Origin of the sequence: Bacillus sp. JNUCC-21, assembly GCF_041222765.1 — a bacterium.
Lineage (GTDB): Bacteria > Bacillota > Bacilli > Bacillales > Bacillaceae > Bacillus > Bacillus velezensis.
The window spans coordinates 3,300,073-3,357,743 of record NZ_CP166019.1; the positions used below are offsets into that span (position 1 = coordinate 3,300,073).

At 47.7% G+C, this 57,671-nt stretch carries 57 protein-coding genes and 2 pseudogenes (2 of these 59 only partly in view); 11 read left to right on the top strand and 48 right to left on the bottom strand.

Translation table 11 applies throughout. The annotated features are described in order from the left end of the window. From JNUCC21_RS16745 to JNUCC21_RS16775, 7 genes are all read right to left on the bottom strand, one after another. On the bottom strand, positions 1-2,443 hold the start of the coding sequence (locus JNUCC21_RS16745; RefSeq protein ID WP_369878346.1) for an amino acid adenylation domain-containing protein. It extends 4,685 nt beyond the left edge of the window; only the first 2,443 of its 7,128 coding nucleotides appear in the window; it begins with the start codon at positions 2,441-2,443; the stop codon falls past the left edge of the window. Positions 2,444-2,457: 14 nt separating this feature from the next. Beyond that, positions 2,458-3,384, bottom strand: a complete 927-nt coding sequence (locus JNUCC21_RS16750; protein WP_025285198.1) for an isochorismatase — start codon at positions 3,382-3,384, stop codon at positions 2,458-2,460. 17 nt (positions 3,385-3,401) lie between these two features. Further along, positions 3,402-5,027 carry a (2,3-dihydroxybenzoyl)adenylate synthase gene (locus tag JNUCC21_RS16755; RefSeq protein ID WP_069007240.1) on the bottom strand — a complete coding sequence of 542 codons (1,626 nt, stop codon included), beginning with the start codon at positions 5,025-5,027 and terminating at the stop codon, positions 3,402-3,404. 18 nt (positions 5,028-5,045) lie between these two features. After that, positions 5,046-6,242: an isochorismate synthase DhbC gene (dhbC, locus tag JNUCC21_RS16760; RefSeq protein WP_072589524.1), complete on the bottom strand. Its 1,197-nt coding sequence runs from the start codon at positions 6,240-6,242 to the stop codon at positions 5,046-5,048. Positions 6,243-6,265: 23 nt separating this feature from the next. Continuing rightward, complete coding sequence (locus tag JNUCC21_RS16765; protein ID WP_043020747.1) at positions 6,266-7,051, bottom strand: 2,3-dihydro-2,3-dihydroxybenzoate dehydrogenase; 786 nt, start codon at positions 7,049-7,051, stop codon at positions 6,266-6,268. Between the two features lie 135 nt (positions 7,052-7,186). Beyond that, the gene (locus JNUCC21_RS16770) at positions 7,187-8,056 is read right to left on the bottom strand and encodes an alpha/beta hydrolase (protein WP_007408700.1); all 870 of its coding nucleotides are present in this window, start codon (positions 8,054-8,056) and stop codon (positions 7,187-7,189) included. Between the two features lie 175 nt (positions 8,057-8,231). Then, the gene (locus tag JNUCC21_RS16775; protein WP_369878347.1) at positions 8,232-8,828 is read right to left on the bottom strand and encodes a sulfite oxidase-like oxidoreductase; all 597 of its coding nucleotides are present in this window, start codon (positions 8,826-8,828) and stop codon (positions 8,232-8,234) included. Between the two features lie 99 nt (positions 8,829-8,927). Between JNUCC21_RS16775 and JNUCC21_RS16780 the strand changes: the two genes are divergently transcribed. Continuing rightward, positions 8,928-9,521 carry a biotin transporter BioY gene (locus JNUCC21_RS16780; protein ID WP_369878348.1) on the top strand — a complete coding sequence of 198 codons (594 nt, stop codon included), beginning with the start codon at positions 8,928-8,930 and terminating at the stop codon, positions 9,519-9,521. Between the two features lie 46 nt (positions 9,522-9,567). Here JNUCC21_RS16780 and JNUCC21_RS16785 read toward each other — a convergent pair whose 3' ends face one another. After that, a complete protein-coding gene (locus tag JNUCC21_RS16785; protein WP_025285203.1) occupies positions 9,568-10,896 on the bottom strand; it encodes a Na+/H+ antiporter NhaC family protein in 1,329 nt (442 codons plus the stop codon). 132 nt (positions 10,897-11,028) lie between these two features. Further along, a complete protein-coding gene (locus tag JNUCC21_RS16790; RefSeq protein WP_216061845.1) occupies positions 11,029-12,519 on the bottom strand; it encodes a leucyl aminopeptidase in 1,491 nt (496 codons plus the stop codon). Between the two features lie 147 nt (positions 12,520-12,666). Between JNUCC21_RS16790 and JNUCC21_RS16795 the strand changes: the two genes are divergently transcribed. Beyond that, positions 12,667-13,143, top strand: a complete 477-nt coding sequence (locus JNUCC21_RS16795; RefSeq protein WP_014418782.1) for a divergent PAP2 family protein — start codon at positions 12,667-12,669, stop codon at positions 13,141-13,143. A gap of 29 nt (positions 13,144-13,172) precedes the next feature. Here JNUCC21_RS16795 and JNUCC21_RS16800 read toward each other — a convergent pair whose 3' ends face one another. From JNUCC21_RS16800 to JNUCC21_RS16815, 4 genes are all read right to left on the bottom strand, one after another. Beyond that, positions 13,173-13,814, bottom strand: coding sequence for a 3D domain-containing protein (locus JNUCC21_RS16800; protein ID WP_369878349.1), 642 nt, complete (start codon positions 13,812-13,814; stop codon positions 13,173-13,175). A gap of 100 nt (positions 13,815-13,914) precedes the next feature. Then, positions 13,915-14,235, bottom strand: a complete 321-nt coding sequence (locus tag JNUCC21_RS16805; RefSeq protein ID WP_003151989.1) for a YuiB family protein — start codon at positions 14,233-14,235, stop codon at positions 13,915-13,917. Between the two features lie 68 nt (positions 14,236-14,303). Continuing rightward, positions 14,304-14,429: a YuiA family protein gene (locus JNUCC21_RS16810; RefSeq protein ID WP_369878350.1), complete on the bottom strand. Its 126-nt coding sequence runs from the start codon at positions 14,427-14,429 to the stop codon at positions 14,304-14,306. 173 nt (positions 14,430-14,602) lie between these two features. Then, positions 14,603-15,823 (bottom strand): NAD(P)/FAD-dependent oxidoreductase, encoded by a 1,221-nt coding sequence (locus JNUCC21_RS16815; protein ID WP_015418128.1) that lies wholly within the window; start codon positions 15,821-15,823, stop codon positions 14,603-14,605. Positions 15,824-16,134: 311 nt separating this feature from the next. Between JNUCC21_RS16815 and yumC the strand changes: the two genes are divergently transcribed. Further along, entirely contained in the window at positions 16,135-17,130 is a 996-nt protein-coding gene (gene yumC / locus JNUCC21_RS16820; protein ID WP_003151984.1) for a ferredoxin--NADP reductase 2, read from the top strand. A 40-nt stretch (positions 17,131-17,170) separates the two neighbouring features. Here yumC and JNUCC21_RS16825 read toward each other — a convergent pair whose 3' ends face one another. After that, positions 17,171-17,314: a hypothetical protein gene (locus tag JNUCC21_RS16825; RefSeq protein ID WP_003151982.1), complete on the bottom strand. Its 144-nt coding sequence runs from the start codon at positions 17,312-17,314 to the stop codon at positions 17,171-17,173. 216 nt (positions 17,315-17,530) lie between these two features. On the opposite strand from JNUCC21_RS16825, the gene guaC reads away from it, so the two are divergent. After that, on the top strand, positions 17,531-18,511 hold the full coding sequence (gene guaC / locus JNUCC21_RS16830) for a GMP reductase (RefSeq protein ID WP_012118338.1): 981 nt from the start codon (positions 17,531-17,533) through the stop codon (positions 18,509-18,511). A 62-nt stretch (positions 18,512-18,573) separates the two neighbouring features. On the opposite strand, the gene JNUCC21_RS16835 is transcribed toward guaC, so the two are convergent. The 7 genes and pseudogenes from JNUCC21_RS16835 to JNUCC21_RS16865 form a co-directional block, all read right to left on the bottom strand. Next, positions 18,574-18,795: a DUF5970 family protein gene (locus tag JNUCC21_RS16835; RefSeq protein ID WP_003151978.1), complete on the bottom strand. Its 222-nt coding sequence runs from the start codon at positions 18,793-18,795 to the stop codon at positions 18,574-18,576. 16 nt (positions 18,796-18,811) lie between these two features. After that, positions 18,812-19,339 (bottom strand): stage II sporulation protein M, encoded by a 528-nt coding sequence (locus JNUCC21_RS16840; protein ID WP_014418785.1) that lies wholly within the window; start codon positions 19,337-19,339, stop codon positions 18,812-18,814. Beyond that, positions 19,336-20,040, bottom strand: a complete 705-nt coding sequence (locus tag JNUCC21_RS16845; RefSeq protein ID WP_015418131.1) for an ABC transporter ATP-binding protein — start codon at positions 20,038-20,040, stop codon at positions 19,336-19,338. The genes JNUCC21_RS16840 and JNUCC21_RS16845 overlap by 4 nt, the downstream gene beginning before the upstream one ends. Beyond that, positions 20,033-21,688 carry a hypothetical protein gene (locus JNUCC21_RS16850; protein ID WP_113766686.1) on the bottom strand — a complete coding sequence of 552 codons (1,656 nt, stop codon included), beginning with the start codon at positions 21,686-21,688 and terminating at the stop codon, positions 20,033-20,035. The genes JNUCC21_RS16845 and JNUCC21_RS16850 overlap by 8 nt, the downstream gene beginning before the upstream one ends. Before the next feature lie 82 nt (positions 21,689-21,770). Continuing rightward, positions 21,771-22,106, bottom strand: a complete 336-nt coding sequence (locus JNUCC21_RS16855; RefSeq protein WP_003151973.1) for an uberolysin/carnocyclin family circular bacteriocin — start codon at positions 22,104-22,106, stop codon at positions 21,771-21,773. Positions 22,107-22,173: 67 nt separating this feature from the next. After that, positions 22,174-22,746 (bottom strand): hypothetical protein, encoded by a 573-nt coding sequence (locus JNUCC21_RS16860; RefSeq protein WP_007613520.1) that lies wholly within the window; start codon positions 22,744-22,746, stop codon positions 22,174-22,176. Between the two features lie 258 nt (positions 22,747-23,004). Next, positions 23,005-23,543, bottom strand: a pseudogene (locus tag JNUCC21_RS16865) (GNAT family N-acetyltransferase). A 376-nt stretch (positions 23,544-23,919) separates the two neighbouring features. Here JNUCC21_RS16865 and JNUCC21_RS16870 point away from each other — a divergent pair. Next, positions 23,920-24,681, top strand: coding sequence for an SDR family oxidoreductase (locus JNUCC21_RS16870; RefSeq protein ID WP_122504172.1), 762 nt, complete (start codon positions 23,920-23,922; stop codon positions 24,679-24,681). Positions 24,682-24,822: 141 nt separating this feature from the next. Here JNUCC21_RS16870 and JNUCC21_RS16875 read toward each other — a convergent pair whose 3' ends face one another. The 4 genes from JNUCC21_RS16875 to JNUCC21_RS16890 all read right to left on the bottom strand — a co-directional run bounded on the left by JNUCC21_RS16875 (position 24,823) and on the right by JNUCC21_RS16890 (position 27,830). Next, a complete protein-coding gene (locus JNUCC21_RS16875) occupies positions 24,823-25,185 on the bottom strand; it encodes an iron-sulfur cluster assembly accessory protein (RefSeq protein ID WP_025285212.1) in 363 nt (120 codons plus the stop codon). 78 nt (positions 25,186-25,263) lie between these two features. After that, positions 25,264-26,118, bottom strand: a complete 855-nt coding sequence (gene dapF, locus JNUCC21_RS16880) for a diaminopimelate epimerase (protein WP_012118345.1) — start codon at positions 26,116-26,118, stop codon at positions 25,264-25,266. A 123-nt stretch (positions 26,119-26,241) separates the two neighbouring features. Then, positions 26,242-27,459 (bottom strand): NupC/NupG family nucleoside CNT transporter, encoded by a 1,218-nt coding sequence (locus JNUCC21_RS16885; protein ID WP_012118346.1) that lies wholly within the window; start codon positions 27,457-27,459, stop codon positions 26,242-26,244. 134 nt (positions 27,460-27,593) lie between these two features. After that, a complete protein-coding gene (locus tag JNUCC21_RS16890) occupies positions 27,594-27,830 on the bottom strand; it encodes a YuzB family protein (protein ID WP_369878351.1) in 237 nt (78 codons plus the stop codon). 266 nt (positions 27,831-28,096) lie between these two features. Here JNUCC21_RS16890 and JNUCC21_RS16895 point away from each other — a divergent pair, with 266 nt between their 5' ends. Then, positions 28,097-29,164 carry an NAD(P)/FAD-dependent oxidoreductase gene (locus JNUCC21_RS16895; protein ID WP_025285213.1) on the top strand — a complete coding sequence of 356 codons (1,068 nt, stop codon included), beginning with the start codon at positions 28,097-28,099 and terminating at the stop codon, positions 29,162-29,164. A gap of 37 nt (positions 29,165-29,201) precedes the next feature. Here JNUCC21_RS16895 and JNUCC21_RS16900 read toward each other — a convergent pair whose 3' ends face one another. After that, positions 29,202-29,528, bottom strand: coding sequence for a YuzD family protein (locus JNUCC21_RS16900; RefSeq protein WP_369878352.1), 327 nt, complete (start codon positions 29,526-29,528; stop codon positions 29,202-29,204). Positions 29,529-29,607: 79 nt separating this feature from the next. Here JNUCC21_RS16900 and JNUCC21_RS16905 point away from each other — a divergent pair, with 79 nt between their 5' ends. Further along, a complete protein-coding gene (locus tag JNUCC21_RS16905) occupies positions 29,608-29,943 on the top strand; it encodes a NifU family protein (protein ID WP_169510385.1) in 336 nt (111 codons plus the stop codon). Positions 29,944-29,983: 40 nt separating this feature from the next. On the opposite strand, the pseudogene JNUCC21_RS16910 reads toward JNUCC21_RS16905, so the two are convergent. The 5 genes and pseudogenes from JNUCC21_RS16910 to yutH all read right to left on the bottom strand — a co-directional run bounded on the left by JNUCC21_RS16910 (position 29,984) and on the right by yutH (position 36,566). Then, positions 29,984-31,960: pseudogene (locus JNUCC21_RS16910) on the bottom strand (prolyl oligopeptidase family serine peptidase). Positions 31,961-32,062: 102 nt separating this feature from the next. After that, entirely contained in the window at positions 32,063-32,992 is a 930-nt protein-coding gene (gene thrB, locus JNUCC21_RS16915) for a homoserine kinase (protein ID WP_025285215.1), read from the bottom strand. Next, positions 32,989-34,047 carry a threonine synthase gene (thrC, locus tag JNUCC21_RS16920; RefSeq protein WP_007408726.1) on the bottom strand — a complete coding sequence of 353 codons (1,059 nt, stop codon included), beginning with the start codon at positions 34,045-34,047 and terminating at the stop codon, positions 32,989-32,991. The genes thrB and thrC overlap by 4 nt, the downstream gene beginning before the upstream one ends. Further along, positions 34,047-35,348, bottom strand: a complete 1,302-nt coding sequence (locus JNUCC21_RS16925) for a homoserine dehydrogenase (protein ID WP_003151938.1) — start codon at positions 35,346-35,348, stop codon at positions 34,047-34,049. Before JNUCC21_RS16925 ends, thrC begins: the two co-directional genes overlap by 1 nt. A gap of 201 nt (positions 35,349-35,549) precedes the next feature. Beyond that, positions 35,550-36,566 carry a spore coat putative kinase YutH gene (yutH, locus tag JNUCC21_RS16930; protein WP_094031251.1) on the bottom strand — a complete coding sequence of 339 codons (1,017 nt, stop codon included), beginning with the start codon at positions 36,564-36,566 and terminating at the stop codon, positions 35,550-35,552. Positions 36,567-36,720: 154 nt separating this feature from the next. Between yutH and JNUCC21_RS16935 the strand changes: the two genes are divergently transcribed. After that, positions 36,721-37,221: a phosphatidylglycerophosphatase A gene (locus JNUCC21_RS16935; RefSeq protein WP_003151934.1), complete on the top strand. Its 501-nt coding sequence runs from the start codon at positions 36,721-36,723 to the stop codon at positions 37,219-37,221. A 27-nt stretch (positions 37,222-37,248) separates the two neighbouring features. Here JNUCC21_RS16935 and JNUCC21_RS16940 read toward each other — a convergent pair whose 3' ends face one another. The 4 genes from JNUCC21_RS16940 to lipA form a co-directional block, all read right to left on the bottom strand. Continuing rightward, complete coding sequence (locus JNUCC21_RS16940; protein WP_007408728.1) at positions 37,249-38,019, bottom strand: TIGR01457 family HAD-type hydrolase; 771 nt, start codon at positions 38,017-38,019, stop codon at positions 37,249-37,251. A 33-nt stretch (positions 38,020-38,052) separates the two neighbouring features. Then, a complete protein-coding gene (locus JNUCC21_RS16945; RefSeq protein WP_020956293.1) occupies positions 38,053-38,487 on the bottom strand; it encodes a DUF86 domain-containing protein in 435 nt (144 codons plus the stop codon). 25 nt (positions 38,488-38,512) lie between these two features. Further along, a complete protein-coding gene (locus JNUCC21_RS16950; RefSeq protein ID WP_003151928.1) occupies positions 38,513-38,788 on the bottom strand; it encodes a YutD family protein in 276 nt (91 codons plus the stop codon). Positions 38,789-39,005: 217 nt separating this feature from the next. Next, entirely contained in the window at positions 39,006-39,902 is an 897-nt protein-coding gene (gene lipA / locus JNUCC21_RS16955; protein WP_003151923.1) for a lipoyl synthase, read from the bottom strand. A 202-nt stretch (positions 39,903-40,104) separates the two neighbouring features. On the opposite strand from lipA, the gene lytH reads away from it, so the two are divergent. Then, positions 40,105-41,082 (top strand): L-Ala--D-Glu endopeptidase, encoded by a 978-nt coding sequence (gene lytH, locus JNUCC21_RS16960; protein ID WP_015418142.1) that lies wholly within the window; start codon positions 40,105-40,107, stop codon positions 41,080-41,082. A gap of 37 nt (positions 41,083-41,119) precedes the next feature. Here the strand turns inward: lytH and yunB are convergent, their stop codons facing one another. The 6 genes from yunB to JNUCC21_RS16990 form a co-directional block, all read right to left on the bottom strand. Then, positions 41,120-41,878, bottom strand: coding sequence for a sporulation protein YunB (gene yunB, locus JNUCC21_RS16965; RefSeq protein WP_020954305.1), 759 nt, complete (start codon positions 41,876-41,878; stop codon positions 41,120-41,122). 126 nt (positions 41,879-42,004) lie between these two features. Continuing rightward, a complete protein-coding gene (locus tag JNUCC21_RS16970; protein WP_150941386.1) occupies positions 42,005-43,399 on the bottom strand; it encodes a bifunctional UDP-sugar hydrolase/5'-nucleotidase in 1,395 nt (464 codons plus the stop codon). A gap of 17 nt (positions 43,400-43,416) precedes the next feature. Beyond that, positions 43,417-44,238, bottom strand: coding sequence for a sulfite exporter TauE/SafE family protein (locus JNUCC21_RS16975; RefSeq protein ID WP_007613562.1), 822 nt, complete (start codon positions 44,236-44,238; stop codon positions 43,417-43,419). Between the two features lie 19 nt (positions 44,239-44,257). After that, positions 44,258-45,109, bottom strand: a complete 852-nt coding sequence (locus tag JNUCC21_RS16980; protein ID WP_025285218.1) for a DUF72 domain-containing protein — start codon at positions 45,107-45,109, stop codon at positions 44,258-44,260. A 26-nt stretch (positions 45,110-45,135) separates the two neighbouring features. Next, on the bottom strand, positions 45,136-45,489 hold the full coding sequence (locus JNUCC21_RS16985; RefSeq protein WP_015240516.1) for a hypothetical protein: 354 nt from the start codon (positions 45,487-45,489) through the stop codon (positions 45,136-45,138). Between the two features lie 72 nt (positions 45,490-45,561). After that, the gene (locus tag JNUCC21_RS16990; protein WP_015240517.1) at positions 45,562-46,926 is read right to left on the bottom strand and encodes an allantoinase; all 1,365 of its coding nucleotides are present in this window, start codon (positions 46,924-46,926) and stop codon (positions 45,562-45,564) included. 180 nt (positions 46,927-47,106) lie between these two features. On the opposite strand from JNUCC21_RS16990, the gene JNUCC21_RS16995 reads away from it, so the two are divergent. Beyond that, entirely contained in the window at positions 47,107-48,702 is a 1,596-nt protein-coding gene (locus JNUCC21_RS16995; RefSeq protein ID WP_150941387.1) for a PucR family transcriptional regulator, read from the top strand. A gap of 452 nt (positions 48,703-49,154) precedes the next feature. Here JNUCC21_RS16995 and JNUCC21_RS17000 read toward each other — a convergent pair whose 3' ends face one another. From JNUCC21_RS17000 to allC, 6 genes are all read right to left on the bottom strand, one after another. Next, positions 49,155-50,285 carry a Rap family tetratricopeptide repeat protein gene (locus tag JNUCC21_RS17000; protein WP_043020734.1) on the bottom strand — a complete coding sequence of 377 codons (1,131 nt, stop codon included), beginning with the start codon at positions 50,283-50,285 and terminating at the stop codon, positions 49,155-49,157. Positions 50,286-50,420: 135 nt separating this feature from the next. Next, positions 50,421-50,600: a hypothetical protein gene (locus JNUCC21_RS17005; protein WP_007410112.1), complete on the bottom strand. Its 180-nt coding sequence runs from the start codon at positions 50,598-50,600 to the stop codon at positions 50,421-50,423. Positions 50,601-50,725: 125 nt separating this feature from the next. Then, positions 50,726-51,859, bottom strand: a complete 1,134-nt coding sequence (locus JNUCC21_RS17010; protein WP_369878353.1) for a hypothetical protein — start codon at positions 51,857-51,859, stop codon at positions 50,726-50,728. Between the two features lie 56 nt (positions 51,860-51,915). Further along, positions 51,916-53,112 (bottom strand): tetracycline resistance MFS efflux pump, encoded by a 1,197-nt coding sequence (locus JNUCC21_RS17015; protein ID WP_007410110.1) that lies wholly within the window; start codon positions 53,110-53,112, stop codon positions 51,916-51,918. A 121-nt stretch (positions 53,113-53,233) separates the two neighbouring features. Further along, on the bottom strand, positions 53,234-54,445 hold the full coding sequence (locus JNUCC21_RS17020; RefSeq protein WP_369878834.1) for an alanine--glyoxylate aminotransferase family protein: 1,212 nt from the start codon (positions 54,443-54,445) through the stop codon (positions 53,234-53,236). 60 nt (positions 54,446-54,505) lie between these two features. Continuing rightward, a complete protein-coding gene (allC, locus tag JNUCC21_RS17025) occupies positions 54,506-55,747 on the bottom strand; it encodes an allantoate deiminase (RefSeq protein WP_094031259.1) in 1,242 nt (413 codons plus the stop codon). A gap of 199 nt (positions 55,748-55,946) precedes the next feature. Between allC and JNUCC21_RS17030 the strand changes: the two genes are divergently transcribed. Then, positions 55,947-56,816: an endonuclease I family protein gene (locus JNUCC21_RS17030; protein ID WP_007410107.1), complete on the top strand. Its 870-nt coding sequence runs from the start codon at positions 55,947-55,949 to the stop codon at positions 56,814-56,816. Between the two features lie 49 nt (positions 56,817-56,865). Here the strand turns inward: JNUCC21_RS17030 and JNUCC21_RS17035 are convergent, their stop codons facing one another. Beyond that, on the bottom strand, positions 56,866-57,671 hold the 3' portion of the coding sequence (locus tag JNUCC21_RS17035) for an ABC transporter ATP-binding protein (protein ID WP_122504183.1). The gene runs 301 nt beyond the window's last position; 806 of the gene's 1,107 nt are visible here — the last part of the coding sequence; its start codon lies off the right edge, out of view — the gene reads right to left on this strand; it ends in the stop codon at positions 56,866-56,868.

Consider the following 57,671-nt stretch of genomic DNA (forward strand, 5'->3'; position numbering starts at 1 on the left):
ATCTTTCAGCTGTTAAATCAGGACGGTTATAATAACCTCTGGCAAGCCCCTCGCCCGCTATATAAAGCTCGCCCGCGATTCCCGGCGGGACGGGCTGCAATGCGGCGTCCAGCACATATACCCGCGTGTTCCAAATCGGCTTTCCGATCGGAGGCGCCCCTGTATGGCCTTTTGCAAGCGGCTGTGCGGCCGACCAGATTGTTGTTTCAGTCGGCCCGTACAGATTCGTCACCGTACAGCCTGATTCAAGCAAAGCATGCATAAGCGCGTTCGGAAGCGCCTCACCTCCGACAAGCACCTGCAGCGCCCGGAGAGAATCCGGTTCATTGGTGACTAATGAATGCCACAATGTCGGCGTTGCCTGCATGATTGAAATACCGTATGAGTGAATCATGTGCGCAAGCGCCCGCGGTTCCTGAATCGTCTCTTTACGTGCGATGACGCACCCCGCCCCGCTGATGAGCGGAAGGAAGAGCTCAAGTCCGGAAATATCAAACGCCGCAGTCGTAACGGCAAGCAGGCGGTCTTGTTCGCCGAGCGGGAACATTTCCCGCATGGATAAGAGGAAATTGCTTACGCTTTTTAATGTGACGACTACGCCTTTCGGTTTGCCCGTTGAGCCCGATGTATAAATGATATAAGCGGGGTGCAAAGGCGAACATTCCGCCTGAGCGGGACAGTCAGCATTTTGAGCGGCAACGGTTTTTACCGTATCCGGGTCATCGAGAATGATCCTTTTTGCATCACTGTCTTCCGGCATGCGGCCGGATAATTCCATCGTTGTAATCAGGCATGCAGGCTGTGCATCTTTGAGCATGTATGTGATCCGCTCAGAAGGAAAATCAGGATCAAGCGGCAGGTATGCGGCTCCCGTTTTCAAAACGGCCAGCATGCTCACGGCCAACTCCTGTGACCGCGGAAGCAGCAAAGCGGCAAATTGTTCCGGTCCGAGCCCCTTTTCTTTTAGCATGCCGGCAAGCTGGTTCGCGCGCTTGTTCAATTCGGCATAGCTGAGCTCTTCGTTTTCGGTGATGATTGCCGGCCGGTCCGGTGTTTTTACGGCCTGTTCGTAAAACAGCTCCGGCAGACTTTTCTGCTTCTCGGCCTTGCGCGTGTCATTCCAGCTTTCCAGTACGCAGAGACGTTCACTTTCAAGCAGAAGGTTGAGTGTGCCGATTTTTTGTGTCTGGTCTTTCACAGCTGATTCCAACAGAAGCAGGAATCGTTTTTGATGGTTTTCAATATCTTCGGCGCTGTACACTTCCGGATTCGCATCAAAGTCCACACGCATTCCGCTTCCGTCCGCTCTGTCGTAAACGTTAATTGACAAATCATCAACAGGCCCTGCTGACAAATTATGGACGGTGCCCCGCGCTCCGGCGAAATCAAGCGCGTAGTCAAACGGCATCACATTGACTTGCGGGCCGAACAGCCTGCGATTGTCTCCGAGCAATTTAAGGTCGCGGCGCATGTCTTCATGGCGGTATTTCTGATGGCGCCGGATGTTTCGGATTTCTTTTGCCACTTGGCTGACGGCCTCATGAAAATTCATATCCGGGCGGAGAGAAAGCCGTAAAGGCAGCAGATTCATGACCATACTCGGAATATTCAGTGAAATTGAGCCGATCCGCCCCATCATCGGTAAACCGAGCACGATATCCCCTGCGTTTGTCATCCGATGGACATATACCGCCGCTGCGGCCGTGACGGCTTCATGCCAGTTCGGAATCGCTTTTACATGCTGTAAAGCCGTTTCAGAAAGATAAGCCGTGCTTCTCCGAAAACGTGTTGACGTTCGCGGCGCTCTTTCTGCCAAACTGACGACATCAGGTTCATCCGCAAATTTCTCCATCCAAAATTCCCGATCTTTCAGGAATTGATCAGACGCGCGGTACTCTTGATCTTCTTTTACCAGATCCTCCAAAGAACCGAAGGAGCGCCCGTTATCCGGACGTCCTTCCCGTATTGCGGTGTACATTTGCGCCGTACGCCGTGCCAGCAGTGAAAAACCGTAGCCGTCTATCGCTATGTGGTGAATGCGCTGATACCAGAAAAAGCGTTCCGGTCCCGCCTGAAATAAAATGTCGCGGAACAAAGGCCCGGCCGCCATATCAACGGGCTCAGCCAAATCTGTCTGCATGAGTCTGAGTGCGGCCTGCTTCGGATCAGCTTCTGAACTCACATCTATGACATCGATCGCAGCCTCAAATGGAGGATTGATGATCTGCTTCGGCCCGTCTGCTCCCTCCTCGAAGCGGGCGTGTAATGACGCGGCTTCCGTCAGCACGCGTTCGAGAGCGGTTTTAAATATGTTCACATCGATCGCGCCGTTTATCTCAACGTACTCGCCTGTATTGTAAATCGGATTATCAGGATCAAGCTGCTGCGCAAACCAGATACCGGCCTGTGCGCCTGTCAGAGGCAGCTGTTGTGTATCATGCATTCTATTCTCTCCCTTTATAAATAATCTGCGTTCGGCAAGACTTTTTGAGATCGGGAAGAAAGAAGTCTCCACCACTCTTCCAGCGTCGGGTTCTCCGCCAGTTCCACAAACGTCACTTCAGCTCCGTCACGGCGCCATTGTTCGACAAGGCTCATGATTCTGACGGAGTCAAGACCTCTGTCCAGCAGGTCTTCATGATCCGGAATATCAGACGGTGATTCTTGAAGAATCGCCGCAATTTGTTCCCGCACCCGGTCTTTTGTCAATACGGCGGAAACCTTCTCTTCTCCTCCAGAAACCGGCGCGCCGCCCAGCAGCTCCAGCACTTCGTTTGTCAAAGCTGTGTAAGCGCAGCGCTGAGACGCATATTCGATGGCCATCTTATGTTTTTCTGAAGAAAAATCAGCAACGGCGTCTCCGATAAAGAAGCTTTGGATATCATCCATAAATGCTTCACAGGCTGTGATGAGACAGCCGATGTGTGCATAAATTCCCGTAATCATGAGCTGGTCTCTGCCGCTTTCACGCATGATCTCAAGGAGATTCGTCCGTTTAAACGCGCTGTATCTCCACTTTGTGAGGACAATGTCCTGATCATCCGGGGCAAGCTCCGGAATGACCTTTTCTTCATAAGGCCCGCTTTTTAGCCCCGGCCCCCAAAAATCTGTCAGCAGCGCACGGTCCGCCGGGTCTTGGCTGCCCGGCTGCGCGGTATACACCACCGGAATGCCAAGTGCTTTGCATTGCTCTTTTATTTTTTTGATATTCTGAGACGCCTCTGTGATCGGAGCTTCACCTTTCGCAAAAGCATCGACGAAATAATTCTGCATGTCATGGATCAGAAGCACCGCGCGTTTCGGATTCAGCGTCCACGATACTTTATTTTCAGGCATATCTGATGCTGTCGGCAGCGCATATGCGGAAATAGACGGTATAGCCAATGTAAACACTTCCTTTTTTAAGATTGTTTGATTTCAGCCGGCTTTACTTTTTGGGCGATCGTTTCGCGAAGATCCTTTTTACTGACCTTGCCGACGCCGGTTTTCGGGAAAGAAGCGATAAATTCAATCCGGTCGGGGATTTTATATGCCGCCAGTCCGCGCTCACGCAAAAATGCTTTCAGCTCTCCCGGTTTCGGCGCTTCTCCTTTCGGGATGACGAACACACAGGATCGCTCCCCGAGAAAATCATCCGGCATTGAAACCATGGCCGCATCATGAACGGCAGGATGCGCAAGAAGGTGATTTTCCACCTCCTCAGCGGCTATTTTTTCACCGCCCCGATTGATTTGATCTTTCGCACGCCCTTCAACGATGATATAGCCGTCCGCCGTCAGTTTGACGATATCGCCGGTCTGATAAAATCCGTCGGCTGTGAATGATCTTTCATTATGTTCAGGCGCTTTATAATATCCGCGAATCGTGTAAGGGCCTCGTGTAAACAAATGTCCTGCTTCACCGGGGGCGACATCCCGCCCGTCATCGTCTAAAACCCTTACCTCATCAAAAGGTGACATCGGTCTGCCTTGCGTATTGACAATGATCTCTTCAGGATCATCCAGTCTCGTATAATTCACCAATCCTTCCGCCATTCCGAAAACCTGCTGAAGGGTGCATCCGAAAGCGCTCTTCACGCGGCGGGCCGCCTCAGCGCTGAATTTGGCGCCTCCCACCTGCAGCACTTGAAGGCTTGATAAATCATCACTTCGCGAACCGGATGCGTCCATCCACACCATCGCAAGCGGCGGGACGAGCGCTGTAATCGTGACACGTTCTTTTTCAATTAACGGGAAGCAGTCATCCGGGCTCGGCGTCGGTGACAGAACAACCCGGCCTCCGGCATATAAAGTTCCCAGCACACCTGGCGAGCTGAGCGGATAATTATGCGCTGTCGGCAGAGCGGCCAAATAAACGCTGTGATGATCCAAGCCGCATATTTCCGCACTGATGCGCAAACTGTATATGTAATCGTCGTGTGTTCGCGGAATCAGCTTGGACAGCCCCGTACTGCCTCCTGAAAGCTGTAAAAAGGCGACTTCCGCCGGGCTTACATCTTCCAGCTGAACAGGCTCTCTATGCAGGCTGCTCAGTTCCTGAAACTCTTCAGCTTCGCCGGCCACAATGACATGCGCCAAATCAGGAAGTTTGTCTTTCACCTGTCTGGCAAGCGCCCTGTAATCAAAACCTGAATGCATATCAGGAATGATGTATGCTTTCGCCTCTGCAAACTCGCAGAAATACGTAATCTCACTGCTTCTATGAGAAGGCAGCGCGAAAACGGGCAGCGCTCCCAGCCGGAACAGCGCGAAAATCACTTCAAAAAACTCAGCGATATTCGGCAGCTGAACGACAACGCGGTCTTCCTTTTGAATTCCGAGCTTATGCAGCCCCGCCGCTAAACGATCTGCCCTTTCATCTAATTCTTTGTAGGTCCAATGTACATCTTTACACGTCACGGCAGTTTGATTTCCGTATAAAGCCGCGCGCTCTTTCAGCATTCCTCCGAACGTCTCACCCTTCCAGCAGCCGTCTTTTCGGTATTTGTCAGCCCATTCTTCCGGCCATGGCGTAAATCCAGTCAGCACGATCCGTTCCCTCCTTTTTTACAACTCATCTTGGTAAAGCCCCATCGCCCGGAGCATGGTGCGGAATTTGGCCGAGGTCTCGTCCAATTCATCCTGCGGCTTTGATCCGGCGACAATCCCGGCACCCGCAAAGAGCCGGAGAGACCTTGTTTCCGCTTCGGCGCAGCGGAGTGCGATAATCCATTCTCCGTCACCCTCAGCATCACACCAGCCCGCCATTCCCGTGTAGAAATTGCGGTCAAACGGCTCAATATCCTGAATCGCTTCTCTCGCCGCATCCGTCGGCGTTCCGCATACCGCGGGTGTCGGATGCAGGGCGATGGCCAGCTCAAGTGATGTCGTTGACGGATCACGCAGCTCTCCCTTTACCTCGGTGGACAGGTGCCACATCGCCTCAGTTTTAATGAGTGACGGTTTTTCCGGCACATCAAGCACACGGCAGAACGGTTTAAGGGCGGCGGCCACGGCGGCCACGACTACGGCATGTTCATGCAGATCTTTTGCTGATTGCAGCAGTTCTTCCGCTCTTCTCTGATCCTCGGCGGGATCTGTGCTGCGAGGTCTGGAACCTGCCAGCGGATTGGACAGAATCGATGTTCCGTTTTTGGACAGCAGCAGTTCAGGACTTGCGCCGAAAAGCGTTTTTCTTGTTTCTGACGTTCCCGTCACATCCGCAGCGAATGTATAGCCGCGCGGGTTGTGCTGCGCCAAATGCTTGACGGCCTGTGGAATGTCGATATCCTTTTCAGCGGTCAGATGAAGCGTCCTTGCCAGCACGATTTTGCTGAGCGGACCATCCGTAATGTTGAATACGCCTTGTTCCACACCGCTCATAAAGCCCTCAGGCTCCGGAACGGGACGGATGTCATATGTATTGGATTGCGGCTTTTCTGCGGAAGATTCCGCAAACGAAAGCGGGCCTGCCGTATGGACATTCTTCGGTACAAAAAGCCGGGAAGCTTTTCTGCCGTCAAAAGGAATGGCGCCGGCCGCAATCGGATGTTTGATGCCGGCTTGCTTTGCCTCAAGAAGCGTCTGTCTCACGCGTTCAGGCAGTGAATCCAGCTGATTTTCCGCGTCTGTATCAGGCACTTCCGCAAACATTCCTTCCGCAAGCATCGTACTTTTCGGGGAAGCTAAAAAGAACGCCCCGGGCTTGTAAGCATCCAGCACCTCTTTTGCAGACACTTCCGCCAATAAATGTTGATTTGTCATGTTTGTCCCTCCTTCTCGTTACATCAAACGCCTAAAGTAGCGCCGCCATCAACGCATAAATCATGCATCGTAATATGGTTTGCCTGTTCAGAAGCCAGAAACAAAACGGCATTTGCAATATCAGAAGGCTTCGCCAGCTTTTGAAGCGGAATTCCCGTTTTATATGTATCAAGCGAACCTCTGATGACGTCCCGGGCTCCGTTCTCGTCCTGCCACAGCGCCCGCTGCATGTCGGTTTCCGTTGAACCCGGAGATACGATGTTGCAGCGGATATGATGGGCCGCAAGCTCCAGTCCGAGGCATTTCGTAAACATGACGGCAGCCGCTTTTGACGCCGCATAAGCCGCCATGGAAGCACGCGGAACGCCGGCTGCATTCGAACCGACCGTAACGATGGCGCCTTTTTGACGCTCAATCATGTATCGGCTTACAGCCCGTGACACATGAAATACGCCGGTCGTATTAACAGAAAATGTTTGATCCCAATCTTCATCACTGAGGGATTGCACCGGACCCGGCCGCAGCACGCCCGCAACGTTCGCCAATATTTCAATAGGCCCCATGTCGCGTTCAACGGCGGCGATGATATCATTGACAGCCGCACTGTCAGATACATCTGCGGCAAACCCCTGCGCCTGCACGCCTTTTTGCCGAAGTCTGTCAGTAAGCCCGAGAAGCAGGTCTTCATTTGTATCTATAGCTGCCACATTTACGCCTTGTTCAGCAAGGGCAAGCGCTGTTGCTTCTCCGATGCCTTGAGCGGCGCCGGTGACAACGGCCGTTTTCCCTTTCATTCCCAATGCGTCCATATTATCATTCCCTTTCTATATTGATAATGATTATCATTATCAACTATGATTCAAGACAATCATATCCAAATCAAAACACGCAGTCAATTAGAAAATTAGAATCAGCCGCATTTAGTTCGAAGGGCCTGTTTTTTCTCATGCGGGAGAATACGGGGTATGCGGTCCTCCCGGATTCAGGCAGAAACGCAGGGCCCTGCTGATTAAAACGGGCAGGACAGAAATATGGCCCTCTCCTTCAAACTCGCTGTATTCAGCACGGACTCCATCATCTTCAAATCCGGATAATAAAGAGTACAGCGCCTCTGCGTGCTGCGGGATTCTGCTTTTATGTGTTTTTTCAATTTCTCCCGCAGCCAGCAATACGCTGACTTGAAGATTTTCCGCAGAGAGCCGGTCTGACAAACGCTCCGCTTTTTCCTGAATAAAACGCTTGTTCCAGTGAATTGACGGACTCCCGGCAACATAGGTCTGGAACATGTCCGGCCTCGTCAAAAGCACTTGCAGCACAAAAAGACCGCCCAGCGAATGGCCGAAAATCGTCTGCCTGCCTCTGTCGATCGGATAATCCCGCTCCATCGCGGGCTTTACTTCTTCTTCTATAAAACTCAGAAACGCTTCCGCCCCTCCCTGTTCGGGCCATGCCGCGCCGCGCGGGTGCACCGGCAGTTCTGATTCAGAAAGCGGCATCGTAAAATCACTGTGACGTTCGGCGGAAAACGGCTGATCTGTCGGGTAGCCGATTCCGACAATCACCGCCGGAACAACGCCTGTTTTTTCAGGCCGCCGGCTTTGCACCCGCAAAGCTTCGGCCATTGTGCCGAATACGGAATTCGCATCGAGCAGGTATATGACGGGGAAGCCGGATGCAGGCGGTTCTTCCTGAGGAAAAGAGACAAAGATACGATACATACGGCCTCCTTTTGAGCGCATTTCTCTTACTTCTGTGCCCGGAACCGCGTATCGGCCGGCCGGGGCGAAACCCCGCTTTATTTGTTTTCCGTCCATTATGTGTTCATCCCCTTTGCGGCAATTGCTTTATCTACGCTTATTGATAATGATTTTCAATATCAAAAGACACCTCAAATAATAGGTTTTTTGCCAAACAAAGTCAATGGATTTTTGATATAAAAAAAGCACCTTATTTCAATAAGGTACCTAAGAACTATGTAGTGATAGGGGCTTAATCCCATGTAAAGCGCTCATTCTTCCATGGATCTCCCCTCATATGGTAGCCGTTTTTCTCCCAAAAGCCGGGGTGGTTTTCCTTTGTAAACTGAATGCCGCGCAGCCATTTTGCGCTTTTCCAAAAATAAAGATGGGGGAAAACGCCTCTGAGCGGATAGCCGTGCTCTGGCGTTAACGGCTCGCCGTTATGCGCATATGCCAGCAGGGATGTTTCCCGCGTAAAATCAGAAAGCGGCAGGTTGGCCGTCCAGCCCTCTTCAGCGTGCAGAATGACGAACCCCGCTTCTTTGTGCACGCCCGCTTTCTCAGCGATGTCTTTGGCGCGTATTCCCTGCCAGATATTATCAAGACGGGACCAGCCCGTGACGCAATGAATATCATTTTTCACTTCGGCTTCAGGAAAGGATTTGATATCTTCAAAGCTTAACAGCATAGGACGGTCAACAAGCCCGTACACTTGCAGATTCCATTTTGACATATCTTCATAATAAGGAACACTTCCGGCGTGAAGCACGGGAAACTTCGTTGTGACATTTTGGTTTGGCGGAATCCGTTCCGACTGTTTTGTTTGTTTCGTTTTCCCGAAAAACATATGGCTCCCTCCATTTAGTAAACCTATATTAAATCTTTGTTGACAATCAATCACCCTTCGATTACGCTAATCTGGTACAAGTGTAAGGGGGAAAAATAAATGAAACAACGCAACCTTCGCGCGGGCGATATGGCGCTTATCGGCATGTTTGCCGCACTGATGGCCGTCGGCGCCAACATTACATCAATGGCTCCTTTTTTGCAAGTTGCGGGGATTCCGTTATCGCTGCAGCCTTTCTTTTGTCTGTTAGCCGCGATGCTTCTCGGCGCCAGACGGGCAGCCATTGCAATGACGGTATACGCATTGGCCGGACTCGCGGGGGCGCCTGTTTTCGCTCAATTCTCAGCAGGCTTTGCGCCGTTTATCGGAAAGAGCGGCGGATTTATTCTCGCTTACATTCCGGCGGCATTTGCAGCCGGATGGCTGCTGGAAAAAACAAAAAAACCCGGCCGCCTGCATTATGCATGGGCCTCTTTGATCGGTACCGCCGTCATTTATATCATTGGCACGACCTATACGTATATTGCGCTGAAATTATGGCTTCATGCTCCGATCAGCTACGGAATGGCCTGGTTTTACATGATATGGTTTTTCATAAAAGATATCATTTTAGCACTGTTATTGGCATCAATCGCGCCTGCCGTTTACAGGTCTGTTCATAAAGCGACGGGGTTCAGCAGAAATCCGGCGTAAGATGTTCTCAGCATACAAAAAGGCTCCCCTTTCCGGGAGCCTTTTTTTACAGGACAAGTGCGGCAATCCAGCCGAATATCACAAGCGGAATGTTATAGAAAATAAATGTCGGTACGCACGTATCCCAAATGTGGTGGTGCTGTCCGTCGGCGCTGAGGCCTGACGTCGGCCCGAGCGTACTGTCACTTGCAGGAGAACCCGCATCACCGACCGCGGCGGCCGCTCCGATTACGGCAATCGTCGCCATCGGACTGAATCCGAGCTGAGCGCACAGCGGGACAAATATGGTCGTAATGACGGGTACGGTTGCAAATGATGATCCGATTCCCATCGTGATTAATAAACCGACCACCAGCATCAGGAGCGCGCCTAATGATTGGCTGTGGCCGATAAAGCCTGTTGATGCTTTGACCAAGGAAGCCACATCACCCGTTTTATTCAATACATTTGAAAAACCGGCCGCAACAAGCATGACAAACCCGATAAAAGCCATCAGAATCATGCCGTCCGTGATCAGCTTATCCGCTTCATTGCGCTTCATGACTCCGCTGATAAACAGCGTAAACAAGCCGGCAAGCGCACCCATGATCATACCTTCCACTCCGAGCACTTGTGACAGATAGAGCTGAACGGCAAGCGACACGGCAATGGAGATCAAGGCGATGGCAATGCTTTTTTTCGTATAAGGAGAAGACGATAGTCCGGCAATCTCCTTCGTCTCATATTTCTTCGGTTTCCGGAAGACGATGACGGCTAAAATTAAACCGACTACCATCCCGGCCGTCGGAATGATTAAAGCATACGGGATATCACTGAGCGGCACCTTTAAACCGGCTGACGCCATATTATCTCTCAGCATCCCCTGGAAAATCTGTCCGAATCCGACAGGCAGAACGATATAAGGCGCAGTCAGTCCGAATGTCATCACACACGCGATCAGTCTGCGGTCTATTTCAAGTTCGTTAAATATTTTTAAAAGCGGCGGAATCAATACAGGAATAAACGCAATGTGAACGGGCACCACGTTTTGCGAGAAACAGGATATGATTAAAATAATCAGTACGATTAACACTTTTGACAGTGCTTTTTTCCGCGAATCTTCCTTTTTTCCGATTAGTTTGACAGACGCTTCCACCATTGCATCGGGAAGCCCCGTCTTTGTCAGCGCCGCGGCAAATGCTCCGAGCAGCGCGTAGCTGACCGCGACGGTGGCATTTCCGCCGAGACCGTCCGTAAAAGCCTTCACCGTCTCTCCTAGGCCTAAGCCGCCGGTCAGCCCGCCGGCAAGCGCGCCGATCATTAAAGCTATAATAATATTGACACGCAGCAGGCTTAAGACGAGCATAAGCAATACTGCGACAACAACAGCATTCATTGATGAGTCCCTCCAAAAATCCTTTAGTTTGCTAATGTAGTAGATAATTAAAGTTACCATATATTCTGCGCTTTAGTCAACTAAAGATTTTGGAAATCAAAAAACCCGCTGCATCAAGGCAGCGGGATGCTGTTATCTTTCGGGCGTAAAGCGCTCAGTCAAAACAGCCAACGTCCTTGCCATGACGCCTGTTGCGCCGGCAGGGCCGAAGCATGTCGCTTTATTCGCCGTTGCGGTTCCCGCAATATCGAGATGAACCCACGGCGTGTTTTCCGCGAATTCACCAATGAATGCCCCCGCCATAATCGCGTGGCCTTCTCTTCCCGGAGAATTGTTCAAATCAGCCATCTGACTGTTTCTCACCCGTTTTTTATCCTTTTCTGTAATCGGAAGCTGCCAGATCGGCTCGCCGGATTCTTTCGCCGATTCCGCAACCTGTTCATAAAACGCGGCGTGATTGGTCATGGCGCCCGTCATTTCGTTTCCTAACGCGACAATGACACCGCCCGTTAACGTTGCGACGTCTACAAGGACAGAGGCTCCGTGCTGCTTGGCGTATGTGATGCCGTCGGCAAGTACGAGACGCCCTTCCGCATCGGTGTTCAGGATCTCAATGGTTTTTCCGCTGAGCGAAACGATGACATCATCCGGCTTCATGGCATCGGACGAAATCATGTTGTCCGTAGACGGTATGACGGCGAGCACATTTTGTTCAGGCCGCAGTTCGCCGATAATTTCCATCGCGCCCAATACCGAAGCGGCTCCTCCCATATCGCTTTTCATGCCGACGATGCCGGTTTTCGGCTTAATTGAATATCCGCCCGTATCAAAGGTAATTCCTTTACCGACCAGGCCGATGACGTCTTCCCACTGATCTTTGCCCTGATACTTCAGAACGATCATTTTCGGCGGTTCGGATGAGCCCTTGTTAACAGCAAGCAGCCCGCCCATGCCGAGCTCTTCCATTTCATCTTTTTCTAAAATTTCACACTCAAAATCGTATTTTGCCGCAAGCTCAGCGGCATATGACGCCAAATCGGTGGCCGTCAGCATATTACCCGGCATATTCACAAGCGTGCGGGCTGAATTCGTCCCTTGGCCGTATGCCGCGCCGACGTTCAGGCCGGCCTGCACTTCCCTCAGGTCTTCTTCGGTCACGGCGCAGACTGATTTCAGTTCCTGATCCGGCTCATTTGATTTATGTTTATAATCCTGCACTTCGTAAACCGCAAGCAGACAGCTTTCTGAAAGCGCATGAGCGGCATCGGCGGCAGGCACTTCCCCGGAGACGAATGTATCGAGCAAAACGGATACTTCCTGTTTTTTATCTTGATGAATCTGCTGAAATACTCGTGCAAAGCATTCTTTCGTATCTTCAAACGAATAATCCGCTTCTCTTCCCAGACCGATAAAATAAATACGTTTCATACCGGTCGCAGCCGGAGGGTATACTTTTGATACACGATTGCGTTTGGCGGACACATCACCATCCTTTAACAGCTGGGTCAGATGACCGCCCAATTTATCATCCAATTCCTTCGTAAATCCGTTCAGCGTGCTTTTTTGAAAAAGACCGATGACCAGTGTTTCGGGATGCCGCAGTTGATCAGATGCATAAAACATGAGTACACACTCCTTATGTGGGTATTTGTTATGTAAAGTGGTATAATGAAAAAACATTTTTCATTGATTTTATTTTACCAAACTAAGGGCGTTTTCTGCAGTTTTTCGATACGATCGGAATCAGCAGATACAGAAAGGATGTCGCATATGGATGTACTTATGAATTTTCCTTTACTGGCGAGTTTTGCCGCCATTATTTTTGCCCAAGTTGTAAAAGTGCCTATTCAATTTATCGTATCCAAAAAACTTGACTGGTCTCTTGTGACGAGCACCGGCGGCATGCCGAGCTCCCATTCCGCCGCCGTCACTGCGCTGTCAACCGGAGTCGCTTTGCAACAGGGGCTGGACTCGCCCCTGTTTGCAGTCGCCGCGATTTTCGCCGTCATTACGATGTTCGACGCTACAGGTGTCAGGCGGCATGCGGGTGAACAGGCGACGGTCATTAATAAACTGGTCATCGACTTTAATCGGTTTGTCAGCGAAGCGAAGGACTTTCAGAAAGCGGAAGAGAAGGAAAAACAGAAGAAACTGAAAGAACTGCTCGGGCATCAGCCGATTGAAGTGTTCTTCGGCGGCGTCACCGGTATTGTGCTGACATTGATTTTAGATTATCTCTTTATGTAAAAAACGCTTCAGCGGATGCTGAAGCGTTTTTATTCTTTTACCGTTTTGTATTGATTTCTGAACACTTGCATCGACTTGGTTTCGTTCAGCTTTACAAGTTCGTCCTCGGTCACTGTGCCGTTCCCTTTTTTAATCATGTAGACATCAAGTGTTTTTTTGCCCCAATTGTTATAGACGTCCTTGACGGTGTCAAAGTAGAGGTCAAGGCGGCTGCCTTTAATTTTTGAACCGGTATCGGCGACAACCCCGTAACCGTAATTCGGTATAAACAGAATCGTCCCGATCGGGAAAACAGACGGATCGGCCGCAACAGTTGAATATAAATCGCGTTTGACCTTCACGCCTGAATATGTAATTCCGTACTGCGGATGACCCGGAGATTTTCCGGTAGATTCCGCTCCGGCGGTATAACCGGTGGCCGTCACCTTATGTGAGGGATAGCGTTCCCAGTCAAAAGCTTCTTCCAGCGGTTTTATCCTGCCTGATGCCTTCTTTTCCGGCTGATTCTGTAAGGATTGAAACGGAGTGCCGATGTTTTTCAAAACGGCGCCGCGATGCTCGGTCATCCAGTTTGTCAGATCCTTTGCTTCAACACCGGTTATGGAAAAGTATGTCGCATGGCATGCGCCCAAAAAGAGCACGATCATGAATACGCGTCTGATTATCGTCAATCTGAAATCACTCTCCTCCGAGTCATTGTTCCCAACTCGGTGGGGTGCTATACAAAAAGCGCCGCGGCACAAAAAAAGCTTTCTCGAATAAGAAAGCGGCTTAAAACATTTGATATCCTCTTTTTCTGAGCGCCTTTATGGCAATGCCTGACATGATGGCTCCCGCCAGTCCGCCCGCCAAAATCACGACATCCGCAACCGCTAATGACATGATGCGCTGAAACAGGCTTTGAAAGGATTCCCCCGGCGCCTGCACGTAACTGATCATCTTTTTATTGCTGATAATGAAAAGGCATACAATCGGATAGACAACAGCCATAATCCACGACATTCTAAGCAGCATGTTCAACAGAAAGCCTATGCCGAAAAACAGTACAAAAAATAGTACAATTGAGATCAGGACAACCGGCAAACTAATCACAAACATCCACCCCCTACAGCACTTTCAGTGTACCTCGGGGGCGGTAAAAAAGTCAACGTCTGGAAAAATCAGCGTCTCTCTTTGCCGCTTCCCTGGCAGGAGGGACATGTTTCGGAGCCGCCAAGAAGCAATTGAAAATACCCTTTACCTGAGCAGAACGGACACGCCGCCGTGCTTTTTGCTGTCATTTTCATGCGGATCACCCTTTTTCTTAATTTTCTGATAATATATCATATTTACTTGTCAAGCACCAAGTCAGAATATGTAACAAAATAACTCATGTAAGCGAAAACATTCATTTTTTTCTTTTACATTCTTTTGATAGCGCTCTTTTTTAAAAGAAGAGAAAACCCGCGGCCGCGGGTTTTCAGAAGAATTTAAACTTCCCTTTTTTCAGCGTCAGGCCCAGCCCGCCGATCATAAAGAGCGATCGGTTGTCAATGACCTTTTTCATAAAGGACGCCGGCATGCCTTTGAGCTTCCTGCCGTATACGACTCCGACGGCGTTATGCTCACCGAGGGAGGCGACGGTTCCTTTAATGTCAGGCTTGAACTCTTCAAGCTGGCCTCCTTTAATCAAACCGCCCAGATTTTTGGCGACCGTTTCTCCTTGCTGCATCGCGATCTGAGCAGTCGGCGGGTACGGCCGTTCCGTCTCTTCATTGATAAAGAGCGAGCTGTCGCCGAGTATAAAAACGTCATCATGTCCCGGCGCCCGAAGATCAGGGTTGACCTTGACACGGCCGCGCATATTTTCAAAACCCGCTTCCTCCACGATCGGATGTCCGCGCACGCCCGCGGCCCAGACAACGGTCTGCGATTTGATTTCTTCCGGCTCTTCATCTTTCTTGCCGACTGTGACACCGTCTGCGCGGCATTCTTGAACCGCGGTGCCGATTTTAAATTCAACGCCTTTGCTCTCAAGGTATTGAACGGCGTATTCGACAAGCTCCGGATCAAATCCCGGCAAAACCGTCGGGGCGGCCTCGACACAGACGATCCGGACGAGACTTTCATCTATATCATAATATCTGCATAACTCCGGCTTGCGGTTCGCAAGTTCACCGAGAAATTCAATTCCCGTAAAGCCCGCTCCGCCGACAACGATGGTTAAGCGGTCAGGGCGTTTTTCGGCCTCCGTATTGTATGTCGCAAATTGGAGCTCAATATGGTCTTTCAGCTGGCGCGACGTATTAATATTCGCGATCGGAAAAGCGAATTCTTTTAAGCCTTTAATCCCGAATGTTTCAGGGACGGCGCCAAGCCCGATGACAAGATAATCATAAGGGATGTCCCCTTGTGAAAGCGTCACCTTTTTATTTTGCACATCTATCGCTTTTACGGTATCCTGCACAAATTTGACCCGTGATTCATTGATTACATCTTTTATTTGATATCTGCAGCGGTCATGATGCAGCGTTCCTGCGCTCGCTTCATGCATCCATGTCGTTTCATAATGATAATTGTGTTTATTGACCAAAGTAATGTCAGCGTCATTTGCCCCGATATGCTTCGGAAGCCTTGTTACTGTCATTAATCCACCATAACCTGCACCTAAAACCACGATTTTGGGTTTATTCAATGCCATCACATCCACCTTCTTTTTTTTGCTGTTAGACGCATAATCAAATCAACATTTGTATTAGCTTCAGCTTATTGGCGGGATTTTATGAAATGAAATATAAAATTTTTTAGAAAACCGCACATGTCTGCATATCACCATACTATCCGGAAGAATCAGAAAACATTCAGGAAAAAACAGATTGGAATTTGTCCCCATATTAGCGGCAGCCGCAATTTTTTTCAAGAATGAAGCGGCCGGGCGGTTTTCTGCACTCGTCATCCTTTTAAATTGTATGTTATAATTAATAACAATTTTCAATTAGGAGGCAATTTGGTATGCAAGAGGATTCAAAGGTTTATGATATTACGGTCATCGGCGGCGGCCCGGTCGGCCTGTTTACCGCTTTTTACGGGGGAATGAGACAGGCGAGCGTCAAAATCATCGAGAGCCTGCCTCAGCTTGGCGGCCAGCTCAGCGCGCTGTACCCTGAAAAATATATTTATGATGTAGCCGGATTCCCGAAAATCCGCGCCCAAGAACTTGTGAACAACTTAAAAGAGCAAATGGCAAAGTTCGATCAGACCATCTGCTTAGAGCAGGCCGTTGAATCTGTTGAAAAACAGGCGGACGGTGTGTTTAAGCTTGTCACGAATTCAGAAACGCATTATTCAAAAACGGTTATTATCACCGCGGGAAACGGCGCATTTAAGCCGAGAAAGCTTGAGCTGGAATCAGCGGAACAATATGAGGGCAAAAACCTTCACTACTTCATTGACGACCTCAATCAATTCGCAGGCAGACGCGTTGCCGTTCTGGGCGGCGGCGATTCCGCAGTTGACTGGGCGCTCATGCTTGAGCCGATCGCGAAAGAAGTCAGCATCATCCACCGCCGTGATAAATTCCGCGCGCATGAGCACAGTGTCGAAAACCTGCATAATTCTAAAGTCAACGTGCTGACACCGTTTGTTCCCGCTGAACTTGTCGGTGAAGACCGGATCGAACAGCTCGTTCTCGAAGAAGTGAAAGGCGACCGTAAAGAAATCATCGAAATTGATGACCTGATCGTAAACTACGGCTTTGTTTCTTCTCTCGGCCCGATTAAAAACTGGGGCCTTGACATCGAGAAAAATTCCATCGTCGTCAAAAGCACGATGGAAACGAATATTGAAGGCTTCTTTGCCGCCGGAGATATCTGCACATATGAAGGCAAAGTCAAGCTGATCGCCAGCGGTTTCGGCGAAGCTCCGACAGCCGTGAACAACGCGAAGGCTTACATGGACCCGAAAGCGCGCGTCCAGCCTCTGCATTCTACAAGCATGTTTGAAAAATAATATAAAAAAGAGTCTGTGTCATACCGGCACAGACTCTTTTTTATTTAAACATCCAAATATAATTCATGACGGTTCCGACAACGAGCGCAATGACAAGCGCCGACACGACCCAAATCGTGCCTAAAATAATCCGGTCCTGAATTTTTTGGGCTTTCGGGCTGTGCCCGGGCTGTTTTTGTTCCACACCGGCCCCTCCCTTCTTTGCAAATCTATCTATCGTAACAAATGTCTTACAACACCCAATACTACTATGATAACCAAACTGCAAATGGATGACAAGCTGACCGCATATGAGGCAGCATGAAATCAATTGACATTCCTGACAAAACAAAGTACATTATAAAAAGACGAACATTTTAATTTTATTTAATTCTATTATTCGCTTTTAGGGGTGTTATATATGGAAAATGTATTTGATTACGAAGATATTCAGCTGATTCCTGCAAAATGCATTGTGGACAGCCGATCTGAATGTGATACATCAGTTACATTGGGCGGACACACGTTTAAACTTCCGGTCGTGCCGGCCAACATGCAGACGATAATAGATGAAAACATCGCGGCCTGGCTCGCGGAAAACGGGTATTTTTATATCATGCACCGCTTCGAACCGGAAAAACGCCTGGCTTTTGTCCAGGATATGAAAGCGCGCGGACTGATTTCTTCCATCAGTGTCGGCGTGAAGGAAAATGATTATGAATTCATCCGGGAGCTGAAAGCACAGGAGCTTGTGCCGGATTATATTACCATTGATATCGCGCACGGCCATTCCAATGCCGTGATCAGCATGATTCAATTTATTAAAGAACATGTCCCGGAAAGCTTTGTCATCGCAGGGAATGTCGGGACGCCTGAAGCCGTAAGGGAGCTGGAACGCGCGGGCGCCGACGCGACAAAAGTGGGAATCGGCCCCGGGAAAGTCTGCATCACCAAAATTAAAACCGGCTTCGGAACCGGCGGATGGCAATTAGCCGCGCTTCGCTGGTGCGCAAAAGCGGCGAGCAAACCGATCATTGCTGACGGCGGCATCCGCACGCACGGCGATATTGCGAAATCCATCCGATTCGGCGCATCCATGGTCATGATCGGATCATTATTCGCCGGCCACGAAGAATCACCGGGACAAACGATCGAAATCGACGGCAAGCTGTACAAAGAATATTTCGGCTCCGCTTCTGAATTTCAAAAAGGCGAAAAGAAAAACGTTGAAGGCAAAAAAATGCATGTCGAACATAAAGGGTCTTTACAGGACACGCTGGTTGAAATGGAGCAGGATCTGCAATCTTCCATCTCTTACGCCGGCGGCAATACACTCGAAGCCATCCGCAATGTCGACTACGTGATCGTAAAAAACTCTATTTTCAACGGCGACAGATTTTAACACGCAGCAGAGCCGCAAAAAAAAATAAAAAAATGACATTCAATATGAATGTCATTTTTTTATTAAATACCGAAATAAAGAGCCGCACTGGCCAACAGATTAATCACAAAAATAAACAAAAAAATGTAACGAATGAATTTATTTTGCACCGGAGCAAATATAAAGAGATACAGTCCTGCCACCCCAAAAGTAAGAACAGGAAACAGCCACTCAAAGGATAAAGAAATGATATAACCGATAATCATAACAATCGGCACACCGATTAATGATAATTTACTTCTCATATGATTTCTGCCCCTTTTACTTAAAAATTGGTGTGATGTAAGCTTCAATAATGGCAGCGGCGATCAGCAGACAAATAATAAGCAGCACCAATATTCCAATATGCCTGAACATTGAAGCTATTATCTTTTTTTCCTTAGAAAAACACAGCCTGATGACCAATTCAACGCCCTTAAAACCAATGGCGCCACTTAATAATAACGCAGGAACTTCAAATATACCATGAGGAATTAGCAGTAAAAAAATCTGATAAAAAGGAACCCCGCTATGCAGATTTTCTATAATAGAGCCGCTTAAAATAAACCCGTTGGTGAATAAATAAAAGATTGAGGTCAACCCAAAGGTAAAAAAACCCGCGGCTAAAAACAGACAAGCGATTGCATTGTTTTTCAGCAGTTCAACCGCGCCTGACGAGCCGTTGTAAGACGCGGTTGAAACAAAGTGATCGGAAAAAAACGCAGCGATCACACCGCCTGAAAAAAACAGCAATGACGCGGTTAACGGAATGGCGGACGTTCTGATTGCCGGCAACATTCGGTTCATCATGTATAGATACTCTCAGCCAATTTTTCAATCTCTTCTAATGAATGCTCGGATGACTGATACTCCGCCGCAAAAACGCCCTCATGTATAATACCGATCGTATCGCACAGCGAATGCGCCAGCTCCAGCAAGTGAGTCGATAACAGGACCGTATGTCCCTGTTTGACGTATTCCTTTAATAACGTCCGTATCGTTTTACCGCTGATTAAATCAATGCCCGTCAGCGGTTCGTCAAGAATTAATATCTTTGGCTGATGAATGAGCGCGGCCGCAATTGATAATTTTTGTTTCATTCCATGTGAATATGTTTTAATCAGCTGATTTCCGTCTTGAGCAAGCTTCAGCGTCTCTAACATATTCTTTATATACTCATTTGTCCGCTGAGACGGTACTTCAAACATCTCCGCTGTAAAACGCAAGTATTCGACTCCCGTTAAGTAATCATATAAAAAGGCATGGTCGGGCACAAAACCGATATCAGCCGATATTTGCCCCCCCTCTTCTGAATCCAGTTCCTTACCGTCAATCATGACGCTGCCTGAAGTCGGTTTAAGCAGGCCCGAAATGATTTTCAAAGTCGTTGTTTTCCCGACTCCATTAGTCCCCAGCAAAGCATAAATTGAGCCTTTTTTCACCTCAAACGAAATATCTTTCAACACCTGTTTTTCACTATAGTTTTTTTGTATATTCACTAATTTAATCATTGTTCGCAAACCTTTCCGCCATATTGATTCTGCGAAGAAACAGAAACATGACTCCATAGTTTAATAGTGTGAACAGGACAAAAATACCTGATGCAGAATGAATAAGCATCATTTCAAGTTCCGGCTTTTTATAGATAAAATACGACGTGATCGCAGCGATTTGAAGCGACACAATGAAAATGAAAGATCCGTATAAGTTGTTATACGTCTTTGCTTTCCCCGCTTCTCCAATTTCGTACATATGCTCCCAGTTTTTCTTAGGATACAGGGCGGTGCTTGAAATCTGGACAAGACTGTATAAAAAACCCGAACATAAAAACACAATAAACAAGTAAATCGTCAGCGCAGCGGAAGACGGAAAAAACACCGTAATCAAAATGGTGATGATGAACGAATAGATAAGAGCGGCGAGATTATAAATACATACTTTCGGAAACACCAGCTGCCACGCATGTTTGATATTTCGGTGAAACAGATGCTGATTTTTTATTTCTCCGTCAACTGATAATACTGTTTTGAGCGCATCTCCGACGAGCTGATACGAAAAGTTCGCAATGATAACCGCCGCAGACACGATGGCGGCTGCCGAATACCCGATAAAATGATGCGACAGAAGCGGAATACAAAAACCTAAAAACAGCATGAACAAATACAGCATACTGCCGAAGTTCCTGATAAAAAACCCGTCAATTCTCGATAAAAACAGCAGATCCTTTTGAAAAACGGCATGAAATATTTTGTTATTTCTATATAATTTCAGCTTTGGCGCAAAATCTGCGTTTGTCAAAAACATATAAGGAATAAGGTCCATTTTCTTCAGCGTGGCCGACCACAGTTTAAACATCCCCGCCGTTAAAAGGACGGCGGCCGCAAACACCGCAGCGAAAACGAGCACGGAATGTGAGCGGAATGCTAACCATACATACGGCGTATTCATGAGGATGTTCCGGAAAGCCGGTGACTCCGTAAAGCTTGAAATATCCTTTGCGGTATACTCCCCAAACACGAGAAGATAAACGGCATACCCGACTGCAAGCGGAACCAGCAGGCTGACGCTGAATAAAATGCCTTTCATGATTTTCAAGTAAAACAATTTGCTCCACATATTTGTAAGAAGATAAACAACATAAGAAAACAGCATAGATAAAAATAAATTGAGAAGAAAATAAACGAAGCCCAAGAAAAATACGATGACCGCCGCAGACCCGGTCATGCCTGCGCTTGATAAAAACAAAAAGACCGGAAAAACAAAAAGATACCATACGAAAATGGTTTTTTTGATCGCCTGGCCGGCAAAAACAGAAAACAGCTGTAAAAAACGAACCTTTTTTAATTGATGAATGACCTTGCGCGTATCCAGCAGAAAGGCATTGTGGTGTTCTTTAAAGAAGCCGGCAGCCCAAAAAAGCTGCTCAAGTGAAACGGCGATTAAAACAAATTGCCCCCATGCGCTGAGGGGCAGCTGAATCAGTTTTGTCCCGAATACAACACCGCATCCCAGGAAAACGAGATATAAACATAACAGAGAAATAATAATGGCAGACAGCAGTTTGCTGTTGAGTTGAGGAATGCCCCAATCTTCCTTTCTTTTTCGAAACGATGACAGGGTATTATATTTGATAAGAGCCGCAATTTGTTTGACTATCATACTTTCAATCCTTACATATGTATTTGGGAGAGAGGCTCTTTTTGCAGCTTGTACAAAAAGAGCAATTATTTATTGATCGATTTTACCAAGCAGCTGCGTATTTTTTGCCGTATTTCTTAATCATTGTTTTTGCTGTTGCAACGATTGCATAAGAAATCGCGCCTGCGCCTGTAACGATACCGATAAGAGAAATGATAGAAGCAATTGTTGATGCCGCATCAATAATATCAATTGCTTTTTTAGCTGCTGCTGTAGAGATGCCGAGAGTAGAAGCTAATTCAGCATTGGCTGAGAATGCATGAGCCGCCGCCACGTTTAATTCAGTTCCCGTTAATAATAGTGCATAAACCAATGTTGCTGCAGCAAGAGCCGCGCCAAACAAAATGAAAGACTTTTTATTAGATTTTACTAAGTTCATCATAACATCTCCCTACTCTGTTTTTTTAATTTATAATAAAATTCAGCTTAATTGACTCTCTCCCGAGCTAAATTTTATCCGCCATAAAATAGTTTAAGAAAATAGTAAAGAGTTTTAGTAAAACAAAACATCCAGTCAAAATGATTCTCTTGCCTTTACTGAGATCGGTCAGTTTTCCCGCAGCAGCATAAAGAGCCGCGATTGATATGAGCAGAAATGGATCCAGCAGCTGCAGACTCAAGCTGGTGCCGCCGGCAGAATATATAAGCGAGGAATCAGCCGTTAAGTAATTAACAACTGAAAGAATTAACATTTTAAATGCCGAGATTAAAGAAGTCAGTGTATATAGAAGCAAATATATTTTTTTCGGTTTTTTTGTACCGAGAATAAAAGCGGCAACGAATAACAGAAATCCGCCTATCAGAATTTCCACAAAAGTTGTGAAGATCATAAACCCTTGCAGAAACATGACAATCGTACGAACACTTTTCTCCCCGATATCATAGGTACTTTCTCCGACGGAAGAATAATACGACTGCAGAACTTTATCTGAAATACTGAATTGGAAGAGTAATGAACAGATCAAAATGATGAAAAAAGAACTTAAAAATATTTTTTTATTGCTCAATTGACCTATCATATTATCATCCTTTTCTTACAAAATAAATTAACTATTCTATACTTTTACAATTTAGTTTAATCCTATCAAAAAATCAATATCCTTTCGAAAAATATGACTTTAGGACGTGTTGACAAAGAGCACATCTTTCAGAGTTTTTGGTGCTATGTACCCTTTATTTTTTTTCGAATTTGCAAATAGTATGATTTAGACAATTGATTTGAAGTTTTAGGAAGAACCTGTCGAAAGAGACGCAGGGTATAAAAAAGGAGGATATCGTCATGTATCCTCCGGATGTATGATCGCCAGCACTGATGATCTTCCCATTTTCCATTTATTTTTACATTTTTTCTCGCAATGCCTTCTTTATGAAAGCCAGCTTTTTCGAGCACCCGGATTGACGCCTTATTGTGCGGCATGACTCCGGCTTCTATCCGATGCAGTTTCAGGTCATTGAATGCATAATCGACTGCCAGCTTGACAGCCTTCGTCGCATAGCCTTTCCCGTTATATTTGCCATCTAAAAAATAACCGATAAAAGCGCTTTGGAGGGAACCCCGAACCACCTGAAAAAGGCTGATCGTGCCAATCAGGGCCTGATCCTGAAGAAAAATGCCGAAGCTGTATTCAGTATCATTTTCCGCATTCTTCAGTGATTGTTCAATTCGTTTTTTCCGGCCTTCCAGCGTATAAAAATCCTCTTGTCTCGACATGGCAAACCGTTCAAAAAACATGCGGTTCTCCCTCTGCAAAACCAGTTCCTGCTCTGCATCATTCAAGCTGAGCGGCCTGATATCAACGCTGTTTCCTTCCTGCATATGCATCGCCGTCCTTTTGTTTTGATCAGAAACGTTTTTTTAATTGCCTCTCACCCATATGATACGGTACGCTTTATCGCATCAAGAAAATTCCAAGACTTTACGTTCACCTTTCCTTTCGTGACCTATGTCTGATGTGAGTAACCGAAACGGAAGCACAAGGTTCTTTTGTTGACTTAAACCGTGCTTTAAGCCGTATCATCATATTGTGACAAGGAAAGAATAGTTTTGGCGGGTTTCCCGATGATCTAAAAATCAATTTTACAGAATCACTGCTGTCTTATTTCATGCCTATTTGCGGGATGAATATATTGATTGGATCAAAGCTGAAATGTTGACAAAGAAATGTAAAAACAATCGGAAAAGAGGAGTTAATATGAAACTGACGGGAAATACAATACTGATTACAGGCGGAAATGCCGGAATAGGATTGGCTTTCGCAGAACGGTTTTTAAAAGCGGGAAATAAAGTCATCGTGACCGGACGGCGTGAGCACGCTCTTCAAAAAGCAAAGGAAACATACCCGGAACTTATTACATATGTCAGTGATTTGAGCATTCCATCTGAACGTATATCACTGTTTGATTGGGTGAAAAAAAATTATCCGGAAGTGAATGTGTTAGTAAACAACGCGGGGATTCAACAACGTTTTCATGTGCTGAAAGCGGATGCGAAGGACAATTGGGACTATTTCAATAAAGAAATCACAACGAACATTGAAGCTCCCTTCCACCTGTCTATGCTGTTCGCTCCGTTTTTTGCCGGAAAAGAAGATGCGGCTTTCATTAACGTCTCTTCGGGATTGGCTTTTACACCGCTTGCCATTGCACCGATCTATTCAGCAACGAAAGCGGCGCTTCATTCATTTACAATGAGTCTGAGACATCAGCTTTCTGATTCATCTGTAGAAGTGATTGAAGTTGCGCCTCCGGCGGTGAATACAGATTTAGGCGGAGCAGGGCTGCATACGCAAGGGGAACCGCTGGATGAATTCGCTGATGGGATTTTTAAAGGACTGAAAGAGGGCAAACAAGAAATCGGATATGGTTCTTCAGAAGAACGGCTGCGCATGTCACGGGATAAAGCCGATGAACATACGGCAAATATGTACCATGCGATGAAACATACAATCGAATAACCTCTTTGAAAAAGGAAAACCCGCTTCTGTTGAGCGGGTTTTCCTTTTATTAAACAGATAAACGCCTTTCTTAACAATGGTGCAAACGCCACCGAAAGAAAGACGTCATATTTTTTCATCCTAATAATGGCGGGTTGACCCTTAGCACTCTTCCGGCGTACCGGCGTTTTTGGCCGTGCGGAAAGATGAACCGCAGCCGCAGGAAGCGATGGCATTCGGGTTGTCAATGGTGAAACCGCCGCCCATCATGGACTGTTTGAAGTCAATGATCGTGCCGGTCATAATATCAAGGCTTTCGCTGTCGACCAAAACGGTGATTCCGTGCTGTTCAAACATGCTGTCTTTTTCGCTTTTTTCGTGCTCAAATCCCATTCCGTAAGACAGGCCGCTGCAGCCGCCGCCTTTTACGCCCACACGGAGAAACGCGTTTTCTTCTTCATGCTCTTTCATCATATCTTTTATATGCAAAGCCGCTGCTTCAGTGATGGTTACTGGAACACTCATAGGTAGACCTCCTTTTTTTAAAAACGGATGCTGATATCTATTATAAACCTTGAGGAGAGTATTTCTCAAACGAGCTGTTTACAAATAATAGACGCCGCTGCATACGGTTTCGGCGGGTCCCGTCATCAGTACGTGCCCGTTGTCCTGCCAATTAATCACAAGGTCGCCTCCCGCTAAATGAACGGTGATATCCCGGTTTCGTTCGGAAACACCGTTCAATACGGATGCGACAGCCGCCGCACAGGCGCCTGTTCCGCAAGCCTGTGTAATGCCGGAGCCGCGTTCCCATACGCGGAAATGAAGTTCATCGGCGCTGACGGTTTCCACAAATTCGACATTGACGCCTTCCGGAAATCTCGGGTCTTTTTCAATGACGGGACCGAGCGTTGTAAGAGGCGCTTGATTGATATCCGCAACCGGAAAAACAATATGGGGGTTTCCCATTGATACGGCTGTTCCGGAAAGCTCCGTTTCTCCAAAAACAAAGGTTTCATCGATCGTCCGTTCATCTTCATTGCCGAGCATCGGCAGCTCTTTTTTGGTGAGGCGCGGTTCGCCCATATCAACGGCGACTTCACGCACAATCCCGTTGTCCTCTGTAATGTCTGCTTTCACTAGACCTGAAAGCGTCTCAATGAAAAAGGACGTTTCTTCTGTCAGCTTATGTTCGTATGCGTACTTTGCCACACAGCGAAGGCCGTTGCCGCAATTTTTCCCTTCTGAGCCGTCATTATTAAAAATCCGCATTTTGACGGGCGCTTTTTCTGACGGACAGATGAGGATCATTCCGTCAGAGCCGATGCCCGTGTGAATGCTGGACACTTTAACGGCAATCTCAGCCAGCCGTTCTTCCGGCAGCTGTTCTTCAAATTGATTTACATATATATAACTGTTTCCAAGACCGTGCATCTTGGTAAAACGGAATGAATTCATATCGGCCTCCAACTTTTTTTCTTTTACTTAGTATAAAAGCTCTTCTGCTCGGACACAATACAAATATCCCCCGTTTTTCATACATAAAAGCTCCCTGCATATGCAGGGAGCTTTTATCGTTTACTAAATAAACATGCCGGCAATCGCCGCGCTGAGAAGGTTTGCGAGTGTTCCCGCAATAACCGCTCTTAATCCGAGGCGCGCAATGTCCGAACGGCGGCTTGGGGCCAAACCGCCCAGTGTGCCGAGCATAATCGCAATCGAAGAGAAGTTGGCAAATCCGCACAGCGCAAAGCTGATAATCGTAGACGTTTTTTTAGAAAAGTCCGCAATATGCGGACCGAAGTTTGAATAAGCGACAAACTCATTCAGCACAAGTTTCTGTCCGATATAGCTTCCCGCTCCGAGCGCTTCATGCCAAGGAACGCCGATTACAAATGCGATCGGTGAAAACACGTAACCGAGAATGGATTCTAATGTAATATGTTTGAAACCGAACCAGCCGCCGATTCCGCCGAGAATTCCGTTCACTACGGCGATGAGCGCGACAAACGCAAGCAGCATGGCGCCGACATTTAGAGCAATCTGAAGGCCAGTGGACGCGCCTTTTGCCGCTGCATCAATCACATTAGCGGCGCCTTCGCCTTCTTCGTCCATATTAAAATCGCCTTTTATCGTCTGCGTTTTTTCCGTTTCAGGTATTAAAATTTTTCCGAACACGAGACCGGCGGGAGCCGCCATAAAGCTGGCCGCCAGCAAGTATTCGATCGGAATGCCTAACAGGGCGTAACCGAAAAGCGTCGAACCCGCTACAGCCGAAAGGCCGCTCGTCATAATCGTAAACAGCTCGGAACGGGTCAATCCCGCAATCAGCGGTTTAATGGCAAGCGGTGATTCAGACTGTCCGACAAAAATATTCGCAGCCGCCGCAAGCGATTCCGTTCTGCTTGTCCCAAGAAGTTTTGACAGTCCGCCTCCGATGACGCGAAAGATGAGCTGCATGATTTTCAAGTGATACAAAACGGCAATCAGCGCTGAGAAAAAGATAATGACCGGCAGAACGCTCAGCGCAAAAGCCGGGCTGCTGCCCACTTTTAACAGCGGGCCAAAAATAAAGCTGATGCCTTCGTTCGCATAATCAATGAGAAGCTGCACACGGCTTGAGAACCATAAAAATACGGCCCGTCCGGCGTCCCACTTTAATACGATGAATCCGAAGGCCATTTGTAAACATAAACCAACAATGACGGTTCGCAGGTTAATTTTGCTTTTCTTCTCTGATAACAAAAAAGCAATGGCTAATATAGCAACTGCCCCGAGCAGCCCCCAAACGATATTCAATGAATCCACCTCTAAAATTTTATTTAAAAAAAGTCTTTATTAAGATAACAATATTTATTTTTGCTGTCTACAAATTTTTTATTTTGCCAAAACCCGGGGCGCAATAAAAAAGAGACCCCGTTCGGAGCCTCTGATTAAAACATCGGATTTTCTTCTATGAATGTATATATGTTGTCAACCAGTTCAGCAGGCGTGCCTCCCGTGACCACTTCGCCGTTGACCAGGGCGAACAGGGACTCCATGCATTTCCCGCAATAGCTTAAACAGCCGTATTCAAGCACGTCCAAGTTCGGATCCTTCTCTAAGATCTCAAATGCTTCCTGGGAACCGCGCGCTAAATTGCTGACACAGAATTCAATCATCGGATTCATGCGGTTTCACCTCACATATGTACATTATCCTAACGGAATTTCCTCTATTCGTCAAAGATCCGGTTTCACGCTCAATGTTATCGTAACATATTAATTCAGGTTAAAGGTTTTACTATTACGTGTTTTCTGGTCAATTTGTAGGTTATTTTAAAACTATTATTGTGGTTTTAGATCAAATTCGATATAATTCTAGATGTTATTTTACATAGTTCGTTATTTTGTAACAACATTGACTACCATATTTTTCGGGCAAAAGGGGAATCATTATGAAAAAATTGGTCTTGATCGGCGGGGGTTACGGAAACATGCGGGTGCTGCACCGCTTACTGCCGAACCAGCTTCCGTCAGATATATCCATCACGCTGATTGACAGAAACCCGTATCACTGCTTAAAAACAGAATATTATGCGCTCGCCGCCGGCACGATTTCTGATCATCATATCAGGGTGTCTTTTCCTGAGCATCCGAATCTGGATGTTCAATACGGTGAGGTGGCTTCCGTCGACACGAAAAACAAACAGGTTCTGTTTCATGACCGCGAACCGATTTCTTACGATGACGCGGTGATCGGACTGGGCTGCGAGGATAAGTATCATAACGTGCCCGGCGCGCCGGAACATACTTACAGCATTCAGACCATTGATCAGTCACGCGAAGCCTATCAAAAGCTGAACAACCTCGGCGCCAATGCATCTGTCGCTATCGTCGGAGCGGGATTAAGCGGCGTGGAGCTTGCCAGTGAATTAAGAGAGAGCCGTGACGATCTGAAGATTATGTTATTTGACCGGGGCGACCTGATTTTATCAAGCTTTCCGAAAAGACTCAGCAAGTATGTTCAGAAATGGTTTGAAGAACACGGCGTCGCCATTATCAATAATGCGAATATTACAAAAGTGGAAGACGGGATCGTTTATAATCATGATGAAGGAATAGCGGCCGATGCCATCGTGTGGACGGCGGGAATTCAGCCGAATAAAGCCGTCAGAGAACTGGACGCTGAAAAAGATCCGCAGGGGCGCATCATTTTAACACCGCATCACAACCTTCCGGGCGATGAGCATGTTTACGTCGTCGGTGATTGCGCGAGCCTGCCGCATGCGCCGAGCGCCCAGCTGGCTGAAGCACAGGCGGAACAAATTGTGCAGATCCTCCTGAAACGCTGGAACAATGAAGAGCTGCCGGAAACAATGCCGCAATTTAAGCTGAAAGGCGTTCTCGGTTCACTCGGAAAAAAAGCGGGCTTCGGTCTTGTCAACGACCGTCCGCTCATCGGGCGTGTGCCCCGTTTATTAAAATCAGGCCTTTTATGGATGTACAAGCATCATAACGGCTGATAAGAAAAAAGCCGCTGATTGCGATCAGCGGCCATTTTTAAGAGCCCGCAACATAGCCGCGCTTTTCCATTTCTTCATATATATCTTTTAAATGCGGATTCCCTTCCCCCACAATGACATCCTCCACCAGCACGAGCGGATAGAAAAATTCATCGTTTCTGATGCGCTCCGCAAGCTCTTCTGTCTCCTTTTGCTGAGGCGGTGCGTCAATATCAATATACCGCATGTGTAAAGGCTGCTCCGGATATTTCCGTTGCAGCGCCGCCTCCAGCCATTCAAACGTATCTTTGGCGCTCGGCATATTCACGCAGCTTGCGCAAAGCGTTTCAGCGCCGTAAACACTGAGCGTAACCGGCTTTGTCATGTATATCATCCCCTTTACACCAGTATACAAAGGACGGGGCAGCTTTTGTATAAAAAACGGTTTTTATGTTCAAGTTTAAATATGCTATAATGGGGAAAGCAGCTTTGCAAACCAAACATTAGATTTTTACCGTTACTGTGAATATAATGGTTTTATGTATATGAAAGGAGCGAATCTCATGACTGAGGTTGAAATGAAAGAGCAAGTACAGGAAGTATTGGATAAATTACGTCCGTTTCTGCTTCGTGACGGCGGTGACTGTGAGCTTGTTGATGTAGACGAAGGCATTGTAAAGCTTCGCCTCCTTGGCGCATGCGGCAGCTGCCCAAGTTCAACGATTACGCTGAAAGCCGGAATCGAACGCGCCCTTCTTGAAGAAGTACCGGGTGTCGTTGAAGTAGAACAAGTATTTTAATCATAAAACCAGGCTGCATGACAGCCTGGTTTTTTATTTTTTACAAATAGTCATCGAACCATGAACAAATATAACGGATGCGTTTCATCCGCTGTTCCGGATGGCCGCTTCTCGACAGCTCATGCGTGGCTTTCGGAAACCGGATGAACGACGTCGTTTTGTTCAGTTTCTTCAATGCGGTAAAGAGCTGCTCCGCCTGCTCTATCGGACAGCGGTCATCTCGCTCACCATGCAGGATCAAAAGCGGCGTCGAAACGCGGGACGCATATTTTACAGGAGAACGATCCCAAAGCTTATCCGCTTCCTCAAACAAATCATGTCCGAGCTACCAGTCAGTAAAAAAGAAACCGATATCGCTGACACCGTGGAAACTGAACCAATTTGAAATGGAGCGCTGCGTGACGGCTGCTTTAAAACGGCCGGTCTGCCCGACAATCCAATTCGTCATAAACCCTCCGTAGCTTCCGCCCGTCACACCGAGACGGCCGCTGTCAATAAACGGATACGCCTGAACGGCTTCATCCACCGCCTGCATGACATCACGGTAATCTCCGCCTCCGTAATCACCCCTGACACGATTGACAAAATCCTGCCCGTAGCCGTAGCTTCCTCTCGGGTTGACATACACGACAGCATATCCTTGTGCGGCCAGCACTTGGAATTCGTGAAAATACGTATGGCCGTACATCATGTGAGGCCCGCCGTGTATGTATAGAATGAGCGGATAAGTTTGATCCTCTTCAAAAACGGCGGGCTTTAAAAACCAGCCGTTTACCGTCAGCCCGTCCTTTGTTTCATATTGCAGCTTTTCCGGCACGGATATGATGCGCTCCTCAATAAACCGATCATTGTCGGATGTCAATTGCTTCTCTTCCCCATCTTCGAGCGAAATGCTGTAAAGCTCGGAAGGCTGTGCGGGTTTGGCAATGACAGCGATACAGCTTTTCTGATCAGGATGAAAAGCAAAACCGTTCACATACTCTTCTTCTAATCGGATCGGATATACGAGGCCGTCAATCGAGATATAATAAATACCGGTGCTTCCCTGCTCGCTCCCGAGAACGTAAAAACCCTGCCCGTCGTTTGTCCATACCGGCCGAGGCGTCACTCCTCCTATGATTGAATCCGCAATCAGCGCATCGCTCAAATGAACATCCAGCATGTCGGTCAGGCAGGACAGCCGCTCAGTTTTCACGTCGTACAGCCACGCTTTCTCTAAAGTCGCATTGCGAAATTCATTTTCATGGCCCAGCATCGCGATATAAGAACCGTCCGGTGAAAACACGCAGGAACCGAAAGAACCGCGGTGAGGCGTAATCTGCTTCAGGCTTCCATCCGCCAGATTCATCAGATAGACATCGCTCGGCTTTCCGGCGTCACCCGGCTCGCATAAATTGGCTGTAAACGCAAGCTGCCTGCCATCCGGTGAAAAGGCCGCGCCATAATGATCCGCTTCATGATCCGTCAGCTGCCGAATCTCCCCCGTTTCAAGATGAATCAGCACAAGCTGGGCCCAGCTTCCGTTCAGCAGGCCTTTCCCGTCACGTTTATATGTTAATGACTGAATGTCAACCGGCTCATACTCGTCATGCTTCTTTTTTTCTTTCTCATCGGCGCGCTCCGCTGATGTCAGACTGACGGACACAAGCACGGATCTGCCGTCGGGCGCCCATATCGGATCTGATACGCCCCAAGGAATATCGGCCGCCTGCTTTGCCTCTCCGCCGGCAGCGTTGATGATGTACAGCTGAGGGATGCCGTTCTCCCTGTCAGAAACAAAGGCGAGGCGCCGTCCGTCAGGTGACCACCGCGGACTTGTATTTCTGTTGTCCCCGAAAGTCCACGGGTTTGAGATGCCGGATTCTGTGTCATATACCATAATGGCTGAGGAATAGGAATCACGCTTATGATTGACTGTTGTCCGGACGTAAGCGGCTCTTCTGCCGTCAGGGGCATATTGCGGGTCTGTCACAGATACGAGAGTCGCAATGTCCTCCTCGGTTATGAGTTTTTTCAATCGTTTCTCCTCCTTTTCTTTTTTATTTCGCTTCCCTAAATAAAAATCCTTCTCCAGAAAAAGAAAGCGTCCTTCTCTGATGGGAAGAACGCTTTTTTATCATTATACACTTTTCACCTGTTCTAAAGGATTCCGTTCAATTACGCTTCCTTCTGACGGGACGGTAAGCGCCGCAATCTCACAGTGGGGGAAATGCTCAGAAAGCTGTTTTCTCAGCTCTTCTCCCTTTCCTTTTTCAATTAGGACAAGAATCGTCGGTCCCGCTCCGCTCAGCGCCGTTCCGTAAGCGCCTTTCATTTCGGCCGCATGTTCCACCTTTGAAAGCTCAGGAACAAGCATGGCGCGGTACGGCTGATGGAGGATGTCTTTTCTCATCATTTTCCCGGCGAGCGCCCAGTCATTTGACATGATCGCAGCAACGAGAAGGTTGCTGACGGCGCTTGCTTTAACGGCGTGCCGGTACGGCAGCTCTTTCGGGAGCACGTCTCTTGCGTCCCTGGTCAGAACTTCGTAAAACGGAATCACTGCCACAACGTCGATATCCGCTTCGGCAACACGCACGATATGTGTTTCATCTTCTTCGTGAAGGCCGATCACAAGCCCTCCTGCAAGAGAAGCAGCGGCATTATCAGGGTGTCCCTCTTCAAGACTGGCTAAGTGCAGCTTGTCGCTTTCAGACAGCTGCAGGCCGCATAACTCATCCGCAAGCTCAATGGCGGCGACGATAGCGGCCGCGCTGCTTCCGAGACCCCGCGCAAGGGGGATGTCACTCCACACTTTGACATGGGCGGGCGGCAGCTCTTTCTGATAGCGGTCAGCCGTCCGTTTGGCGACTTGATAGATGAGGTTGTCCGTTCCTTGAGGGATGCCCGCGACAGTTTCGGTTTCCGCCGAGAACTGCCATTCATCGTTTCGGAAAACCGAAAGCTTCAAGTACCTGCTGAGCGCCATCCCGATGGAATCAAACCCAGGCCCTAAGTTGGCGGTGCTTCCCGGAACCGTAATGGAAAACAGCATCTCCGCCTCATTCATACACGCGCCGCTCCATTTAAGTATTCCAGGATACTGTCCTCATCTGTCGGCAGCGTAATCGGTTTTATGTCAGATACGTCTACAGCCGTGTTCGGATCTTTCAGGCCGTTTCCGGTCAAAACTGCGACAACCTTGCTGCCTTTTGGAATTTCACCGGATTTTACCTGTTTCAAAACGCCGGCGATGGATGCACAGGAGCCCGGTTCGGCAAACACGCCTTCTTCACGGGCAATCAGCTGATAAGCGTGAAGAATGTCTTCATCTGTGACTTCATCAATTTTTCCGGCTGATTCTTCCGCAGCGAGCACCGCTTTGTCCCAGCTGGCAGGATTCCCGATTCGGATTGCCGTCGCAACGGTCTCTGGATTTTTAATGACTTCGCCGCGGACGATAGCCGCAGAACCTTCCGCCTCAAAACCGCGCATCTTCGGAAGTCCGGTGCCGTTTTTCTCATGGTATTCTTTGAACCCTTTCCAGTAGGCCGTGATATTCCCGGCGTTTCCTACCGGGATCGCCAGAATGTCCGGCGCTTCGCCGAGCTGTTCGCATACTTCAAAGGCCGCTGTTTTTTGCCCTTCAATCCGGTAAGGGTTTACTGAATTCACTAATGCAATCGGTGATTTTTCGCAAATCGACCGGACGATGGCCAGCGCGTCGTCAAAGTTTCCGTCAATCGCGATGATTTCCGCACCGTACATGACGGCCTGCGCAAGTTTTCCGAAGGCGATTTTTCCGTCCGGGATGATGACGATGCATTTCATGCCGGCTCTCGCCGCGTATGCCGCAGCTGCCGCGGATGTGTTCCCTGTAGAGGCGCACATGATGGTATCATTGCCTTCTTCTTTCGCTTTGGCGACCGCCATGACCATGCCGCGGTCTTTAAAGGATCCCGTCGGATTAACGCCCTCTGTTTTCACATGCAGTTCAATTCCGAGCTTTTCGGAAAGTTTCGGCAGGTGAATCAGCGGCGTGTTGCCTTCATGCAATGTCAGGGCCGGCGTCTGATCCGTCACCGGCAGAAATTCTTTATATTGATGGATGAGTCCTTTCCACATTAGCTCCAACCGTTCCCTTCTACGCGATATGTGCTTTTTACTTCTTGTACGACTTCGAGGTCATTTAAGTTTTGCAGAATGTCACTGAAATCTTCTTCCGATGTATGATGCGTGACGATGACGATTTCCGCGAGGTCGTCATGGCCTTTGATCGGCAGCTGCAGAATTTTTTCAAAGCTGACGCCGCGCTCTGAGAAGGCCGATGTGATTTTTGAAAAAGAGCCGACCTGGTCTTTGACGTGAATTCTTAAAAACTGCTGGGCATAGATATCAGACGGCTGCTTCAGATTTCTTTCAAACTGCGGGGCGACAAAGCTGTTTCCGTTTACGCCGAGACGCATGTTTTTCATGACTGCGACCAGATCGGAAACGACCGATGTCGCAGTCGGCATGCTTCCGGCTCCGGGGCCGTAAAACATCGTTTCGCCGACAGCTTCTCCGTACACGTAAACGGCATTAAACTCGTTATGCACCGCAGAGAGCGGATGATGATCCGGCAGCAGTGTCGGCTGAACGCTGACTTCGATTTTATTGTCATCACGCTGGGCGATGCCGATCAGCTTCATCGTATAGCCGAGCCGTTTGCTGAAGCTGATGTCTTCATCCGTTATCCGGGAAATTCCTTTTACTTTGACATCGTCCAGATCGACATTCATAGAGAAGCCGAGACGGGCTAAAATCGCCATCTTGCGCGCGGCATCGAGCCCTTCTACATCGGCGGTCGGGTCCGCTTCCGCGAATCCGAGATCCTGCGCTTCCTTCAGCACTTCTTCATACGGGCTTTTTTCTTTAATCATTTTCGTTAAGATGAAGTTCGTCGTTCCGTTGACGATTCCCATCATTTTTGTGATCCGGTCAGAGGAAAGGCCTTCTTCGAGCGTGCGTAAAATCGGGATTCCGCCGGCGACACTCGCTTCATAATACAAGTCACAGCCATTTTCCTTTGCGGCGGCTAAAAGCTCTGACCCGTATACAGCGATCAGATCTTTATTTGCGGTCACAACATGTTTTTTCGCTTTCAAGGCATCAAGAAGATATTGCTTCGTCTGTTCGACACCGCCGATGACTTCAATAATCACGTCGACTTCAGGGTCATCGATCACATCATAGACTTCTGTCGTCAGCACTTCTTTCGGCAGGTCTGCGTCTCGTTTTTTATCAATATCTTTAACTAGCACTTTTTTGATCGTCACCGGACAGCCAACCTGGTGCATAAGCTTATCCTGATGATCTTGTATAATTTTGACGACTCCGCTTCCCACGGTTCCCAGTCCTAACAGTCCAATACGAATCGCTTCCAAAGAGAAACTCCACCTTTCTTCCTTTTGTCCACTAGAAAAGGACAATTGTTAACCCTTCACAGACATTTAAGTTACAAATATTATATAAGCCCGCATTTGTTTTGACAAGCGGCTGAATATTGTTTCTACGGCTATGAAAACGCTTAACACACTGATATGACAAGATTCCCTATTTTCTAAATATTTTTACGTCATATTTTCTTACGAACTGATTCCTTTCCCGAGCCACGCCACAGGCGGGACAAAAACCTGCGCCGACCTGACATTCATCATGTTGTGACATGTCTGTAAAAACTGTTCATAGCGGGTGCAGTCGGCAAGAATGTAGTCAAGCTGCTCTTCGTAATACTGTTTTTCAGAATCATGAGAAATGTAATAGCTCTCCACCGTCTCGAAGAAATGGAGCGGAAACAGCAGGCGGCTGTAAAACAGGCGTTTGGAAAAGGAGGATAACGGCGTAACTTGCTCATATTCCTGCAGAAACAAAAACCCATCTTTGAGCAGGTCGTCACGATGATACAAATATGTGCTGCGCATATATTCCGCAATATCACGGGCAGCATGGTCGAATACCCAATCGCCCGGAATGCGGATCAATGATTCCTCCGACCAGGTATCCCGTTCCATCCGCTGATGGCAGATTGTCCCCGAGTCTTCTGCGCCGGGATTGTCATCCAGCTCCGTATCCACTAAATATTGAATGGCGTTTTCCGCTAAGCCTGAATAATAAGGAAATGCTTCGATCATTTTCTTTTCGAACGGTTCAAGCGGAGACATATGAATTTTCTGCATCCAGAATGATTCCAGCTGATCCACCCGTTTTCCCCATAAGTCCTTCCATTGGCCGATCCTGCCCGCTTCTTTCACTTCGTACGGATAACCCCGCCCTTTTCTGTGAAATTCGGCAAGCTCCCCTCCGACAGAAAACGACCGGTTTGAGACGGGAATCGGCGCTTTTAAGAGCGCATACGTTTTGCCTTCGTCCTCAAAGGTCAGTTCTCCTTCCTTCGTAAAGATAAACACTGAAACGTATGGGTCACTTTGTTCTTGTAAATACTGACTCATGTAGTAAAGCTCCGTCAGCTCTGATTGCGAAAACCCGGAAACGGGAATTATAAGAAAGAAGGAATTAGGCGTCTGGAAGCATTGGTATTTCTGATAAACGGAAAGCTGTCTGACGTGGATGCCGTACTTTTCTTTAATGATGCTTTTCATCATAATCACCTGCCTGAAAAATTAGAGCTATTCACATCGTAGTCATACGCCGGCGGAATTATGAATACATATTGTAATCCTTTGAATCAAGTGGAGAAACATCGTACACATCGGAAGAGTGTTGTATAAACTAGTAAAAAAAGATTGGGTGAAGCAAATGTCAGAAAAGGAACAACTGAATCAGGTGGAAGCTGTCGCCAGGGCGCGTTTAAAAGAACGGGGGGTTGAGACGGACGATATTGCCGAGCTGGTGTATTTCCTTCAAAAAAAATATCATCCTGATTTGACGATGGAAGTATGCAGGCTCAATGTGGATCGTGTCATCGCAAAACGCGAAGTGCAAAACGCCATTTTAACGGGAATAGAATTAGATGTGCTCGCCGAACAAAAAAAGCTGTCTGAACCGCTTCAGACCATTCTGGCGATTGATGAAAGCCTGTATGGGGTTGACGAGGTGCTCGCCTTCTCTATCGTGAATATATACGGCTCAATCGGCTTTACGAATTACGGCTACATTGACAAAGAAAAACCCGGTATTCTCGGGCGGTTAAATGATAAATCTACGGGCGAATGCCATACGTTTCTTGATGATATCGTCGGCGCAATCGCAGCAGCGGCTTCAAGCCGGCTTGCTCACAGCGCAAGAAATACAGAATAAGGACGGCCGTCATGGCCGTCCCTTTTTTTATAGATGTTCAATCCATTCGGTTAAAGAGTCAATCGCATATGTCGGCTTTTGGCCGTAATCTGCCATATGCTCACGCTTTGTCACTCCGGTGTGAACCAGCAGCGTATCCATGCCCGCATTGATGCCGGCCATAATATCCGTTGCATAGTTATCGCCGACCATGAGTGTTTCGGAAATATCCGTTCCGAGCACACGCATCGCCTGTTCCATAATTATGGATTCAGGCTTGCCGATAAAGACAGGCTCAACGCCCGTTGACACCGTCAAAACGGATGTGAGCGAACCGTTCCCTGGTAAAAGCCCTCTTTCAGTCGGAATGGCGACGTCGCCGTTTGTTGAAATGAACCGGGCGCCGTTTCTGATCGCAAGGCATCCCGTTGCCAACTTTTCATATGTAATGCCGCGGTCGATTCCCACAACGACAAAGTCCGCGTTTTCTTCTCCGAAGCTCAGCCCGTTTTCTTCAATGGCCTGACGGATGCCTTCTTCGCCGATCACATACACCGACGCGTCTTTTTTCTCCTGGGCGATATGCTGCGCAGTCGCCATGCTCGTCGTGAAGACCTGCTCTTCAGATGCCGGAATGTCAAAGCTCATCAGCTTGTCCGCCACCTGCTTCGGCGTCCGGGAAGAATTGTTCGTCACGAATAAATACGGAATGCCGCGCGCTTTAAGCGTTCTCACGAATTCACACGCTTCTTCGATTTTTTCCGTCCCGTTGTACATTGTGCCGTCCAAATCTATCAAATATCCTTTATAATCCTTCATACTCAACACTCCTGTGGATTTTCTCACTCGTTGTTATTTAAATGCGGAAACAGGCCCTAATTCTGTTTCCAGGTAGGTTCTTACACGGGCCGGAAAGGCTTTCAGCACATCTCTGTTTGACGTGATCAGCGTAAACAGCTCCTGATGATCGGCGTGCTGATATTCCTGGACAAGCTGCTTTCTGGAAGAGATCAGTTGCTTCAGCTTATTTCCTTCATCCTCAGCTACCACCTTTTCATCCGTCAGAATATCCATGATGTCGTCATAACTCCCCGGATCGCGCATGATAAAGCCGTCAATCATATCATTTCCGACATCGAGAATGCATTCGATCATAAGATGGCTGATCCGCTCAAGCGCCCTTTTTTCGATCTCGCTCTCCCATGCAGGCGTGCTGTCAAACAGCGCCAGCTGGGTCTCAAAAAAACGGAGTGTTTGTTCGATATTATTTCTGTCAACAAAATACACGTGACAGCATCCCCTTCTGCATCAATTATTTTCTGATTCGTTTTAAAACAAAATACGCGCAGCCGAAATTGCAGTATTCGTAAATGTATTCGTCCAATGTGCTGATTTTCGTTTCAAAGGTTGCTTTTTGATTCTGGTCATCAAAGAAGCCTTTGAGCCGCAGCTGACTGTATCCCCAGTCTCCCACAATGTAATCATATTTATTTAATATGTCCGAATAGCGGGCTTTGAACGCTTCTTCATTAAAGCCGTTTTTAAAATCGTGTACGAGTTCAAACTCGGCATTTTGAATAAGAATCATGTCTTCACCTCTTTTATCACTCTTTACTATCATAATTCATTGACTTCTGTCCATCAATTGCAAAATGAGACGGTTCGGACGAACGGAGAATTTTTCCTCTTTATATCCAGTGTAGCGGTTCAGACGATCCTTATTCAAGAATGACTTTTTCCCTGCAAAAACGGCTCCATCACAAAAAACCCAAAACCTGCGGCGTTTTGGGTTTTTTCGGCTTATCTTATGCTTGGGCCTGGCGTTTTTTAGACGCTTCGTTCACTTGTTCATCCGCATGGTAGGAAGAACGGACAAGCGGGCCTGCTTCACAGTGGCTGAAGCCTTTTTGCATCGCGATTTCTTTCAATTCGGCAAATTCGTCCGGATGATAATATTTTTGGACTTTTAAATGTTTTTTCGACGGCTGCAGGTATTGGCCGATCGCCATGATGTCGACATTGTTCGCAAGCAGGTCGTCCATCACTTCAATAATTTCTTCCTTCGTTTCGCCGAGACCGATCATAATGCTTGATTTCGTCGGGATGTCAGGCTGCATTTCTTTCGCACGGCGCAAGAATTCCAAAGAACGGTCATATGTTGCGCGGGCCCGGACTCTCGGTGTCAGGCGGCGGACGGTTTCAATGTTGTGGTTCAGAATATCAGGACGGGTATCCATTAATGTTTTCAGGTTGTCGTAATTTCCGCCCATATCGGATGGCAGCACTTCAATTGTCGTGAACGGGCTTTTTCTGCGGATCGCCCGGACCGTTTCCGCAAAGACGCCTGCTCCGCCGTCTTTCTGATCATCACGCGCTACGGCCGTGATGACGGCGTGTTTTAAATTCATCAGCGCGACGGAATCAGCTACGCGTTCCGGTTCCTGCAGATCCAGCTCAGTCGGCAGTCCCGTTTTTACAGCGCAGAAACGGCATGCTCTCGTACAGACGGAACCGAGAATCATGAACGTCGCCGTACGTCTGACAGCCCAGCATTCATGGATGTTCGGGCATTTTGCTTCTTCACATACGGTATGCAGATTATTTTCACGCATTAATTTTTTCAGACCCGTATAGTTTTCATTCGTGTTCAGCTTTATTTTGAGCCATTCCGGCTTTCTCAGATGCTCGTCTTTCTTTGCCATTTCCCCATCATCTCCATTATCCCTTTATTCATGTTCGTGTGCGAAAAATTTCTATTTCACGATGGATATAAAACTTGCGGATTTCTATTCAATAGTCACTTTAACATAGGAAAAATTTCTCGACAAGGGAAGAGAATTACTTACATTTTCTCGGATTGTTGCCGCAAACTATTTGTATTCAATCCTGAAAGGAGATCATGTTGTGAAAGTTCTGTTATCTGCTCTTCTCCTTTTTTCAGTTTTCTGTCCGGCTGCAAGCGGGAAAGAACAATCGGCTCCTGTTTACGGCGAACGGATGCAGTTGTACCGCAAAGCCGAAGCAGTCACGCAGATTCCTTGGTATGTGCTTGCGGCGGTTGATCAATATGAAGAAAATGTCCGCTCAAACCGAAAGGATCTGCCGGAAAAAGCGGGAATCATCAGCATTTATATTCCGGATCATTTGTGGAGCGGCCCTGAAAATCCAAATCCTAAGGACGATGCGCCTCTCAGCATTAAAGTATTTGACGGGATCGGCCTGGACGGCGACGGCGACGGAAAAGCCGAGGTAAGCAATGATGAGGATATCCTTTATACATTTGCTCAGTATTTAGCGGGATTCGGAACCGATCTTGACCATATCCGCATCGGTCTCTGGAATTATTACCGCCGTGATCAGACGGTCGGCATTATCACCGAATTCATGACACTGTTTAAAACGTTCGGCCGCCTAGATCTCGGAGAGCACGCTTTTCCGCTTCCCGTGAAGACGGATTACAGCTACCGCAGCACATGGGGCGCCGCACGGGGTTTCGGCGGGCGCCGGATTCACGAAGGAACGGATCTGTTCGCTCATTACGGGCTCCCCGTCAGATCGACCTGCTACGGTATTGTTGAAATGAAGGGCTGGAACCGTTTCGGCGGCTGGAGAATCGGCATCAGGGATATCAATAACACGTATCACTACTTCGCTCACCTGAACGGCTTTGCAAAAGGTGTGCATAAAGGCCAGATCGTCAAACCCGGAGAGGTGATCGGCTCTGTCGGCAGTTCCGGGTACGGACCGCCGGGCACCGCGGGAAAATTCCCGCCGCATCTTCACTACGGGATGTATAAAGATAACGGCAGATCGGAATGGTCTTTTGATCCGTATCCCCATTTAAGGGCATGGGAACGAAAAGAAATCCGCAGGAAAAAGTAAACACACAGCCGCCGGGAAAGATTGCGGCTGTGTGTTTTTATTTATCTTTCTTCTGTTTTTCACTCGGCAGCTGGACGGAAGGCGTCACACCTGACCCGCCGCTTCCGTTATAAAACTGCGGCACCTCTCCTTGAATCGCTTTAATGGAGACCGGAATATTATTTGTCACGACTGATGTCTTACTGGCAAACGGAATAATGACCTTCACTTTTATTTCCACAAAAATACTGATATCGATCAGGGCATTGTTAATGCCGTACGGCTTTATTTTTGTTTTCACATCAGTTAACGCATCACCGATCAGGTTAAAGCGCACGGGGATTTTCGGCCCCAGATTTCCGAGAATGCTGTTTCCCGTGACCTGCCCTAAGGGAATATCGATCATAATTTCATCGGCCGTTTTCGCGCCTTTTTCCGTTTCATGCTGCTTATTGTTCGACTCCGCTTCCTTCAGATGAGCCTGAAGCTGCTTTGTCACTTTCGCCTTCATACTGTTGACCATTTGTGTATTAAAATCCATCGTTGTGACTTTTCCGTTTTCATCCGTTTTCATATCGACCATATCTTTCACATTGTCGCTGTGAGACATGTATTCTTCAATGGATTCCGTAATGACCTCTGTCGCCACCCGTTTGGTTTCCATTTCTCCTATGTTCATCAGCACCGGTTTGATTGAGGAGTTGATCATCCAAAGGCTGATGACCGTCGATATGATAAAAAAAGCAAACGACAGAAGAAGCACATATCGAAAAGGCAAAGGCCCTCTCTTGCGAAGAGCGCTCCGGTATCTAGGCAAGAAAAATCCCCCCTTACATATCACAATGTATGCTTGTAAGAGGGGACATAGTATTTTATTTTCACTCTTAAAAAGTCCCGCTTTCACTCATTCGGGTGAAATGGAACGGCGGGCAGCTACATGACATTACGGCTGCTGCGCGAGCTTCCAGGCGAGCAGATCCCTTAAAAACTCCGGCATAAAGTATTGCTTTTCTTTTGAATCGCGGATGTAAGGGAACAGCTTTCCGAGTGTAAACATATCGAGAACGGCAACCGAGTATATCCGCTCCGGATCAATCTCTTCTCCGTTCACTTTCACATTGAGGAGATGCGTCACACCGTCTTCAAGAATGCCGGCCTCTGCCTCCGCTCCGGCATATACCATCCTGCCCATCACTTCCCCGCGGAAGCCGAGGCCTTTAATCCGCAGCTGCTCCATTTGTTCCGAGGCGGCCTGGCTGATTGTTTCCTGAAGTTCTCTGCCTGAAAGACGAACGGCCACCGGATTGATCGGATGAGGGCAGATACGGTGCAGATCAAGCTTTGTGACAGGCCCCTTCTGTAAAGGCCCCAAAATAACGCCTGAATTCACCATGCTGACTTCACAGCCGCACCAGCTTTTCAGCGCTTCGGCTAATAGAAGCGGGAGGGGCGATTCCTCAAACCACTTCACGCCGGCTTCTTCCTTCAGGTTGGCGACTTGTTCGGAGAGCAGGTTTTCCGCTTCCCGTTCTTTCTCTTTCAGAAAAGCCGCCGTATCTTCAGATTCCCCTTGCCAATCAGCCATTTTCTGTACAGACGCCTGTTTGCTGACAATGGTTCGTGATTCACTTTCTAATGTCAGCTCGACACAGCCGACATAGTTCCCGTATTTCTCCGCACATGCAAGCAATACACCGTTTATGTCTTGTCCGTCCTCAAGAAGGTGGTGCGTATGTGATTCAAGAATGACATCGATATCGGGAAATTTTTCCGCTGCGGCCCGGTCATCGATCAGGCCTAAATGAGAAAGCAGAATGATGATATCCGCTTTGCCCTTGATATCGTCAAGTGATTCTTGAATGCTTTTTTCCGCATCCGTCACCGTCCAGCCGAGTTTTTGATAGACGGGATAATACGGTACCGTGACGCCGAGTATGCCGGCGGTCATCCCGTTTTTCAGCGTTTTGATCACGTAGGGCTCGGCCCATTCCGGCCGCTGTCCGTCCGCGTCAAACAGGTTAGACACAATGACGGGAAACGCGGCATGGGTATATAAATCCGCCAGCTCATCGTGAGGCAGCGTAATTCCTTCATTATTCCCGACGGCAGCCGCATCGATCTCAAGCCGGTTTAACAAGTCGACATTCGCTTTGCCGAAGGTCGCTTCCGTTATCATTTGGAATCGGTCCATATGATCGCCGATGTCGAATACGAGTGTTTCCTCCCCGTCTTTTTCATGTTCATTTCTCTTCTGCTCAATATAATGTACGATTTTCGGCCAATTTTCGAAATGGCTGTGCAAATCATTCGTATGATATAAACGGAGCTTCTCTAACATACCATCTCTCCTACCTTTTAGCTGAATATCCCTTGATAAATCAATTCACAGCCGATCAAAATCAAGACGACCCGCATGAAAAGCACGATCGTTTTCGTCTGCACCCGCTTATTGACCCACGCGCCCATTTTGCCGCCGAACCACGCGCCCGGAACGAGGCACAGCGCATACAGCCAATTGACATGGCCCTCTGCGATATGTGACACGGAACCCGTCACGGAGGATAAGAAAATAATGAGCATTGACGTCGCCACAGCCACTTTCGGCGGGAACAAAAATAACAGCATCATGGCCGGAACCATAAGAGAGCCGCCGCCAATGCCGAAAAGACCGCCCAATAAACCGACGAAAAAGGCAATCACGATACCGGTGAAAATACGGTACGAATATGTATAAAGCTCACCCGATTCATCCTCATATGTCCGGATCATGCCTTTATGCGCTTTATTGACCGGTTTTGCTTTCGCCTTCAGCATTAATGTAATGGAAATCAAAATCATAAAAAGTCCGAACCAGACGGAAAACGTATGCGCATTAAAAAGTTTAGACAAATACGCGCCGATGATGCTTCCCGGGCCGGAACCGATAAAAAAGATCAGTCCGCTTTTGTAGTCAACGGTTTTATATTTCATATAGGCCAGAGTTGATGACAGGCCCGTAAAAATAATCACCAAAAGGGACGTGCCGATGGCAGTCTGCGGTGTTACGTCATGGAAAAACGGAGTCATCGTGCTTAAATAGAGCATTGCCGGCACGATAATAATTCCTCCCCCAAGCCCGATCAGGCTGCCGACCGTTCCCGCGATAAATCCCAATATAATCAAAATAAGATAAGACATGTGTCTTGAAACCTCTTTTCTAGCTGAATAGGTCGAGCTGCTTCGGAGCAAGCCCGGTATATGAGATATCTAACATTTCAAGCATCTCAAGCCCGTTATCGGCGGCGTCTCCGCCTGAGTTATTGTTGAAGAGCACATACAGATTGCGCGACTGTTTTTTCAGCTCCTGAAGATTGTTTTTCCAATCTTTGAGCTCCTGTTTGTTATAGCGGTATAAATACCTCACCTCACGCCAGTTTTGTCCGCCGTCTGGTTTGATCCAGCCCTGTTTGTTCCGTCCGTGAAAACGGACAAGCGTTTTTTCTTCATCCGTTGCTTTCAGGACGGTCGGAATGCTGCCCTCGCCGATTTGCGGCTCGTCACATATGCTGTGAATCCAGCCTTCCTCCTTCATAAAGGAAAGCGTCTGTTCATAAAATGGCGGGGAAAACCAAGACCGGTTGCGGAATTCAAGCGCGCACGGGATATCGCCCATCTGCTGCCTGCACCATCTTAAATATGCGACGTTTTCTTTCTTGCAGTCAAACCACGGCGGGAATTGGAACAGCACCATGGCAAGCTTTCCATGCTCTATATACGGCGATAATGACAGCTTAAACGCCTCAAACATTTCTTCCTTCGATTCATAGGGAATATCGCCGCGCTGATGGCCCGTCATTCCTTGATATGCCTTAATGACAAATTGAAAAGATTCCGGCGTCTCTTTGACCCATCTTTCGTTATTGCGGGCGGGCTGTATCGCGTAAAAGCTCGCGTCCAGCTCAACGATGGGAAAATGGGAGGAATACGCCTGCAGTTTTTGCGGGCCCGCTGTTTTAGGCGGATAGATGCTGTCATGATCCCCCCACCCCGTCAGTCCGATATAAATCACAATCCTTCACCTCTCACTCTAGTTTATCACAGGTGTTTTTCTCTTTCCGTTTCCATGTTTTTTCTGAATGCACTTTTCAGGAACCGGTACTGATGTTCATTGGTGTCCGAAAATGCCTCATCTCTGGAAGAAAGAATGTGCTGATAGACGATCGGCTCTGAAAACTGACCGCTCGTGAAATCATATATCTCCCCGTCTATTCGGTTATAAAAATGCCAGCTTGCGCCGGTTTTTGTTTTGAGAATGTCACCGCCGTAAACATCTTGGATGACTAAAGCCGTCACGCCGCACTGGCCTTTGGCCGGGCAATCTTCCGTCCATTTTGTACTAGTCTTGCGCGACCAGGATGCCGTTAATATGTTCAAGATTTGATCATACAATGTGTTTTACTCCTTTTTATAAAAAGATACCACGAGACCCGCTTTCCAAACGACAAAAAAAGCCGATTCTCATCAGAGAATCGGCTCCTTTATTTGAGAAGGCTTCAGGAATGTTCCGAAAGCCCCGCTCTGCTTACGGCCGCCATCCTGGTACACACAGCGCCCCTTGCTGTAGGTTGCAGCAATTCGGTATGGAAAGGTGCGGCCTTCATACAGGCTTTGCTTATGTTTGGAAAACATCGTTTCTTTTGTGACGGTAAAAGGTTCCGGCCGGACAATGGCAAAATCAGCGTCAAATCCTTCTTCAAGCAGGCCTTTATTCGTTAACCCGAAGCGCTTGGCCGGTGCTTCGGCCGTCCATCGGGCCACATGTTCAAACGGAATCCCATGATCGATCGCTAATTGAATCATGCCGAGAAGCGTAAATTGGCCTCCGCTGATCCCGCCCCACGACAGGAACATATTATCCTCGCGTTTCAAAGACGGATGACAGGGAGAATGATCCGAAGACACCATATCAATCAGGCCCTCTGCCAAAACCCCGATCAATTCCTCTTTATCAGCCTCTGAGCGGAGCGGCGGAGCGCATTTGGCGGCCGCCCCTTTTTTGAGGAAGTCTTCAAAGCTGAATAATAAGTAGTGCGGACACGTTTCAACGGTGACATCCAATCCGTCTTTTTTCGCCTGCTGAATGGAGAGCACGGCCCGTTTCGTGCTGATATGTACAAAATGAAGCGCGCATCCCGTCGCTCTTGCATATTCAATCGCCCGCTGCACAGCCTCGCATTCGGCCTCTTCCGGACGTGAGGAAGCGTAAGCTCGGGCATCAATTTTCCCTTGGAGCGCGTACTCGGCTTCAAGGAATCGGGTGAGGGCGTCGCTTTCTGCGTGCAGGGCCAAAATCTTGCCGCACGCCGCGGTTTCCTTCATTCCCTTTAAAAGAGTCCGTTCATCGGCTGATTGAAATTCATCCGTTCCCGACTTAGACAGAAACGCTTTAAACCCGATTGCCCCCGCTTCTGCCATCGGCCGGATATGTTCGGTATACCCGGGCATCAAACCGCCCCAAAGCGCAAAATCAACCGCTGACTTCCGTTCGGCGATTTCCGCCTTTGCCAGCAGGTTTTCAGCAGTTACCGTCGAAGGAATGCAGTTAAGCGGCATATCAAAATAAGCCGTACAGCCGCCGGCAGCCAGCATGTTTGAGCCGGTTTCAATGCCTTCCCATTCTTCTCGGCCGGGTTCATTGAAATGGACGTGACAATCGACCGCGCCCGGAAACACATACATGCCGTCCGCCTGCACCACTTGTTCCGCGTTTTCGTCAATGCCGGGTCCGATCAAGGCAATTTTCCCGTCCTTGACGGCGATATCAGCCCGCTCTGTTCCGCCTTTTCGCACAGCTTTCGCACCCTTTACAATTACGTCATAGGCCATTTTATCTTCCTCCCTGTAAGGATGACGATTTTTCTGTCAGTTTTTATCACAACATGCGTCTATGATTGCCAGTTTACTGCTACTATGATCGTAATACATCAGTAAAACCGCTATAATTTTTGATGATTTTTATTCATATTAACCAATGGTTGTCTTTAGAACCTGAAAGGAGACTGACTGATGAACATTTATGACGTGATGAAGATTCCCGCTTATGAGCGGGCCGCATTAATCGCAGGCAAATCCGGCGGCTGGAGGGAGGTGCAGCACGTCAACATGATGGATGCGCCGGACATCGCTGATTTTTTACATAAAAACGAATTGCTCGTCACGACGGCTTACCACTTGAAGGACCGCCCGCAGCTGTTGAAAGATTTGATCCGCCTCATGGCAAAACGGGGCTGCGCGGGACTGGGGATCAAAACGAAGCGTTATCTTAATGTCATTCCGAAAGATGCCGCGGAGCTTGCCGACCGGTATGAATTTCCGATTATTGAGCTGCCGGAAGACATCAGGCTCGGAGATATCGTCAACGCCACACTGAGCCATATTCTTGATATGCGTTCAAATGAGCTCCAGCAGGCCATTTACGCCCATAAAAAATTCACAAACCACATCATGAGCGGCAAAGGGCTGCAATCCCTGCTTAAGAAGCTCTCAGACATTCTCCGGCTTCCCGTGCTGCTTTTGGATCAGCATACAAAACTCTTATCATCGTCCCACCGCATACCCATTGACACGTCTTTATTGAAAAACATCTGTTATTCCCTTTCCGGGCCTTATTTCACCTGCTTTTCCATGCTGTCCGACAGAAAGGCGTATTCTGTCCTGCCGATTCTGAATGTTGAAAAAAACTGCGGTTATCTGGTGATACCGGAGCTGGTGCAGACCGCTGATAAAGGCATGATTTTGACTATTGAACAGGCGGCTAACGTCATTTCCTTTGAACTGCTGAAAGAAAATGCCGTCAAACAATTCAGCAGACGGGCGCGCAATGAATTTTTCAGCAATTTCATCGACCGCTCGTTTACCGGCCATGAAGAAATCAAAAGCCGCGCCAAAGAATTCCGGCTCCGCTGGGATCAGAAATACATGTGCATTTGCGGAAAGCTTGACCGAAATGAGAAAACGATCAGCTTTACCGAAAATCAGCTCGTTTCCGATCATGTATTTGATCTGCTTGAAGGGGAGCTGTCATCCTTTCCGTTTCCCCCTCATCTCTTTATTAAAGGAAATGTCGGTATTCTTTTAATTGAAGCGACAGACAGCTGGAATGAAATGCACGCGTCTGTCATCAGCTTTTTGGAGCAGTTTCAAAAGCAGGTCCGGACGCAGTTTAAACGGACTGTCTCCTTCGGCATCTCAAACATATGCCAAAAGCTGATCGACGTCCCTGACGCTTTTACTGAAGCTTCAGACGCCATTTCATCCGGGCATTTGTCCAGAAGCGCGGAGTTTATTCAAATCTATCATGCCAAAGACGTGCCGGAGCTGCTCCGCCTGCTTCCGGCGGAAGATGTGAAGAAGTTTTACGAAGCCACCCTCCAAAGCCTGGCCGAGCGGCAAAAGGAGGACCAGAGCCTGCTTCATACGCTGTCTGTTTATCTGGAGACCCACTGCCAGATTTCAGAAACGGCTAAGCGCCTGTACGTCCATCGAAATACGGTGATCTATCGTTTAGAAAAATGCGAGGAACTGCTCGGCAAAAGCTTAAAAGATCCGGAGACGACGATGCGCCTGCGGCTCGCGCTGAGAATGCAGCGGCTGATCGGTTAAGGAATCGTTAGAGACAGGGATGCGGTTGTTCTCCCGCATCCTATTTAAGGGGGATTCATTCAGCTTAATTCTCAAAAAATGCTGCCGTCAACATCTGCTTCCATTGACATCATCAGCCGTTAGTTATGATTTTCAGCAGACTCTAATCTAAACTAAAAAAGCCTTTCCCGAAGAAAAGGCTTTTGCTGTTCAAGTCTGAAAACGATCCGAAGCAGTTTGAAAGGTATCATGTGTTTTTTCCACTGTGTTCACACCCATTCCGCATACTAAAGATAACGACAGACCCAAAATAATGAAGATGCTTTTTTTAAAATTCATACAGGCATTCTCCTTCTTAGGTTTGATTACGATCAGACGAAACTTGATATGATCCATCAAATGAAACAGCCGATGTTGCTAGACCGACCCCTGACATTAAAACGACAGCCGACACAATGATAAATACGCCTTTTCTAAAATTCATACAGGCATTCTCCCCTCTGAATTTGTTTTTGCGTTTGAATCATTTTTTGATGATAAAAATAAGATTTGTCATATTGCTTTGACTCTGCATAAACAGCAGCCGTATCAAGAGCAATATCTTCTACATACGAATAGTTTTTATTTTTCTCAAGGTAATCAATTGTTTTTTTGATTCCCATTTGGTCTATTGCATTAATATATAAAGCCTCCAAATATTTTTGCAGAGATTCAAACAGCTTATCTCCTTGAAATATCGCTGATGAAAGTCCCTTTTTGCTGATTTGAATCGCCTCGCTTGTTTTCCCTTGTTTAAATAGAAGCTTTGCGTATGTAAACAAGGAATGTGGAAGGTTACCCAATTTATACTTTTCAGATATCTCCGCTGCTTTTTTTAAGTAGATTTCAGCTTTACTGTATTCTTCTAAGTCTCCGTAATTCTTTCCTATGTTGTAATAAGCAGAACTGAGCAGCCTTTCATTATTGTTTACTTGTTTCGACAACTCTAAAGCTTTTTCTAAATGCGGCAAGCTTTTTTCATAACGTTTAAAGTCTACATAGTTCCCTGATACGACAAATAGACATTGAATTTTCCGGACCTTATACAACTCATACTGATCGTAAATATCGAGCGCTTGCTTTACGTGATGCATAGAGACGTGGCTTTGTTTCATACCGTAATATGCTTCAGCCAGTTTAAAATGAAACTCCGCTCTCTCAATTTCATCATGCACATGAACGAGTTGTTTTTCAGCCTCTCTATAAAAGCCGATCGCCTTTACATACTGCTTTTGATCAAATTCATACATGCCGCGGAAAAATAAAGAATAATAGCACAGCAGGCCGGAAATTCCTTTATTTGATGCTTCGATTTTTTCCAACAGCTCGTCAATTGTCGGTCTCACACGGGTAGTCACCGGTTCTAAATAATCCAGCATGAGCTGATGGCGGAATTTCATGAGGGTGTAGTAAATCAGTAGATATTCGTCTTCTTCCATCTCATTTATTTCTTGTTCCACTTCCGCTTTCAAAATCTCCGCATCCGGAACACTGAACTGACGTATCATTTTGTACCATTCATTAATCTTAACGCCAACCTCCGATGATGGTAAAACAGAACTCACAAGGCCACTCCTCCTTTTATATAATATTCTAACATTTCCAAAATTATGTATGTCCGCAATAAAACCGCAAAATTTCATTCGTCTTGATCATAAATCTTGGTTTGAGTTTTAAGTCTACAACAAAAAAAGCAGTCCCTATGCAGCCTGCTTTTTTTTGAGAAATTTATCTAAGATGAACATAAATAATGTGAATAATAGAGACATTATCAACATGTCTAGTATAGTTACATTAGAATTTTCTTTTACTAAGAAGAACCAGAGAAGCTGTAAAACGAAAGAAATCACAAAATACAATATGTACCTGATACTATTCATGTCAATCCATCCCTTCGCTTATCTTATTGCCCTTTACATGGTAACCTGAACCATGCTGGAATCTCCCGGTAATGATGAGTATAATATATGCAGAATGTAACTGGAGCTGATCTAATCATCTCAACTTATTTTAAAATTTCAAAACGTGCAATTTCCCACTCTTTTTTTGCTTTTAGCGAGATTGTTTTTACCTTTTTGCCTGATTTCAAATCATAAGACGTGATATCTCCAAGCTTGTTATCACGCTGGATATCAAAGTTTTTGAGTAAAACATACATCTCTCTGTCATTGAATTGAACATCATTCATTAATTTGTTATCATCCCCAGCATAAAAATCAAAAGATTTTTTCTTACCCATTTTTTTATCAAACACCTGCAGCTTCCCAGCAAAAGAAACAGCTAAGATGCTATCTTTTAATATTTTCAATTTTGCAAGATGAAACCCTTTCTCCATCTCGACTTCTTTTTTTACCTTAAGAGTCTCTCTGTCTATTAATATGAGCTTAGAATTCTCTTTCTCATTCACGTTATCATTAACTGCCAGTACAAATGTATTTTCATCTAGAGCTTGGAATGCATCCTTTTCATCCATGAAGTATATCCCTTTATTCGGTATGGATGCCTTGTTCTCTTGCTTATTTGTCTCTGGGTTGATTGAAATGACGGACATACTTTCTTCATCACTTGAAATGACATAAATTTTATTTTTGACGGCTATTGATGATCCAAGTTCTCCGTCAAGCTTTATTTGTTTCTTGTTTTTTCGGCTGTTCCCCTTCCAATATACCAGTTCACTTTCCAGCCCTTTGTCTGTATATCCAACGTTAATGTCATGGATGATATAACCGTCAGAACTATTTATAAAGAAAGCACCTTCATCCTCAGTTGTTTTTGACAAACTCTTTTCATTTATTTTGTTTATTTTTCCGGTTTTATTGTCTATCATCAAGTGATTATTGCTTCTATTTGATAGAAAGAACGTATTATTTTTGTTATGTGAAGACATCGTGAAATTTATACCATCTTTCAATTCCAAGCTATCCATTTTAATACCATCTTCACCGTAAACCCCAATCTCACTTCCCCTATCTAAAGTGTTAGAAAAACCAACAATAAATTTTGCATTGTCAATATCCTTTAATACAGTCTTTTGATTGCTGCTTCTTTCCTCTTTTTCATTCCCAGTTGGGATGAGACCGCAAGAGGTTGTGACGATCAGTATGCAAATGAAAATAAACAGGGTTTTAAGTCTACTCATTTTTTTCCTCCCTATGAGATAGCAAAAAGCCTCCGGATACACGGAGGCTTTGATTCTTATCCTTGCTGCGTGAACGGCCGGGTCTGTGTCTTTTTGCCCCAGCCAAGCGCGGCCAGAAAACTGATGGCGAGAATGGCCGCTCCCAGCATATACGGAAATTCCATATTTACGTCAAAGAGAAAACCGGCGGCTGACGGTCCGGCGATATTCGCTAAGCTGATGAATGAGGTGTTCATCCCTCCGGCAAACCCCTGCTGGTCACCGGCGAGCTTCGACAGCATCGTATTAACCGCCGGCCGGAGCAGCGATGTCAGCGTCAGGAAAAAGATTGCCGCGGCAAAAACGGCCCAATATGAACCCGCAAACCGGCACCACACAAGTCCTGCAGCAGCCCCGATCAACGTCACGTTAATGACGCGCTTTTCCCCGAACCTGCGGACGAGATAACTGACGCCGACCGCCTGCACAAACACGCCGATGAGACCCGCAGCCGTAATAATAAAGGCAATATCAGAGGCTTTAAATCCGTGTTTATGATCAACGTAAAGGCCGAAAACGGATTCAAAGTTCATAATTCCGAAGTTCAGCACAAAAACCAGAATCAGCATAAACGCGAACGGCGACTTGAGCGCGCGTGACATTTGCTTAAACAGATGCTCACGTTTTTCCGTTTTTGCCCGGGCTTCCAGCTGCTTTTCACGTCCCAGCGTTTCAGGCAGAAAGAAAAATGAAAGCACCGTTGAAAAGCAGGCGAGACTTGCAGACACGATGAACGGCACAGACATGCCGTAATGAACCAAATAGCCTCCGACACCGGGCCCGATGACGACACCGAGCGTCATCGCCGCGCTGAACAGCCCCATTCCTTTCCCGCGTTCTTCTTCGGTCGTAATATCCGCTATGTAAGCGAACATTGACGGCATTAAAAACGCCGCGCCCATTCCGCCCAAAAGGCGGGATGCGAACAATTGCCATAGGCTTCCGGCAAAAGCGAAGATCAATTGTGACACGGCAAAGGCGGCGATGCCGAAAATAATCAGTTTCCGCCGTCCGTATTTGTCGGTTATTTCCCCGGCAATAGGCGCAAATAAAAGCTGTGTAAGCCCCGCCGCCGCAACAAGCAGACCCATCGTGCTCCCCGTCGCTCCGAATTCGGTAATATATGCGGGCATAATCGGAATAATCAATCCGATTCCAAGCATCGCAATAAACATATTCAGCATTAAAATTGACAATCGGCCCATGTACGCCATGATTTCTTACCTTCTCCCCAGACAAACAGATGATCATTCCATATTTGTCATTTTTTATACCATTCAGTATAACGGGGAAAAGGGAAAAAAGTCCAGATGATTTCAATCTCGTTTTCAAGTCTCATGACAGCACACCGGTTTCAGCCGGCAGATCATATATGTTAAGGGCCGCCTGCAGCGCTTCACCGGCTTTAACGGCAACTCCGTGTCTGATCAGAACCGCTTCAAGTCCGGCCAGCACAAACAGTACATTTTCCTTTCTGCAGCTGTAGCCCATCGTTCCGATTCGCCAAATTTTCCCCTGCAACGGACCGAACGAGCTGGCGATTTCAATTCCGAATTGAGACAAAAGCATCCTTCTGATCGATTCGCCGTCTGCTTCCGGCGGAATCTGCACACATGTGACGACAGGCAGCTTCGCCTCCGGATCGCCGAATAAATCAAGGCCCATCGCTGCAAGTCCCGCCGTAAGCGCTTTTTCATGATGCTGATGCCTGCGGAACCGTTCTTCAAGTCCTTCTTCCAAGACAAGACGCACACCCTCCCGCAGCGCATAAAGCATTGCTGTCGCTTCTGTATGGTGATTCAACCTTCTTTCACTCCAATAATCTTCGAGCTGGCTCAGATCAAAATAGTTGCTCGTAACCGGCCGATGACCGGACAGCCTTTTGCCGTCAGCTGCCGTCGCAATGCCCCGTTCTACCTTTTTACGCGCGGCAATGACAGCTGCCGTCCGGTCATTATAAGTAATCGGCGCCATTCCGGAGGGGACCGATAGGCATTTTTGCGTTCCCCCGATGACTGCGTCAATCTTCCATTCATCCGTTTTTACGGGGCAGCCTCCGATCGTGGCCACGGCATCCACGATAAAGAGTGCATCTTGGGCGCGGCACGCTTCCCCGATTTCTTTCAGCGGGTGAATCCGCCCCGTTGATGTTTCTCCGTGCACCATAGCGACGATTTTCGGGGAAATCTTTTCCATCTCGCTGATAATCTCTTCAGGCCGGAAGACCGTTCCCCATTCACACTCGATCGTATGAACGTCCGCTCCGTACCGCTCGGCGATTTCAGTCAGCAGGTATCCGAAGCGTCCGTATATCGGAACGAGCACGCTGTCGCCCGGTTCTATCACACTTGCGAGAACAGCCTCAATCCCCGCTCTTGATGTACCGTCAATTGGATAGGCCCAGCGGTTTTCCGTTTGAAACAATTCACGGAGCATTTGCATCGTTTCGTTCATGATGCCGGTAAATGCCGGGTCAAACTGGCCGATGATCGGAGCGCCCATCGCCCTCAGCACTCTCGGTTCAGCTTCTGTCGGTCCCGGTGTCATAATGGTTCTTTGCGGAATGCACAATTCTTTTCTGGTCGGCACGCCGATTCCCCCTTTACGTTAATAGGCAAGTTTATGTAATACATTCGCCAGCGTAAGGACGCCGGTTTCAAGCTGATGTGCGGGTGTGAATTCAAGCGGCGAGTGGCTGATCCCGCCACGGCTCGGCACAAACAGCATGCAGGCCGGAAAGGTTCTGCCGAGCATCTGGGCGTCATGTCCCGCTCCGCTTACGATTTTCTCCGGGTCCGCCCCCTGCTCTTTTGCAGCCTCTGCTGCGGTTCGTGTCAGGGTCTGATCCATTTGAACCGGCTCTATCCTCATATATTCATCAATAACGGGCCTGACTCCTTTGCTGCGGCTGATGTTTTCAACAATCGATACCAGTTTCTGATGGAAGGCTGCCAGCACGTCTTCCTCCGGGTGGCGAATATCAACGGAAAACTGGATACGGCCCGGAATGACATTCGCCATATTCGGTTCAACCGTCATTTTCCCGCACGTCAGGCGGAGCTCTTCCGGCTGTCTTTCCGCTGAGAGCATCAGTTCGTGGATAATGCTGCTTCCCGCCGCGAGCGGGTCTTTCCGCCATTTCATTGAAGTGGTGCCGGCATGGTTGCATTCACCGTCAAGCGTAACGGTATAGCGTCTCTGTCCGGCAATCCCGGTGACAATCCCGATATCCCTTCCCGATCGTTCAAGCGTTTGCCCCTGTTCAATATGTATTTCCAGAAAGGCACTAATATCAGTGCGCAGCGGTGCTGGATAACGGCCTGCACCGAAGCCGTTCTGCCGCATGGCTTCTTTCAGAGAAATGCCGGACGCGTCTTTCGGCGTTTCCGCATCTGAAAGCGAGAAAGCACCGGTGATATTGCCTGAGCCCCAATAGGTGATGGGAAAACGGCTCCCTTCCTCTTCACAGAGCGACACAGCCTCCAGCGTTTTTTTCGGACGCCCGCACGTCTCATGCAAATGCCGGATCGCCAGCATGCCCGCCAGCACTCCGAACGCACCGTCATATTTGCCGCCGTCAATAACGGTGTCAATATGCGACCCGGTCAGAATCACCTCATCAGGTGATTCTGTGCCGTCCAAACGGCCGAACACGTTTCCGACATCGTCAAATGCCGTTTCCAGCCCGAACGCCTCCATTTTCTTTTTGACGGCAAGCTGGGCGTCCATCCATTCTTTCGTATATAAAAGCCTCGTCACTCCGCCGGAAGCGGAAGCGCCGAATTGAGACAGCCATTGTATGTCATCGGAAATCCCGATATTCGCCGCCGAAAGCTGCTGATGTTCCATACACGCCCTCCTTTTAAACTGAAAAACTGACAAGATGATCTTCATTATAGAAGGAGCGCATAACGAGTTCATTATCATATCCTCTAAAAAATCAATGATTTTCCGGATACTTTGACCAATAAGTCGAAGGAACCATTTTTCAAAAAAGATAGAATATTAGATTTACTTTTTGGATAATAGAGGTAAAGGAGGGCAAGTCATGACAAAAAAACTTTGGTTTCTGCCGATTGTCTGCCTGTTTTTCATTTTTGGATGGGCCGCGCCGTCAGCCTCTGCGGGCGCGCCGGCTGACACGAATCTGTACAGCCGGATGGCGGTTTCAACTGCCGGCGGCACAACTCTTTTTCCGCAAACTGCCTCAGCTGTCATCACTCCGTCTGCGGATACGGACACATATTACAAAGAAGCTTCCGGAAAAAGCGGAACGGCCTTAAAGAGCGCCCTGCACCGTATCATCAGCGGACATACAAAGCTGTCTTACAGCCAAGTATGGAATGCATTGAAGGAAACTGACGAAGATCCGGCAAATCCGAACAATGTCATCTTGCTCTACACCCAGGAATCACGGGCCAAAAGTAAAAACGGAGGCAGCGTCGGGGACTGGAACCGCGAACACGTGTGGGCAAAGTCACACGGAAACTTCGGAACAGCTGCCGGCCCCGGGACGGACATTCATCATCTGCGCCCTGCAGACGTCCAGGTGAACAGTGCCAGAGGAAACATGGATTTTGATAACGGCGGCTCAGAATACCCGAAAGCACCGGGCAATTATTACGACGGCGATTCCTGGGAGCCGCGCGATGAGGTTAAAGGAGATGTCGCCCGCATGCTGTTTTACATGGCGGTGCGTTATGAAGGAGACGACGGGTATCCTGACCTTGAGCTGAATGATAAAACCGGAAACGGCTCAGCTCCTTACATGGGAAAACTGTCCGTTTTGCTCAAATGGAATCAACAAGACCCCGTCGACAGTAAGGAAAAACGGCGGAACGAAATCATTTACGAAGACTATCAGCATAACCGCAATCCGTTTATCGACCATCCGGAATGGGCGGATGAAATCTGGTAATCGTATCATAAGAAGTGATAAGGGAGCCCCGATCATCAGGCTCCCTTTTTCAATATACGGCGTTTTCAGTGTCGGCATCAAAAAAGACGGCCCGGTTCATATTGACCGCAAGCAGAATAGCATCGCCGGGTTTCACCTGTGAAGCGCCGTCAAGACGGATCGTCATGCGGTCATCTCCGCTCACCGCATGAACGTACATCTCCGCGCCTAAGTTTTCACATACTTCCGCCACAGCGCGGCACACCGCTTCAGGCGGGTGCTCTGATTGTCCGGCAAGCGTCAAATGCTCCGGACGCAGCCCCGCAATCATCTCCTTACCGCTGTATCCTTTCTGCACAAGAACGGCCGCTTTTTCTTTCGGAATGGGCAGACGAACGGACGAACAGGCAAAATACCATTGCCCGTGACTTTCTTCAATGGCGCCTTTTATAAAATTCATACTCGGAGAACCGATAAAACCCGCCACAAACAGATTCGCCGGATAATGATAAATCTCATGGGGGCTTGCGGCCTGCTGAATATCTCCTTCATTCATCACGACAATCCGGTCGCCCATTGTCATCGCTTCCGTCTGATCATGCGTCACATAAACGATGGTCGCTTTCAAACGCTGATGGAGCTTGCTGATTTCGGCGCGCATCGTCACTCGCAATTTCGCGTCTAAGTTGGAAAGCGGCTCGTCCATCAGAAACACTTTCGGCTCCCGCACGATCGACCGGCCGAGCGCAACCCGCTGCCGCTGTCCGCCTGAAAGAGCCTTCGGTTTCCGCTTGAGCAGATGCCCGATTTCCAAAATATCGGCGGCCGTCCGGACTCGCTCTGCGATTTCTTTTTTCGGCAGCTTTCTGAGCTTCA

Coding starts and splice junctions, on each gene's coding strand:
- lipA (WP_003151923.1), bottom strand. CDS start 39,902: ATGGCAAAGAAAGACGAGCATCTGAGAAAGCCGGAATGGCTCAAAATA.
- JNUCC21_RS17005 (WP_007410112.1), bottom strand. CDS start 50,600: ATGAATAGTATCAGGTACATATTGTATTTTGTGATTTCTTTCGTTTTA.
- yutH (WP_094031251.1), bottom strand. CDS start 36,566: ATGATGAAAAGCATCATTAAAGAAAAGTACGGCATCCACGTCAGACAG.
- JNUCC21_RS16770 (WP_007408700.1), bottom strand. CDS start 8,056: ATGGACGGAAAACAAATAAAGCGGGGTTTCGCCCCGGCCGGCCGATAC.
- JNUCC21_RS16890 (WP_369878351.1), bottom strand. CDS start 27,830: ATGAATCCGATGATTGAATTCTGTGTCAGCAATTTAGCGCGCGGTTCC.
- JNUCC21_RS16795 (WP_014418782.1), top strand. CDS start 12,667: ATGGATGTACTTATGAATTTTCCTTTACTGGCGAGTTTTGCCGCCATT.
- JNUCC21_RS16765 (WP_043020747.1), bottom strand. CDS start 7,051: ATGGACGCATTGGGAATGAAAGGGAAAACGGCCGTTGTCACCGGCGCC.
- JNUCC21_RS17030 (WP_007410107.1), top strand. CDS start 55,947: ATGACAAAAAAACTTTGGTTTCTGCCGATTGTCTGCCTGTTTTTCATT.
- JNUCC21_RS16790 (WP_216061845.1), bottom strand. CDS start 12,519: ATGTTTTATGCATCTGATCAACTGCGGCATCCCGAAACACTGGTCATC.
- JNUCC21_RS16870 (WP_122504172.1), top strand. CDS start 23,920: ATGAAACTGACGGGAAATACAATACTGATTACAGGCGGAAATGCCGGA.
- yumC (WP_003151984.1), top strand. CDS start 16,135: ATGCAAGAGGATTCAAAGGTTTATGATATTACGGTCATCGGCGGCGGC.
- JNUCC21_RS16780 (WP_369878348.1), top strand. CDS start 8,928: ATGAAACAACGCAACCTTCGCGCGGGCGATATGGCGCTTATCGGCATG.
- JNUCC21_RS16810 (WP_369878350.1), bottom strand. CDS start 14,429: ATGAAAATGACAGCAAAAAGCACGGCGGCGTGTCCGTTCTGCTCAGGT.
- JNUCC21_RS16975 (WP_007613562.1), bottom strand. CDS start 44,238: ATGTCTTATCTTATTTTGATTATATTGGGATTTATCGCGGGAACGGTC.
- JNUCC21_RS17015 (WP_007410110.1), bottom strand. CDS start 53,112: ATGGCGTACATGGGCCGATTGTCAATTTTAATGCTGAATATGTTTATT.
- JNUCC21_RS16995 (WP_150941387.1), top strand. CDS start 47,107: ATGAACATTTATGACGTGATGAAGATTCCCGCTTATGAGCGGGCCGCA.
- JNUCC21_RS16990 (WP_015240517.1), bottom strand. CDS start 46,926: ATGGCCTATGACGTAATTGTAAAGGGTGCGAAAGCTGTGCGAAAAGGC.
- thrC (WP_007408726.1), bottom strand. CDS start 34,047: ATGTGGAAAGGACTCATCCATCAATATAAAGAATTTCTGCCGGTGACG.
- JNUCC21_RS17010 (WP_369878353.1), bottom strand. CDS start 51,859: ATGAGTAGACTTAAAACCCTGTTTATTTTCATTTGCATACTGATCGTC.
- JNUCC21_RS16775 (WP_369878347.1), bottom strand. CDS start 8,828: ATGTTTTTCGGGAAAACGAAACAAACAAAACAGTCGGAACGGATTCCG.
- JNUCC21_RS16935 (WP_003151934.1), top strand. CDS start 36,721: ATGTCAGAAAAGGAACAACTGAATCAGGTGGAAGCTGTCGCCAGGGCG.
- JNUCC21_RS17020 (WP_369878834.1), bottom strand. CDS start 54,445: ATGACACCGGGACCGACAGAAGCTGAACCGAGAGTGCTGAGGGCGATG.
- JNUCC21_RS16875 (WP_025285212.1), bottom strand. CDS start 25,185: ATGAGTGTTCCAGTAACCATCACTGAAGCAGCGGCTTTGCATATAAAA.
- guaC (WP_012118338.1), top strand. CDS start 17,531: ATGGAAAATGTATTTGATTACGAAGATATTCAGCTGATTCCTGCAAAA.
- JNUCC21_RS16840 (WP_014418785.1), bottom strand. CDS start 19,339: ATGATGAACCGAATGTTGCCGGCAATCAGAACGTCCGCCATTCCGTTA.
- JNUCC21_RS16850 (WP_113766686.1), bottom strand. CDS start 21,688: ATGATAGTCAAACAAATTGCGGCTCTTATCAAATATAATACCCTGTCA.
- allC (WP_094031259.1), bottom strand. CDS start 55,747: ATGGAACATCAGCAGCTTTCGGCGGCGAATATCGGGATTTCCGATGAC.
- JNUCC21_RS16860 (WP_007613520.1), bottom strand. CDS start 22,746: ATGATAGGTCAATTGAGCAATAAAAAAATATTTTTAAGTTCTTTTTTC.
- JNUCC21_RS16950 (WP_003151928.1), bottom strand. CDS start 38,788: ATGATTCTTATTCAAAATGCCGAGTTTGAACTCGTACACGATTTTAAA.
- JNUCC21_RS16970 (WP_150941386.1), bottom strand. CDS start 43,399: ATGTTAGAGAAGCTCCGTTTATATCATACGAATGATTTGCACAGCCAT.
- JNUCC21_RS16895 (WP_025285213.1), top strand. CDS start 28,097: ATGAAAAAATTGGTCTTGATCGGCGGGGGTTACGGAAACATGCGGGTG.
- JNUCC21_RS16855 (WP_003151973.1), bottom strand. CDS start 22,106: ATGAACTTAGTAAAATCTAATAAAAAGTCTTTCATTTTGTTTGGCGCG.
- JNUCC21_RS16940 (WP_007408728.1), bottom strand. CDS start 38,019: ATGAAGGATTATAAAGGATATTTGATAGATTTGGACGGCACAATGTAC.
- JNUCC21_RS16835 (WP_003151978.1), bottom strand. CDS start 18,795: ATGAGAAGTAAATTATCATTAATCGGTGTGCCGATTGTTATGATTATC.
- JNUCC21_RS16815 (WP_015418128.1), bottom strand. CDS start 15,823: ATGGCATTGAATAAACCCAAAATCGTGGTTTTAGGTGCAGGTTATGGT.
- dhbC (WP_072589524.1), bottom strand. CDS start 6,242: ATGACAAATCAACATTTATTGGCGGAAGTGTCTGCAAAAGAGGTGCTG.
- JNUCC21_RS16785 (WP_025285203.1), bottom strand. CDS start 10,896: ATGAATGCTGTTGTTGTCGCAGTATTGCTTATGCTCGTCTTAAGCCTG.
- dapF (WP_012118345.1), bottom strand. CDS start 26,118: ATGAATTCATTCCGTTTTACCAAGATGCACGGTCTTGGAAACAGTTAT.
- JNUCC21_RS16845 (WP_015418131.1), bottom strand. CDS start 20,040: ATGATTAAATTAGTGAATATACAAAAAAACTATAGTGAAAAACAGGTG.
- JNUCC21_RS16900 (WP_369878352.1), bottom strand. CDS start 29,528: ATGACAAAGCCGGTTACGCTCAGTGTTTACGGCGCTGAAACGCTTTGC.
- thrB (WP_025285215.1), bottom strand. CDS start 32,992: ATGAATGAGGCGGAGATGCTGTTTTCCATTACGGTTCCGGGAAGCACC.